Origin of the sequence: Lawsonibacter hominis (genome assembly GCF_014287895.1) — a bacterium.
Taxonomy (GTDB): Bacteria; Bacillota; Clostridia; order Oscillospirales; family Oscillospiraceae; genus Lawsonibacter_A; species Lawsonibacter_A hominis.
Window position 1 is genome coordinate 1 of sequence record NZ_JACOPP010000008.1, and the last position, 57,671, is coordinate 57,671.

Below are 57,671 nucleotides of genomic sequence, written 5' to 3' on the forward strand. Positions count from 1 at the left end.
GCATGGTACAAAACCAAGCAAGGCTTTTCTTCGTTTGCTTCCGCCAACAACCTCATTTCCATGTTCATCTTCTTCTACAACTTTGTCCGTCCCCATTCCGCCTTGAACGGCCTTACTCCGGCTCAGTGTGCCGGTCTTAAACTGTCCAAAAAGCGCAAACGGGAGCTTTTGCTCGTTGCGTAGAGATATTGGCTGATTTTTGGGTCCTAACTTTTCATGTTTACTTTACAGTGCCTAATAGGCACAAAGGAGGAATTGCGCATGATGGGACAACAAAATGGACAGATGGGGAGGATGGCCTTAGCTCTGGAAGAACTGATTTTGTTCGACCTTCTCCATGAGATTTTGACGCCCTACTATTCCCTGAATAGCTGACCATCGGTGGATACAGTCCGTATGTTTCAAATACTTGCTGGTTGGCCATCTGTATGGAGTAAGATCAGAACGCCCCCTGCTGGAAGAAGTACGGCTGAATTTAGCTTTATCGATGGTTCTGCAGATTTGGACTGTGTGATAAAAGACCTGTTGGCAAGACCCGGAACCAGACTGAAATTCTCACATTCAGCTCGGTTCTGGGTCTTGTCAACAGGTCTCTTTTTTGTAGCCCACAAGCGGCGCGGCTGCTTGTGGGGACCTGGAAGTGATGTTACGTGCGCGGGGCAAATAAAATGCCTTTGTACCGAGGTTTTGGGGCAGAGTCCAAAATGCTTGTGCAGCGTGCGGCGGGGCCCTGCTCTGCGGAGGCGGGAGGAAGATGGGGCTGCCTCTATTCCTCGTCCAGCTTGAGCACGGCCATGAACGCCTCGGTCGGGATCTGTACGGTCCCAAGAGAGCGCATCTTTTTTTTGCCCTCTTTTTGCTTTTCCAGCAGCTTTTTCTTGCGGGTGATGTCGCCGCCGTAGCACTTGGCCAGCACGTCCTTGCGCATGGCCTTGACGGTTTCCCGGGCGATGACCTTTCCGCCGATGGCGGCCTGCACCGGCACCTCGAAGAGCTGGCGGGGAATGTTCTCCCGGAGCTTTTCGCACAGCCTTCTCGCCCGGGGGTAGGCCTTGTCCCTGTGCGCGATGAAGGAAAGCGCGTCCACCTGGTCGCCGTTGAGGAGCAGGTCCACCTTCACCAGCTCGGAGGCCTGGTACCGGTCCAGTTCATAGTCCAGGGAGGCGTAGCCCTTGGTGCGGGCCTTGAGGGTGTCGAAGAAATCGTAGATGATCTCGCCCAGGGGCATGGAGTAATGCAGCTCTACCAGGTTGGTGTCCAAATACTGCATATCCTTATATTCGCCCCGCCGCTCCTGGCACATGGGCATGATGTTGCCCACGTAGTCCGGCGGGGTGACGATGGACACCTTGGCGTAGGGCTCCTCGGCCAGCTCGATGACCGCCGGGTCGGGATAGTTGTGGGGATTGTCCACCATGACCACCGAGCCGTCGGTCTTGGTGATGCGGTAGATGACCGAAGGCAGGGTGGTGATGAGGTCCAGGTCGAATTCCCGCTCCAGGCGCTCCTGAATGATCTCCATGTGGAGCATGCCCAGAAAACCGCAGCGGAAGCCGAAGCCCAGGGCGGCGGAGGACTCCGGTTCAAAGGACAGGGAAGCGTCGTTGAGCTGGAGCTTCTCCAGCGCGTCCCGCAGGTCGGGATACTTGCTCCCGTCCTCGGTATAGATGCCGCAGTACACCATGGCCCGGGCGGGGCGGTACCCGGGCAGCGCCCCGGCGGCCGGGCGCTCCGCACCGGTGACGGTGTCGCCCACCTGGGTATCCTTCACATTTTTGATCGAGGCCGTGAAATAGCCCACCTCGCCCGCGATGAGCTCGTCGCAGCGCTCCATGCCCAGAGGGAGCAGATGGCCGCACTCCAGCACCTCGTAGGTGGCGCCCGAAGCCATCATCCGCACCTTCATACCCGTCCGGATAGCGCCCTCCATGACCCGGAAGTACACGATCACGCCCCGGTAGGCGTCGTATTGACTGTCGAAGATCAGCGCCTGCAGGGGCGCGTTCACGTCCCCCTTGGGGGGCGGGACGTTTTTGACGATATCCTCCAGCACCGCATCGATATTGATGCCTACCTTGGCGGAGATCTCGGGCGCGTCCTGAGCCGGAATGCCGATGATATTCTCGATCTCGTCCTTCACCCGCTTGGGGTCGGCGGCGGGCAGGTCGATCTTGTTGAGCACCGGCAGGATCTCCAGATCGTGCTCCAGGGCCAGAAAGGTGTTGGCCAGAGTCTGGGCTTCGATGCCCTGGGCGGCGTCCACGATCAGCACTGCGCCCTCGCAGGCGGCCAGGCTGCGGCTGACCTCATAGTTGAAGTCCACGTGGCCCGGGGTATCGATCAGGTTGAGCTCATAGGTCTGGCCGTCCTCCGCCTTATAGTTCAGACGCACGGCCCGGGCCTTGATGGTGATGCCGCGCTCCCGCTCCAGGTCCATGTTGTCCAGCAGCTGGCTGGCCATCTCGCGGGCTTCCACCGCGTTGCATTTTTCGATCAGCCGGTCGGAAAGCGTGGACTTTCCGTGGTCAATATGCGCGATAATGGAAAAGTTGCGGATTTTGGATTGGTCGGTCAATCAAAACACCTCCGTAGGAAGGTCCGCGCTGGGGCCCCGCACAGCGGGGCGGCGCACAGCGCCGGAATCAAAATCAGAAACGGGATCTGAGCAAAGCCGTGAGGCTTTGCCGCGGGGAGCGGCAGCGCAGCGGGCAGCCCCCCGGCTTCCGCCGGGGACGGGGGACACAGGGCCGGCCCCGGCGCGGCCGGTGTGGGCGGTCCGGCAGGAGTAAAACCGTTGGCATCGGCCGGCCGTGCGGCCGCGCGGCTCAGCGGTCGTTCCGGCGGGCTTCCACCCGGCGGTTGATGCGGGCGCCGGTGGTGTGGATGATCTGCAGAAGGGATTGATACAGGCCGGGGTAGCTTTCGGTAAGCGCATCGTTGTTCATGGGCGGGAAGGTGCCCTTTTCTTTGGCGTGGGTGGCCAGAGCGTCCACATAATCGGCCTCGGCACAGATCATGTCGGCCCGGGGCACGCCCACGACGAAATGGCGGGCGGGGACGGAGAAAAAGTCCTCGTTCTGCGTGCCGTTGGCCCGGAACAGATGCCGGAACATGGTATAAACGGCGGTGCCCAGGTAATCGGCGGCGGCGGAGATGGCCTGCTTGCTGCCGGTTTTGCCCAGCAGGTCGAAGAGCACGCCCACCGAGTTGACCAGCAGCTTTTTGTTCAGCGTAGCCATGATGCTGCCGTGGAGCACATTGTCCTTTTCCGCGGAGTAATCGTACAGCTCGTCGGCGGAGACGATGGTGGTGCCGTCCCGGGACAGGGTACGCCCCAGAAGAAAGTCCGCCGACACATGATAGTAATTGCAGGCCTTGACCACGAAAGCCAGACCGGGTTCACGCACGCCGTTCTCATAATGGGAGAGCAGCGCCTGGCTGATCCCCAGGTCCTTGGCGGCCGCACGCTGGGAGACGCCCCGTTCCTGGCGCAGCAGGGACAGGCAGCGGGAGAAATCAGAAGCCATAATACACCTCAACCAAAAAACAGTGAGTATAGTATAAAAGCGGGAATACCAAAAGTAAAGTGGATTTTTTCACAATCTTGTACCCTTTTGGGATTGAGCTTGGCGGAAGAATGGGTGTATAATAAAAAGAAAGCCGGAAAGACCGGCAATTTGACCGATTTTAATTCAAACGGAGGTAATTCCCATGTCCATGCATATGTTCCAGCAGCTCATTGATACCTTGAAGAAAGACCCCAGGAAAATCGTTTTTACCGAGGGTACCGATCCCCGCATCCTGGAGGCCAGTGCCCGCCTGCTGGCCGGCAACTTCCTTACCCCCATCCTGGTGGGCAGCGAGCAGGAGGTCCACGCCGCCGCCGAGGAGTCCGGCTTCAACATCCGCGGCGCCCAGATCATTGACCCTGAGACCTACGAGGGCATGGACGAGATGGTACAGACCATGGTGGAGCTGCGCCGCGGCAAGATGACCGCCGACGAGTGCCGCGCCGCCCTGAAGAAGGGCAACTACTTCGGCACCATGCTGGTAAAGATGGGCGTGGCCGACTGCCTGCTGGGCGGCGCTACTTATTCCACTGCCGATACCGTGCGCCCGGCGCTGCAGCTGATCAAGACCAAGCCTGAAAACAAGATCGTTTCCTCCTGCTTCATCATGGTCCGCGAGCGGGTGGGCGACAACGAGGTGCTGGCCATGGGCGACTGCGCCATCAACATCGACCCCAGCGAGGATGAGCTGGTGGAGATCGCCCTGGAGACCGCCAAGTGCGCCAAGATTTTCGGGATCGACCCCAAGGTGGCCTTCCTGAGCTATTCCACCAAGGGCTCCGGCAAGGGCGAGGATGTGGACAAGATGCGCAATGCCTGCGCCAAGGCCAAGGCTGCCGCGCCCGATCTGGCCATTGACGGCGAGATGCAGTTTGACGCCGCCGTTTCTCCTACCGTGGGCCAGCTCAAGTTCCCCGGCTCTCCCGTGGCGGGCTACGCCAACACCTTCGTCTTCCCCAACATCAACGCCGGCAACATCGGCTATAAGATCGCCCAGCGCCTGGGCGGCTTCGACGCCTACGGCCCCATCCTGTTGGGCCTGAACGCTCCCATCAACGACCTCTCCCGCGGCTGCAACGCCCAGGAGGTCTACTCCATGGCCATCATCACCGCGGCCTTGAAGTAAGCGATTTGTCTCAATGGAAAGGGTCCCGCGCAGCAGCTGCCACGCGGGACCCTGGATTCATTTTTGCGGGAACTGCAAAAGCAGGTAAAAGACGCCGCCGGACAAGGCCCGGCGGCGCGCCGTTTGATGGAACTGTTAATAATTAAATCCGCCGAAGGGCCAGTTGTAATAGCCGTTGCCCTGCTGCTGAGACTGGATGGACTGGCTGTACTGCTGGTAGAGCTCATCCATGGCGTCCGAGCGGGCTTGATTGTCCTCATCCAGTGTGACCTGGACGGTCTGGGAAGCGCCGTCCCGATATACGGTGAAGGTGACGGTATCCCCGGCCTTATAGTTCTTCACCGCGGACTTGAGCTGCGTGGTTCCGCTCACGGCGGAGTCGTCCACGGCAGTGATGATGTCCCCCACCTGGAGACCGGCCTTCTGGGCGCAGGAACCGTCCAGGATGGCGGTAATCTCCGCGCCGGCGGGAATACCATAGCGCTGGGCGGAGGAATCCACGTCGTTCATGAGGATGCCCACATTGGGCTTGCCGGTGACATAGCCGTTCTCAATGATGCTGGTGACCATGTCCTTCACATCGTTAATGGGGATGGCAAAGCCAATGCCCTCGATGGAGGCCTCGGAGGAGGAGGCGCTGCTGGAATACTTGGCGGATACGATGCCCACCGCCTGGCCGTACCGATCAAACAAAGGGCCGCCGGAGTTGCCGGAGTTGATGGCGGTGTCCGTCTGGAGCATATTCATAATGGTGCCGTCGCTCATGGTGATGGTGCGGTCCTTGGCGGAGACCAGCCCCCCGGTGAGGGTAAAGGTCAACTCCCCCAGAGGATTGCCGATGGCATAGACGCTCTCGCCCACGGCCAGGGCGTCGGAGTCGCCCAACGTCACGGCGTGCAGGCCGGCGGCCTCGATCTTCAGCACCGCGATATCATTTTCTTCCTCGCCGCCCACCACTACGGCGTCGTAGCTGGAGCCGTCGGCGAAGGTGACCTTGATGTCGCTGACGCCGTCGATGACGTGGTAATTGGTCAGGATGTAGCCGTCGGAGCTGATGACGAACCCGGAACCGGATACGGCGTTGCGTACCGTCTGGCCCCAGACGTTGGTGGTCACGTCGCCGTTGACGCCTACCACGCAGTCCAGATTGGCCGCGTAGATCTGCTCGGCGGTGAGGACGGTCTTGCCGTCCACGTTTGCCAGGGAGACGGCGGCCGTAGGACGGCTGCCTTCGTAGACGGTGGTGGAGGAGCCGAAGAAGCCGGAACTCTTCAAAGCCATCGCGCCCGCGCCGCCGGCCAGACCGCCCGCGATGGCGCACACAAGACCCACGGCCACAAATTTGGCGGCAAAGCCCTTCTTTTTCTTGGGCGGCTCGGGATCGCTGACCTGATAGTGGATGGTCTCTATGGGCTCCCGCTCCTCAGGGGGTCTGTTATAATCGCTGTAATACATAACTGGTCTCTCCTTTGACGGGTTCGGTTTTCTTTGGAACAAGTCCTAGGATAAACGGAAAATGTGTATAAAACATGAAGATTTTTTGCACGTTTTTTAAATTCAAAATACGCCATACGCCCCGGAGGAGCACAAGCTCCTCCGGGGCGTATTTTTGAAGGGATCAGATCCGCAGCGCCCTGGTGACGGTGACGGCCCGGGCACCGGGGCCGATGTGGCAGGCTACGCTGAGGGAAAGCGGGTCCATGTGGATGGGATAGCCGGGAAAGGCCTCCTCCAGTTCGGACAGCCACTCCTGGGCGCTCTCCGCCTCGCCGGTGAAGGCCGCGGCGAGGTGCAGGTCTTCGGGACCCCGGCAGTCCGGGAAATCCCGGGCGATGGTCTGAAGGATCGCGTCGATCATGGCCTTTTTGGCGGCCTTCCAGCCGCGGGTCTTGGAAAAGGCGTCCAGCTTTTCCCCCTTGATGCGCAGCACCGGCTTGAGGTTGAGCACCGTGCCGACGGCGGCGGCGGCGGGGGTGAGGCGGCCGCCCTTCTTCAGGTACTTCAGGGTATCCACCGTGATATAGATATCGGAATCGAACCGGGTCTGCTCCAGAAGCGTCCGGATTTCCTCCGCGCTCCGGCCCGCCGCGGCCAGGGCCTTGGCGTCCAGCACAGACTGGCGCAGGGTGACGGAGATGCGCTGGTTGTTGACCACCTCTACCCGCCCGTCGTAATCCTGGGCCAGCATGATGGCAGTCTCGCAGGAGCTGCTCAGACCGCTGGACATGGGAATATGCACCACGGCCTCGTGGTCCTGCAGGAGCCTGTCCCACAGCTCGGTCACATCCCCCGGGGCGGGCTGGGTGGTCTTTACGTCGGCGTCCGCGGCCAGATGCCGGTAGAACTGCTCCTGGCTCAGGGTGATATCCTCTAAAAACAGCTCGTCGTTGATATAAAAGGGCATGGGCAGTACGAAGACCCCAAGCTCCCTGCTTTGGGCCTGGGTGATGCCGCTGTTGCTGTCGGTCACGATCGCAATGTTTCCCATAGTAAACCTCTCTCACAAAATGCGTTCTCACAGCATACAAGCATTATATCGGATTGTCGGAAAAAGTCAAGGAGGGCGCCTTGACCGGAACGGGAGCCGATGGAAGGGACAGGCTCATATCTGTTTCCTCCCATGCATACTCTGGAGTATCACGACCGATAAGGATGATGAAACATGAAGCACAAGCAGAACATTCACTGGAGCCGTCTTCTGCGCCGGGCGCTGGCGCTTTTCCTGGCCACCCTGGCGGCCTGGCTGCTGCTGGTGTGCGCCGGGGCGGGGTCGGCCGCAAATGCCTTCAAGAGCTTGGGGGAGAGTTCCGCCTTTGTCTCGGCCGCCCTGGCGGCCGAACTGGGGGAGGTGGCCCGGGCGGACAGCCCCCGGGGCGCGCTGGACGGCTGGGGGCGGCTGGTGGTGGACCAGTCCCCGCTGCTGCGGGGCGCGGAGGGCGCGGTAGAGCGGTATCTGGGCGCGGAAGCGCCGGGAAATTCCGCCACGCCGGTGGAGGAGCTTCCCGCCGGACAGCCCGCCCGGGACCACGACGACATTGCCGAGCAGCCCGAGGCCGTGGCTGCGCCGGAGGACATCGTGGCCCGCACCCTGGTGCCCACCAGCACCCAGGGCTATGAATTTGCCGATGGGGTCTACCTCTATAACCGCACCAAGCTGACGGTGGACCTGGCGGCGGCGGTGGCGGAGCCGGTGGAGATCGCCCTGACGGGAGAGGGACCCCAGATCCTCATCGTACATACCCATGGCACGGAGGCCTACACGCAGGACGGGACCGATCTCTATCAGCCCTCGGACAACAATACCCGCACGCTGGACGAGGCGTATAACGTGGTGCGGGTCGGGGATGAGATCGAGCGGGTGTTCACGGAAATGGGCCTGAGCGTGGTCCACGACCGCACCCTGTACGACTACCCGCAGTACAACGGCGCATACGACCGTTCTGCGCAGGGCGTCAGCGCCTACTTGGAGCAATATCCCTCCATTCAGATCGTGCTGGACGTGCACCGGGACGCCCTGGTGGGGGAAGACGGCACGGTGTATAAGGCCCTCACCGAGATCGACGGGGTAAAATCCGCGCAGGTCATGCTGGTGCTGGGGTCCAGCGAGGGGGGCGAGCACCCGGACTGGACGGCCAACCTGGCACTGGCCGCCAAGGTCCAGCAGAGCATGAACAACCTCTATCCCACCCTGGCCCGGCCGATGGCCCTGCGGGCCGCCCGCTATAACCAGCAGCTCTCCACAGGGTCCCTGCTGGTGGAAGTGGGCTGTCACGGCAATACCCTCCAGGAGGCCCTTGCCGGAGCACGGCTCTTTGCCCGGGCCGCGGGACAGGTGCTTTTGGGACTAAAAAAGTAAACGGCGCCCGCCCGGAAGCAGAGCTTCCGGACGGGCGCCGTTCAGCGCAGATGCTTTTTGACCTGGATTCCCAGCCTGCGGATGCGGGCATAGAGGGTATTGCGGCTCATATTCAGCGCCTGGGCGGTACGGGAAATGTTCAGACCATTTTCCAGCAGGGCCTGCTCAATCAGCTGTTTCTCAAAATGATCCATCCGGTCCTCGATCGGGGAACGCTCCACTGCGGGCTCATCTGGGATGCCCAGGGCGTGGCGTACGGCATCCTCGGTAATGCGCTTTCGCTCCAGTAGGTCCATTTTAGCCGCAAAATTGCGCAGCTGCCGCACATTTCCGGGCCAGTCATAGGCCTGCATCAGATGCATGGCCTCCGGCGTGAAAGAGATATCCAGCGCATCCTTGGCGATAAAGTAGTCGATAAGCACCGGAATATCCTCCCGCCGCTCCCTTAGGGGCGGTATGTTGATCTCGGCGATGCTCAAACGGTAGTACAAATCCTCACGGAATTCACCGTCCCGCATTTTCTGCTCCAGGTTGCTGTTGGTACAGGCGACGATGCGGGCCCGCAAGGGGATCAGGGTATTGCCGCCGACCCGCTCGAACTCCTTCTCCTCAATAGCACGCAGCAACTTGCTCTGGAGGGCGGGGTCCAGGCTGCCGATTTCGTCCAGCAGCAGCGTCCCAGTGCCCGCGATTTCAAATTTGCCCAGCTTGGTGGAGTAAGCGCCGGAAAAGGCGCCTTTTTCATAGCCGAACAGCTCAGACTCCAAAAGCGTGGAGGGAATGGCGGTACAGTTGATCTTGACAAAAGGGGCCTTGCCGTCCAGATGGCTGGCGGTGTGAATGCCGCTGGAGACGATTTCCTTGCCGCAGCCGGTCTCGCCCCGGATCAGTACGGGATAGTCATGGACCGCTACCTTTTGGGCAAACCGCAGCATCTCCTGAACGGCTGGACTGATCCCAATAAAGTCGGACAGGGTATAGTGCGCCTCTGCACGGGAGAGCTGATCGTAGAGCGCCTTGGATTTGGTGTCGAAATCAAAGCTGTTGTCCCGCATCAGCCGTTTGAGTTTTTCGATGCCGCGGAAAATGATTACGCCAAACGCGCCGATGATGTTGTCCTCCTGATCGAAAAGCGGGATCATGTGCGTAATGCAGGACATGCCGTTGATGATGTGCATCTTTCCCAGAACGGCTTCTCCAGTGGCCAAGAGCTGGGGGTAGGGGGAGGCGGAGTCCAGCTCGGTAATATGCCTGCCGATGCTCTCTTCGTTGGGACGGTTCCAAATAAGGGGAGAGCTGTCCGAGCAGTGCAGGATATAGCCATCCTTGTCCATGATGCAGGATTCGTCAAAGGCAAGATCCATGATGCCCTGGAGAAGAGGACCCGGGCTGTAGAGCTCGTCTCGGGTGATCCGTATTTTTTCCATAGCAGGCTCCCTTTGCACAAAGTGTGTAATAATTTGAGCACATGTTCAAAACAATTGTACTGCAAAAGAAAAGAAAAAGCAAGCGCCGGGAAGGAAACAGCCTTGAACGGAAAAGAAAACCTGCCCCAAAACAAGCAAAACGACCAAAAATGGATGAACCGTTTTGACATGAAAGGAAAAAATTTAAATAATTTGCTGCAGAATGACGTTTTGGCGCGGCAATTGCTAAAAAGAAAAGCAGCCGGCAATTTTTGCGAAAGAGAGAGGAGTGATCCCTTGGACGAGCTTTCTTATCTGTCAGCAGCACGTATGTCAGAAGCGATCCGAAAGAAAGAGCTCTCACCGGTGGAGGTAATGGAGCATACCATCCGTCGTATTGAGCAGCGGAACCCCAGCCTGAATGCCTTTGTGTATACCAAGTTTGATTATGCCATGGATCAGGCCAAGCGGCTCCAGGAGCAGCTTGGCGCCGGGAAGGTTTCGGGCGGGGAGTTCTGTGGAGTCCCCACGGCGCTTAAGGACTTTTTGCCTGGGAAGCCGGGCTGGCCCGGCTCTTCGGGCGGCGTCCGTGCTTTGGCAGGGGCGCCTGACGCGGCCTGGTCCAATTACGCCAGAAGCATGGAGGCGCAGGGGGCCATCCTGGTGGGCAAGACCAATTCTCCATCCTTTGCCTTCCGGGGCACCTGCGACAATTTCCTGTACGGGCCTACCAGTACGCCCTTTGACCTTAGCCGCAATTCCGGGGGCTCCTCCGGAGGTAGCGCTGCTGCGGTAGCTGATGGACTGGTGCCGGTGGCCGAGGGTACCGACGGCGGCGGCTCCATCCGCATCCCGGCGGCGTGGTGCTGCTGCTACGGCTATAAGGCCTCCGTTGGAACGATCCCATCGGTAAATCGGCCCAATGCCTACGCGGAGAGCCACCCGTACTGTTTTGCCGGGGCCATTACCCGTACGGTGGAGGACAGCGCTATGATCCTCAACCATATGGCTTACTTTGATCCCAGAGACCCCTTCAGCATCGAGTACCCGAAACGGGACTTCCGGGACGCCCTCAAGCGCAATATAAAAGGAATGCGTATCGCATATACCCTGGATTTCGGCGTATATGCGGTAGAGCCTGAGATCGCCGCCACAGCGGCTAGGGCGGCCCAGCGCTTTGCGGAAGCGGGATGTTCGGTGGAGCAGGTGGACTTCCGCCTCAAGCGCAGTCACAATGAACTGGCCGAATGTTGGGACGATATGATCTGTATCAACACGGTGGACGTGGTGGAGAGCATCAAACGTGCCGGAGTGGACCTGATGGGGGAGCACGCCGGGGACCTGCCGGAAGAGATGCGGCGGTGCATCGAAAAAGCCTATCGGGGCAATTACCTGGACTATGCCCGTAACGACGCGATTCGCACCGAGGTCTACGACGCGCTCCAGGACGTGTTCGACCAATATGATTTGATCCTCTCGCCCACCCTGGCCTGCGACCCAGTGCCCAACGCCAAGGACGGCAATACCATGGGGCCGGAGTACATCAACGGAGAAAAGGCTGAACGGCTGATTGGTTTCTGCCTGACTTATTTCTGTAACTTCACCGGACATCCGGCGGCTTCGGTCCCTGCGGGCCTGTCCCCGGCGGGACTGCCTGTGGGCCTGCAGATCATCGGCAGACGGTTTCATGATGCGGATGTGCTGGCGGCAAGCGCCGCTTTTGAGCAGATCCAACCCTGGTATCACCTTTACGAGCGCGCGGACAAGCGGCCCCTGCTGCGGCCGTAAGCGCTTCAAGTGCAAAGGAGAGAAGTGAAATATGAGAACTGATGTTATCATCATGGTCCTTATTTATGAGGTCCTGGTGGTCATCGGGATCGGCGTGCTGCTGATCATCCGGGACCGCAAAAAGAATACCGGCGACAGCTTTGCGGTAGCAGGCAGAAGCATGGGCTTCGGTTTGCTGGTGCCGACCATGACGCTGACGGCTTTGGGCAACCCCCATATCGTAGGCCTGTTTGAGATGTCCTACGGCATGGGTGCCGTGGCTCTGTGGTTTGCCTTTGCCAACACCGTGCACTTTGTAATCCTGTGCCTGTGCACTGGTCCCTGGCTGCGAAAGATGAAGGTGGCGACCGTGGGTGAGGCGCTGGATAACCTGTACGGGAAAAAGGTAGGCCTCGGGATATCCTGTGCCATGTCCGGCGTGACCTTCGGTGTGCTCACCGTGGAATGTCAAGGCGTGGGGATCATCATCAACGCCCTGACTGGCTGGGATTTATCCATCGCTATCGTTGTGGGCGGTGTATTCGGCATGCTTTACGTACTGCTGGCCGGTATGAAGCAGGTAGGCAGCGTCAATATGATCAATCTGGTCATCCTGTACATCGGCATCGTTGCCGCCACCATCTGTATCGCAATGACCTTGGGGGGAGGCTTTGATTCCGTACGGGCCTACTATGAGAGCGACGTGACCACCAGATTTATGACAAATGTGTTTGGAACGCCGTCCCTGTGGTTCAGCTTTGCCCTGGCCAATATCATTTCGGTTGCATTCTACGGCCCCATCAGTCAAGCCAATACACAGGCCCCCATGTCTGCGAAGAATACCAAGATGATTCGCCGGGCTTTGTGGATCGTGGCTCCGATCAACGGCTTGTTCGGCGTATTTTCCGTGATGCTGGGCCTGACGGCCCGCTCGATTCCCGAGTATGCCGAGCTGGGAGCCACCTCGGCCGCCATTACGATGCTGGTGGACCGGCTGCCCAACTGGGTATGCGCACTGCTGCTGGCCTCCTGCATGGCGGCCTGCCTGTCCTCCTTCGCCATGACGTCCCTGGGTTGCGGTACGATGTTCGGCTATGATATCTTTAAGGGCCTTTATAAGCCTGACGCTACCGACAAGCAAGTCACGCTGGTCATACGGATCGTGGTGGTAGTGGTCTGCGTCGCCGCGATCTCCATTGCCGTGGGCATCTCCTCTATCATCGGGGCCATGAACTGGGTCTTCGCCTGGATCGTGCCGGTCTTTTGGCTGTTCCTCTTCGGATTGTTCTGGAAGCGCAGCAGCAAAGTGGCCGGCTGGACACTGGGCATTACCTGGATTGTCAACTGCCTGTGGTCGCTGACCGGTCTGCCGGCATTGTTTGGCACCACCGCCGATGCAGTCCCCAATGGCTACGTGACGCTCGTCGTAGGCTTGGTCTGCTGCATCATCGGCAACTTGATCGTGAAGGGACAGCCTGGTCTCTGGAGCAAAAGGGCCAAGGCCCTACAGCGGCAATCAATAAGCAACGCGTGAGGAGGCGAGCGAAATGTTCTGGATGCTGTTTTTAAAGGCGCTGGGTGTGATTGCGGTTATTGTACTGATCGGAGAGGGAGTGTTCTGGGCATACCACGCCAAACACCCGATCGATGACGGCGATGACGAGGACTAAGGAGGCTGAAATTATGTCAACGACAATGAGTTGGATGATCGGCGTTTTGGCGGTCATGGCGGGTTATGGAATCTTTTCCGTAATCGGGCTGTATGTAGCCGGAAAGCGGAAAAAGGAGCAAAAAGAAAAAAAGTAATCTTCAAAACCAACAATGGAAAGGAATGGATAAAGTATGGAAAGCGAGATCAAGAAATACGGTTGTTTTGTCAAGGGCGTGGAGCAGAAGTATCCCAACGTTGCGCCCGGCACCCCCATCTACGCCAACGCCGTGGTGGTGGACAACATCGTGTATGTGTCGGGGATGACCGCCCAGAAGTTTGAGGACGGCAGCTGCACCACCAACACCATGCAGGATCAGATGTGGGTGGCCCTGAGCAAGATGAAGCAGGTCTTGGAGGAGGCGGGCAGCTGCCTGGAGAACGTGTTCAAAACGTTTATCATGCTCAAGGACATCAAGGATTACCCGGTCATGCGCGCCACGGAGCTGAAGTTCTATCAGGAATACGCCCCCGAGCTGGCGGAGCATCCCGCCGCCAGCACCATCCTGCAGGCGGGCTGCCTGGCCCGTCCGGAATTCCTGGTAGAGATCGAGTGTATGGCCGTGCTGAACAGGAAAAAGGACTGACCGAAAAAGAGAGCGCTGCTTTACTGCGCGACAGGCGTTCGCCGTCCCGGAGACGGCAAAACAGATTTGCCCCGCCGCCGGAACGGGCCCTTGCCGTTTCGGCAGCCTCCAGCCGCTCAGGACCATGGTCCTGAGCGGCTGTTTTTGCAGGAAGGGCGCAGTGCGCTCTTGTGGTGGGGACGGTTTTCTGCTATACTCATTTTAATTCGAGCCTTTGCAGTCAGGAGGGACGCCCATGGGGCCTACGCCGCTGTATGACGCCCTGCGGGCGTTTGCCGGGCAAGACGCCCTGCGTATGCACATGCCGGGGCATAAGGGCAAGCCCCTGCCCGCGCCGGAGCTGGCGGGGCTGGCGGCGCTGGATGTTACGGAACTGGGGCCCACCGGCGATCTGTTTGCAGGCGGCGGGCCCATCGGCGCGGCGGAAGCGCTGTGGGCGGCCCGGTTCCGGCTGCCCAACTGCCTGTTCCTCACCGGCGGCTCCACCCAGGGGGTGCTCTGCGCCCTGACCCTGGCCTGCGCGCCGGGGGAGGGCGTGCTGCTGGACCGGGACAGCCACCGTTCGGCCTATAACGCGCTGGCGCTGCTGGACCTGCGCCCCGTCTGGCTGGAGCGGCCCTGGCTGGAGGGGCCCGGCGCGGCGGGCCCGGTGACGCCGGCTGCGGTGGACGCGGCCCTTGCCGCCCACCCGGAGGTGCGCGCGGTGTTTCTTACCAGTCCCACCTACTACGGCGTGCGCTCCGACCTGCCCGCCCTGGCGGCGGCGGCCCACGCCCGGGGCTGCGTGCTGGTGGTGGATGCGGCCCACGGGGCCCATCTCCCTTTTTTAGGAGACTGGGATCTTTCCGCCGCGGACCTGGCGGTGGTCTCCGCCCACAAGACGCTGCCCGCGCCGGGACAGACCGCCCTGCTGTTTTCTTCGGACCGCTTCCCGCAGCAGGCGCTGCGCCGGGCGGCGGCGCTTTACGGCAGTTCCAGCCCGTCTTACGTGTTCCTGGCCGCGCTGGACGTGTGCCGGGCCTGGATGGAGGAGACGGGGGAGCGGGCCTATCGGAAGACGGCGGCTGCGGTGGAGCGCCTGCGCGCCCGCTATCCCGCCCTGCGCCCGTCCGACGCACCGCTGGATCCGTGCCGCTTCGTGCTGTGTACCCCGGACGGCCTTGCCGCCCGGGCCCGGCTGGAGGAAGCGGGGATCTATGTGGAGCTGGCCGACCGGGGCCATATCCTGTGTATCCTCACGTGCATGGATACGCCGGAGGACCTCGCACGCCTGACCGCGGCGCTGGACACGCTGCCGGCCGGCCGCCGGCGTCTGCCCCCGCCGCCCCCTCCGCCGGAGGCGGTCCTGACGCCCCGGCAGGCCCTGTTCGCCCGCCGGGAAACGCTGCCCCTGCACGCCGCCGCCGGGCGGGTTTGCGCCCAGCACCTGGCCCCCTATCCGCCCGGGATACCCATCGTGGCCCCGGGAGAGCGGATCGAGAAAAAAACTGTCGCATATTTCGAGCGAATCGGTTATAATATGGTAGAAGATATCCAGGTCGTCCACTGATGCGTGTGTGTACATTGTTCGGAGGGCCGTCTTCCGCCAAGGAGGGATAACAATGAAACTGATCCTTGCCATCATCAACCATGACGACGCCAACACCGTCACCCAGGCCCTCACCAAGAAGGGGTTCTCCTCCACTAAGCTGGCGACCACCGGCGGCTTCCTCATGGCCGGGAACGTCACGATCCTGGTGGGCGTGGACGAGGAAAAGGTCCAGTCCGTCATCGATATCATCCGGGAGCACTCCCACAGCCGCAAGCAGATGATCCCGACCACCACCGAGATGAGCTACGGGTACTATCCCAGCATGCCCGTGGAGGTCGTGGTGGGCGGGGCCACCATCTTCGTGGTGGATATCGAGCGCTTCGAGCGGGTCTGATGGACCTGTCACGGCTGGCGGGCAACGCCCCTCTGAAGCGGCAGCTGGAGCTGGAAACCGCCCGGCGGGGCCTGTCCCACGCGTACATTCTCAGCGGGCAGCGGGGCTCGGGGCGGCATACCCTGGCCCGGCTGCTCTGCGCTGCGCTGGTCTGCACCGGCGCGGGGGAGCGCCCGTGCCGGAACTGCACCCCCTGCCGCAAGGTGCGGCAGGGGATCCACCCGGACGTGCGCTGGGTGGGGGATGACGGGAAGGATATTACGGTAGGACAGGTGCGCGCGCTGCGCAGCGATGCGTATATCCGGCCCAACGAGGCGCAGCGTAAGGTCTATGTCATCGAAAATGCCCAGACGATGAACGCCAGCGCCCAGAACGCCATGCTCAAGCTGCTGGAAGAGGGGCCGGCCTATGCCGCCTTTCTGCTGCTTACCGACAATGCCGCCGCGCTGCTGCCTACGGTGCGCTCGCGCTGCGAGGTCCTGGCCCTCTCGCCCGTCACGCAGGAGCAGGCGCTTTCCTGGCTGCGGGAGGCGTACCCGGACCGGCCCGCAGCCCAGCTGCAGGCGCTGGCCGGGCGGTGCGAGGGCCTGCTGGGCCGGGCCGTGGCGGAGCTGGAGGGCGTGCAGGCGGAGGACGAGGCCGTGACGGATACGGCGCTGGCCCTGCTGGAGCGGTTCGCCCAGCGGGATGAACGGGGCCTGCTGGAGCTGTGCGTCGGGCTGGAAAAGTGGGACCGGGACAAGCTGTGCGCCCTGCTGGAAGAGAGCGTGCAGCTGCTGCGCTGCGCTCTGTGCTGCGCCGTGGGCCGCACCGACGAGACCGACGCACGCAGGCAGGCCGCCGCGCGGCAGGCCGCCGGCGCGCGCAGCGCCCGGGAGCTGACGGCGGCGGTGGACAAGCTGGAGCGGCTGCGTACCGCCTGCGGCTTCCATGTGGGCGCGGGGCACCTGGCCGGATGGATGGCTGCCGCGCTGTTTTCCTGATTTACTACGGGCGCGCCGCGCCCGGTTCGGAGGAACGCTATGACCGAGATCATCGGCGTCCGCTTTAAGAGCGGAGGCAAGCAATATTACTTCGACCCCAAGGGCGTTGCAGTGCAGAGCGGCCAGGGAGTCATCATCGAGACCTCCCGGGGCCTGGAGTACGGAGAGTGCTCGCAGAGCAACACCATGGTGGAGGACGAGGCGGTGGTGCAGCCCCTGCGGGAGCTGGTGCGCATCGCGACCGACAAAGACCTGGAGACGGTGCGCCGCAACCGGGAGAAGGAAGAAAAAGCCTTCCTCATCTGCCAGGAGAAGATCGCCCAGCACGGTCTGGATATGAAGCTGGTAGAGGTGGAGTACAACTTCGAGGGGAACAAGATCCTCTTTTTCTTCACCAGCGAGGGCCGGGTGGATTTCCGCGCCCTGGTGAAGGACCTGGCCGGGGTCTTTCACTCCCGCATCGAGCTGCGGCAGATCGGCGTGCGGGACGAGGCCAAAATGCTGGGCGGGCTGGGCATCTGCGGAAAGCCCTTCTGCTGTGCGACCTTCCTGGATGAGTTCCAGCCCGTATCCATCAAAATGGCCAAGACCCAGAACCTCTCCCTGAACCCCACGAAGATCTCCGGCACCTGCGGGCGGCTGATGTGCTGCCTGAAATACGAGCAGGAGGCCTACGAGGACGCGGTCAAGCGCATGCCTAAGAATGAATCCTTCGTGGAGACCCCGGAGGGGGTGGGGACGGTGTCCCAGGTGAACCTGCTGCGGGAACAGGTGAAGGTCCGCCTGGAGGATGCGCCGGATTCCCCCAAGTGCTTCCATAACTGTGAGATCTGCGTGGTGCGCAACGGCAAAGGAAAACGGCCGGAGGGCTATGTGGCCCCGCCCCCGGAGGAGCTGGCCAAGCTGCGCAAGGTGACCCCGGCGGAGGAGCCCAAACGCCTTTCCGATACGCTGGATGCAGCCCTGTCCGGCCTGGGCGTGAACGCCCCCGCCGCGCCGGAGCAGCAGGAGCACAGCGGAGAGGCACGCCCCCGCCGCCGCGGGCGGGGAAAGGGGGGCGGCAGGAACAACGCGGCCGAGGCCGCGGCCAGGCACCCGGAACAGGCCGCGCCCCAGACGGCCAAGCCTCCAAAGCCGGCCCGGGAGAAGAAGCACCAGGGTCCCAAGGAACGCCCCGCCCCTCAGCAGGCTCATCCCGCTGAACCGGGGGAGAACGCGGGCGGCGAGGAGAAAAAGCAGCGCCGGCCCCGCCGCCGCTACCGGGGCAAGCCCAAGGGGGAACGGCCCCAGCCGCCCGCCCAGGGCGAATGAGATCACAGCGCCGCCCGACTAACGCCGGGCGGCGCTGTTTTTGACGGGGACACGGGGACAATTGATTCCCCCGACGGGACATGATATAGTAAGAAAGAGCCTTTGAAGACGGAGCGATCGGCTATGAAGAAATTGGCGGTGGGTATTCTGGCCCACGTGGACGCGGGAAAGACCACCCTCACCGAGGGGCTGCTCTACCGCGGCGGACAACTGAAAAAGCTGGGCCGGGTGGACCACCGGGACGCCTTTTTGGACACCGGGGCGCTGGAGCGGGAGCGGGGCATCACGATCTTTTCCAAGCAGGCCAGGCTCCCCTTGCCCGGGGCGGAGGTCACCCTTGTGGACACGCCGGGGCACGTGGATTTTTCCAGTGAGATGGAGCGCACGCTCCAGGTGCTGGATTACGCGGTCCTGGTCGTCAGCGGGACGGACGGCGTGCAGGGGCACACCCGCACCCTTTGGCGGCTGCTGGAACAGTACCGCATTCCCGCCTTCCTGTTTATCAACAAGATGGATCTGCCCGGCGCCGACCGCGGCGCTGTGCTGGAGCAGCTGCGGACGCAGCTGGGCGAGGGATGCGTGGACTTCGGCCAGCCGGAGGCCGCGCTTTGGGAGCAGGTCGCGCTGTGCGGGGAGGAGGCGCTGGAGCGCTATCTGGAGCAGGGGAAGCTCAGCCACCGGGACGCGGCGGAGCTGATCCGCCGGCGCAGGCTGTTTCCCTGCCTGTTTGGCTCGGCCCTGCGTCTGGAGGGGGTGGACGCGCTGCTGGAGGCGCTGGAACGGGATACCCTTGCGCCCGTGTACGGCCCGGATTTCGGCGCGCGGGTCTATAAGATCGCCCGGGACAGCCAGGGGGGGCGGCTGACCTGGCTGAAGGTGACGGGCGGGACGCTGCGGGTGAAGGACCTGGTGACCAACCGGCGGGCCGGACTGCCGGAGGATCGGGTGTGGTCGGAGAAGGTGGATCAGATCCGGTTCTACTCCGGAGAGAAATACCGTCTGGCGGAGCAGGCCCCGGCGGGGAGCGTGTGCGCCGTTACCGGATTGAGCCGCACGCTGCCCGGCGAGGGGCTGGGGGCGGAGCGGACGGCGCCCGCGCCCCAGCTGGAGCCGGTGCTCACCTATCAGGTGCTCTTGGAGGAAGGGGCCGATCTTCACGCCGCCTTGGACAAGCTGCGCCAGCTCCAGGAGGAGGACCCCCAGCTGCACATCGTCTGGAACCGTTCGCTGCGGCAGATCCACGTCCAGCTTATGGGCGAGGTCCAGCTGGAGGTGCTGCAGCGCCTGATCGCCGACCGGTTTGGCCTGGCGGTCTCCTTCGGTCCCGGAAGCATCGTCTACCGGGAGACCATCGCCGCTCCGGTGGAAGGGGTGGGCCATTACGAGCCCCTGCGCCATTATGCGGAGGTCCATCTGCTGCTGGAGCCGCTGGAGCGGGGGAGCGGACTGCAATTTGCCGCCGACTGCCCTGAAGACCGGCTGGAGCGGGGCTGGCAGCGGCTGATCCTGACCCATCTGGAGGAAAAGGAGCACCTGGGCGTGCTCACCGGCTCGCCTATCACGGACCTGCGCATTACCTTGGTAGACGGGCGGGCCCACGAAAAACATACCGAGGGGGGCGACTTCCGCCAGGCCACTTATCGGGCGGTGCGCCAGGGCCTGATGGAGGCGGAGAGCGTTCTGCTGGAGCCCTGGTACGACTTTCGCCTGGAGGTGCCCCAGGCGTGCGTGGGCCGGGCTATGCACGATCTGCAGCGTATGGGCGGCAGGACGCAGCCGCCCGAGACCGGGGGGGAGTCGGTGCTGCTGACCGGGGCGGCGCCGGTAGCCGCCCTGCGGGACTATGCCCGGGAGGTGGCCGCCTATACCCGGGGGAGCGGACGGCTGCTGTGTGCTCTGCGGGGGTACGAGCCCTGCCGGGAGCAGGCGGCCGCCGTGAGGGCGCGGGAGTATGACCCCCTCCGGGATCTGGACAACCCTGCGGATTCCATTTTCTGCGCCCATGGAGCGGGTTTCAGCGTGCCCTGGGACCAGGTGAAGGCCCGGATGCATGTGGACAGCGGCCTGCGCCTGGGCACGGAGGAGCCGGACGGGCGGGAAGCGGAGCAGCCCGCCCGCCGGGGCGGGAGCTACGCCGCCGGAGCGGCGCTGGACCAGGAGCTTCAGGCCATTTTCGAGCGGACCTACGGCCCCGTGAAGCGGCGCCCCATCCCGCCGCCGGCCCGGCCCCGGACGGAGAGCCGGCAGGAAAAGCGCAGTGTGCCGTCCCGGCCGGAGGAGCCGGAATACCTGCTGGTGGACGGATACAATATCATCTTTGCCTGGGATGAGCTCAAGGATGCGGCACATGCCAGCCTGGACGCGGCCCGGCAGCTGCTGATGGATCTTTTGAGCAATTATCAGGGGTTCCGCAGCTGCGTGGTGATCCTGGTGTTCGACGCGTATAAGGTCCCCCGCGCCACCCAGGACGTGAGCCGGTATCATAACATCTACGTGGTATATACCAAACAGGCGGAGACGGCGGACGCCTACATTGAGAAGGCTACCTACGAGCTGGGCAGGCACCATCGGGTGCGGGTGGCCACCTCGGACGGAACCGAACAGCTCATCATCCTGGGCCATGGGGCCCTGAGGCTGTCCGCCCGGGCGTTCCGGGCGGAGGTGGAGCAGGCGGGCAGCCAGATGGCGGCCATTCTGGCGCGGAACAACCGGCGGGAGCGATCCGGGACCGTCCAGGCCGCCCTGGAACGGGCTGCGGAGGAAAAAGGAGACAAAATGAAAGAAAACGGGTAGAAAGTTGCGAAATTGGCAAAAGCGATCCTTATACTCCACAATCGTTGCCGCGGCGAAGGCGCAGAAAATCGCGGTTTTACCTGCTTGACAAAAATTTTACCACATGGTATTTTTAAATTACCAAATACGGGAACGATCCGGCGCAGAATTGCTGAAGATTCAACGGCGGGACGGGTACGGCAAGGGCGCTGAGAGGTTGGTTCTCAGCGCCCTTTTTTATCGCCCGACTTCTCGTGCAGGAGGTGGAAGCAGAAGGAAAGCAGGTTGCATCAGGATGGTATCATCATTCATAAGGAGGAAGGAAGAATGACTCAAAAGACCAAGTGCTCCAAGCGCGTGCGGGGAGTGTCCCTGCTGCTGGTGCTGGCGATGCTGGCGTCCCTGCTGATGCTGCCCGCCTCCGCTGCCGAGACCGCTTCGCTGGAGGTATCCGGGAGCAGCATCTACCTGTCTGAGGAAGGACAGTCCTTTACCGCCAAGCTGACCGTTCCTGCCAGCCAGGTGAGCGGCGATGTTCAGGCCTGGGCCGAGGGCCTTACCTGGACCCTGAGCCGGGACAAGAGCGAGCAGGACCCTGCGCTCTACCCCTACTGCTACACCGGCGACGAGCTGAAGGACTGGCAGTCGTGGGGCACCAACGGTACCGACGGCGCCGGCTACTTTGAAGTGGGCGAGCCGGTTGCCGTCTCCGCCGATGGCAAGGTCACCGTCACCCTGACCTTCACCAACAACGCCTTTGTGGTGAACAAAGAGGGCGCCAACGCCCTGGGCGGGAACGGCGTATCGAACCGCAACGTGTATATGAGCTTCACCGGCGACTATGATCTGGCGGCCAGTGTTGACGGAAAAGTGCTGGCCAGCACCGTGATGGACGTCAGAATGTACGCCAGTTATCTGCATTATTACGAATCCTATGAGACACTGAAGGAGATCCAGAAACTGGCGGAAGAGAACGGCCGCTATCTGGGCATTGAGATTTACGGTGAGTCGGAAGGCGGCTATCCCCTGATTTATGCCTACCTGTCCGACAGCGAGAAATCTGTATCGGACTTTATGTCTACAAACGCGATTGCCGAGACCGATCCCGCCGCCCTGCAGGCGAAAATCAAGGAGGGCAAGCTGGGCGGCAAGGATTACCGCATCCCCTTCCTGATCAACAACGTGCACCCGGACGAAAACCCCGGCGCAGACGCTCATGTCAACCTGCTGCGCACGCTGGCCACAGAGGACACCATCAGCTACTGGACCCTCACCGGCCTGCTGGAGGGCGAGGTGGACACCTCCCTGTTTGACCCCAAGGTGGCTGCCATCGACGGCTTCACCGGCCTGGGCTCCCACCGGATCAGCGGCAGTGAGGAAACCGGCCACAATACCGGCAAAGAGGACGCCAGCGAATACTATACCATCAGCGATGAGATCGTGGTGGATGTGGACGAGATCCTGGATAACATCATCTTTGTCTGTGTCCCCAACGAGAATGCCGACGGCCGCACTTACAACTCCCGCCGCAACGGCAACGGCTTCGATCTGAACCGCGACGCATCCAACCAGACCCAGAACGAGACCTATTACCTCTACCAGGTGGTCAACAAGTGGAATCCCGTGGTCTTTGCCGAACTGCACGGCTACATGGAAGAGTACCTGATCGAGCCCTGCACGCCTCCCCATGAGCCCAATATGGAGTATGACATCCTGGTGGAGAACTTCCTGAGGGGCGCCGAGGCCTGGGGCAGGGCTTCCCTGGGCAGCATGTCCGCCGACGGCTCCTATGACTATAAGTTCCAGTCCTACTACACCCCCCTGCGCGACGACTTTACGCCCGGCGTGGGCTGGAGCGCCTGGGACGATCTGTGCACCAACTACGGCCCCAGCTATGCCATGCTCAACTGCGGCGCCATGGGCTACACGGTTGAGATCCCCTGCTCCAACGAGGCCAGCACCCGCGTTCTGGAGTACGGCCTGTACGGCATGATCGACTATGTGATGGAGCATAAGGACGACATCTACCGCAACCAGCTGGAGTTCTTCCGCCGCGGCGTGGAGAACGAGGACCACCGTGCCGACATGGAAAAGTGGTACGTGGACATGAGCAACAATACCCTGGAGAGCGACACCTGGCGCGTGCCCTACGCCGAGAACGGCAAATACTTCCCCGAGTATTACGTCATCCCCGTGGATGCCGAGAGCCAGCGCGACACTGCCGACGCCTGGGCCATGGGCGGCTTTTTGACCCGCAACGGCGTTGAGGTGCGCAGGCTGACCGCCGACGCCACCGTGGGCGGCACCACCTACAAGGCCGGGTCTCTTGTGGTGGATATGTATCAGGCCAAGCGCAACTATGCCAACACGGTGCTGTGGCAGGGCGCCGACGCCTCCAGCTCCGGCTTCCCCGACCTGTATTCCGAGTCTGTCTCCAACTTCCCCGAGATGCGCGGCTTTGACTGCGTCCCCGTCGCCACCGTGGGCGCGTTCAGCGGCAAGCTTTCCGACGTGCTCACCGACTTTGCCGGCGAGAGCCTGCTCTCCGGCTCCGGCGCGGCTGTGGTCCTGTCCAACAACGGCGCCGAGGCCGTCCGCGCCGTTAACGCCCTGCTGGACGAGGGCAAGACCGTCGGTATGATCACCGAGGGCGCGTATCAGGGCGACTTCCTGGTCAGCAACGCGGTCTTTGCCTCCGTGAAGGACGAGTTCGTCCTCACCGGCACCGCCGTCAGTGAGCTGCCCGTGGCCTATGCCATTTCGAAGCCCACCGTTTTCCTGGCCGGACGCTATGATGCGTTCTCCGGCTATCAGATCACCGAGGGCTATTATGCGCAGTGGTTCTCGGACGGCTACGGATTCATCAATTACCGCAACGTCCACCAGAACGGCACCTCCAACTACGATGTGATGGCCTATGACAAGCAGCTGGGCTTTACCATTACCGACGAGCCGGCCCAGGCGGACGTGATCGTGGGCAACGTGGCCCTGAATCAGGGAGAGAGCGGTGCGGCCGCCGTGGCCGCCGTCAAGGCGGGGGTCCCCTACATCGCCACCGGCACCAGCCCCCTGAAGTACATCCAGGAAAACCTGATCACCGATCTGGAGTATGCCAGCCTGGGCATGGAGGCCCTGCACACGGTGGAGTATCCCACCGCCAGCCTGATCACCGCCAGCCAGGTCAAGGATGCGGACAATGTCATCTATACCTACAACTGCGGCGTGATCACCTCCGTACCCGAGGGCGCGCAGGTGCTCATCAAGGCTGCCGATCAGGACGCCTTCCTTGCCGGCTGCTGCCTCAATGAGGACGGTACCCCCCTGGATGGCTATGTGGAGGCCTTCGCCATCGAGCGCTCGGGCATGGACATCACCGTCTTTGCCAACTCCACCAATAACCGCGCGCACCAGCAGGACGACTATCAGTTCGTCACCAACGCCATCTATGCCAAGAGCCTGACCGGGGCCGCCCTGACCGCGGCCGCCCTGGACCAGCCCGCGCCCAAGGGCTTCTCCGACGTGAGCGCCGGCTATTGGGCCGCAGAGGGCATCCGCTACGCGGTGGCCAACGGCCTGATGACGGGCACCTCCGCCACCACCTTCGCGCCGGCCGCTACCACCACCCGCGGCATGCTGATGACCGTGCTGGCCCGTCAGGCCGGCGAAGATACCACCGGCGGCAGCGTGTGGTACGAGAAGGGGATGGAATGGGCCAAGACCGCGGGCGTGTCCGACGGCACCAACCCCGGCGGCGCCATCACCCGCGAGCAGCTGGCCACCATGCTCTACCGCTATGCGCAGAGCAGGGGGGACGACGTGAGCATCGGCGCGGATACCAACATCCTCAGTTACAATGACGCCCAGGAGATCAGCGAGTGGGCCATTCCCGCCATGCAGTGGGCCGCGGGCGAGGGGATCATCACCGGTAAGACCGGCGGTCTGCTGGACCCCGCCGGCACCGCCTCCCGCGCCGAAATGGCCGTCATCCTCATGCGCTTCCTGGAAGCGTAAGCAGACCGGTCTCCGGAATCAAAACAGAAACAGCCGCCCGCCTTCCGATGGAAGGCGGGCGGCTGCGTTATGCGCTATTCCGCAGCGGCGGGGGGGAGGGGGATCTCGGGCATCAGTTCCGCCGAGACGATGGTGAGCATCTCCTCCAGATTGGCGGCTTCCTCGGGAGAAAAACGCTCCTGGATCCGGCCCATCACCGTGTTCAGATATCGGTAACTGATGTTGTAGTAGTCGATATACTTTTGGGTGACTTCCAGATGGTACTCGCGCTTGTCGTCGGGGGACTGGACCTTGCGGACATACCCCTTCTGGATCAGACTGTTGACCTTATAGGCGGCGTTTGGGGGCGAGATCGCCACAAAGCGGGAGAATTCGTTGATGGTGGGCTTGCCCAGGGCCATGATGATCTCCATGCAGAAGGTCTCCACCGTGGTGAGGCTGGCCTCCCGCTTCTGAAAGCGGGCGAAGACCGCCCGGTAAAAATGCAGCTTGAACTTGGTGTATACCTGGTTGAAGGCTGCCTCCAGCATATGCCACACTCCTCTGATCTGCTTCGTTCCAGCACAGTATAGCAGATTGCGGCCCATCCGGCAAGTCAGCCGACGGCAAAGGTCAGCTCCGCCTGACAGGCAAGCTTGCCCGCCACCCTGGCCTCCGCCTTGCCGAAGCCCACGCCGCCCCGCTGCTCCACCAGCGTGCAGGAGAGCTCCAGCACGTCGCCGGGGACCACCTGCCGCCGGAAGCGGCAGCGCTTTACTCCGCCGAAGAACGCCAGCTTTCCCCGGTTTTCCGGCAGAGACAGGGCGGCCACCGCGCCGGTCTGGGCCAGAGCCTCCAGAATGAGCACCCCCGGCAGGATCGGGCGGCCGGGGAAGTGCCCGGCAAAAAAGGGCTCGTCCAGGGCGACGCATTTGTACCCCCTTGCCCACACGCCGGGTTCGTAATCGGTGATGCGGTCCACCAGCAGAAAGGGCGGCCGGTGGGGCAGGATGTCCATGATCTGGACCGTGTTCAGTTCCATGCGCATCCCTCCCAGCGCCGCAGCAGCAGGCTGACGTTGTGGCCGCCGAACCCCAGCGAGTTGGACATGGCGTATTCCACCCCGGCCGCCCGTCCGGCGTTTGGCACTACGTCCAGATCGCAGGCCGGGTCGGGCTTCTGATAGTGGATGGTGGGGGGGAGGAAGCCGTCCCGCAGGGCCAGGGCGGTAAAGAGCGCCTCCACGGCGCCGGAGGCCCCCAGCAGATGGCCGGTCATGGATTTGGTGGAGCTGATGGCCAGGCGCCGGGCGTGAGGGCCGAAGGCGGCTTTGATAGCGGCGGTCTCGCAGGCGTCGTTGAGCGGGGTGGAGGTGCCGTGTGCGTTGAGATAGCCCACCTGCTCCGGAGCGATCCCGGCATCCGCCAGGGCGGCGCGCATGCAGGCGGCGGCTCCCGCTCCGCCCGGGGCGGGGGCTGTGATGTGGTGTGCGTCACAGGTGGCGCCGTATCCGACCACCTCGGCCAGGATATCGGCCCCGCGCCGCTGTGCATGGGAGAGCTCCTCCAACAGCAGGATGCCCGCCCCCTCTCCCATCACGAAGCCGGAGCGCTCCGCGTCGAAGGGGATCGAGGCACGCTCCGGGTCGGGGCAGAGGGTCAGCGCATGCATGGAGGTGAAGCCGCCGATGCCGGAGGGAGTGATAGCCGCCTCCGCTCCGCCGCAGAGCATCACCTCGGCATAGCCGTCCCGAATGTGGCGGAAGGCGTCGCCCACGGCGTTGGAGCCGCCCGCGCAGGCGGCCGCCGGACAGGCGCACATGCCCTGAAAGCCGTACCGGATGGCGATGTGCCCCGCCGCCAGATTGGTGATGGTCATGGGGATGTAGAAGGGGGAAATGCGCTCGAAGCCCTTTTCCGCGCCCTTTTGGATTTCCCGCTCCAGGGTGGACAGACCGCCGATGCCGCTGGAGACCAGCACACCGCAGCGGGCCGGGTCCTCCCGCTCCGCGTTCAGGCCGCTGGCGGTCATGGCCTCGGCGGCGGCGGCCAGGGCAAACTGGGCAAAGCGGTCCAGCTTGCGGACGTCCCGTTTGTCGATGCAGTCTTCGGGGACAAAATGCTTGACCTCGGCGGCCAGGCGGACCTTCTGTCCGCCGGCGTCATACAGGGTGATGGGGGCCACGCCGCATACGCCGGCACGGGCGGCGGCCCAGCTCTCCGGGGCATTGCGGCCGATGGGGGTCAGCGCCCCCGCGCCGGTGATCACGACCCGTCGTTTTTCCATAGTCAATCTCCTTTTCAGACGGCTCCCCGGCGGCCTGCCGAAGAGCCTGTCGGCTGCGCGCCCAAGGCGCGCGGCGTGTGCCTTAAACGGCCATGCCACCGTCCACGCAGAGGACCTGCCCGGTGATGTAGGCCGCCTCGTCGCTGGCCAGAAAGGCCACGGCCCTGGCTACGTCCTCTGCCGCGCCCATACGGCCCATGGGAATGGAGGCGAGCAGGGCGGCCCGGGCCACTTCGGGCAGCGCGGCGGTCATATCTGTGTCGATCAGGCCGGGGGCCACCAGATTGACCGTGACGTTCCGGCTGGCCAGCTCCTTTGCAAGCGATTTGCCCAGGCCGATGAGGCCCGCCTTGCTGGCGGCGTAGTTGGTCTGGCCGGGGTTGCCCCGCAGCCCCACCACGCTGCTGACCGCCACGATGCGGCCGCAGCGCTGCTTTACCATGGGGCGGCAGGCGGCCTTCATGCAGAGGAAGGCGCCCTTCAGGTTGGTGTTTATCACCGTGTCGAAGTCCTCCTCCCGCAGGCGCAGCATCAGCTCGTCCCGGGCCACTCCGGCGTTGCAGACCAGAATGTCCAACCGGCCGAAGCGCTCCAGCACCGCCTGCAGCATAGCCTGACAGGCGGCGGAGCTGGCCACGTCGGCCTGAAGGGCGAAGGCCTGCGCGCCCACGGCGCGGCATGCCTGGACCGTTTGTTCGGCGGCGCCGGCGCTGCCGGAATAGTTGACGGCCACGCTGGCCCCCTGCCGGGCCAGCTCCAGACAGATGGCCCGCCCGATGCCGCGGCTGCCGCCGGTGACCAGCGCGGTTTTCCCGGTTAAACGCATGTGGATGCTCCTTTCAGGGCGGCCACCGCCGCCTCCAGTTCGTCCGCCGTCTCCACCGCCAGCGTGCGGATGGAGGGGGCGGCCTTTTTCACAAAGCCGGAGAGGACCCGGCCGGGGCCGATCTCCAGGACGGTGTCCACCCCCAGCGCCTCCAGACGGCGGATGGTGTCCTCCAGGTAGACGCTGCTCTGCACCTGCCGCTCCAGCAGGTCGGGAATGCTTTGGCCGGGGCGGAGACAGTCGCCGGTACAATTGAAGAGCACCGGAAACGCCATGGGGCCGAAGCGGAGGGAGCGAAACCGTTCCCGCAGCGCGTCCCCCGCGGGGGCCATCAGGGAGGTGTGAAATGCGCCCGAGACCCGCAGCGGCTGGCAGCGCCTGGCTCCGGCCTGCAGGGCCAGCACGCAGGCCCGTTCCACCGCCGCCGCGTCCCCGCCGATGACCAACTGGCCGGGACAGTTGTAGTTGGCGATGGATACCGTGCCGCAGGCCTGGGCCGCCGCGCAGACCTGCTGCAGAGCGGAACGGTCCAGCTTGAGCACGGCCGCCATGGTCCCCGGGCGGCCCCGGGCCGCCTGCTCCATGGCCCGGCCCCGGAAGCGGACCAGACCGATGGCGGTCTGGGCGTCAAACACCCCGGCGGCGTGGAGGGCGGAATATTCGCCCAGACTCAGGCCCGCGGCGTAATCCGGACGGATGCCCCTCTCCCGGAGCAGAGCGGTCATCCCCGCGGCAAAGGCCACCATGCAGGGCTGGGTGTGCTGGGTCTGCCCCAGCCGTTCCTCCGGCCCGAAAAAGCACAGCTCCTTTAACGCAAGGTCTGCCGGAGCGGCGTCGAATACCGCCCGGAACGCGGGGTAGGCCGCATACAGGTCGGCCCCCATGCCCGCGTGCTGGCTGCCCTGGCCGGCGTAGAGAAAAGCCAGCTTCATCTCAGCGCACCTCCTGCTCCAGCGCGGACAGCCGCTCCCGGCAGCCGTGCCACAGGTCTTCGAAAATGGCGCGCAGGGGGCGGATCTCCCGGAGCATGCCCGCCACCTGCCCCGCCATGAGGCTGCCGGTGCGGGTGTCCCCGTCGAAGACCGCCCGGCGCAGGCTGCCCAGCGTGAACCGCTCCAGCTCTTCCGTGCCGGCGCCGGCCTTTTCCCGGGCCAGATAGTCCCGTGCCATCTGGTTTTTCAAAAGACGCACGGGCGTGCCCCCAATGCGCCCGGTCACGGTGGTGGAGCTGTCCCGGGCCTTGAGCAGGGCCTGCTTGTAGTTGGCGTGGATAGGGCACTCCGCGCTGACCAGCAGGCAGGTGCCCAGCTGAGCGCCGCAGGCGCCCAGGGCGAAGGCGGCCAGCAGCTGGCGGGCGTCCGCAATGCCGCCGGCGGCCACCACGGGGATGGACACCGCGTCGCACACCTGGGGCACCAGGGCCATGGTGGCGGCCTCGCCTACGTGGCCGCCGGACTCGGTGCCCTCGGCAATGACGCCGTCCGCCCCGGCCCGCTCCACCAGCTTGGCCAGCGCCACCGCCGCCACCACGGGGAAGACCTTGGCCCCGGCCTGCTTCCACAGGGGAAGGTAGGGGGCGGGGTTGCCCGCCCCGGTGGTGATGAAGCCTACGTGCTCCTCCGCGGCGATCTGGGCCATGGCCCCGGCCTGGGGGTGCATGAGCATGATGTTCACGCCGAAGGGCTGGTCGGTCAGGCGGCGGCAGAGGCGGATCTGCGCCCGAAAGGCGTCGGCGTCCATGCCGCCCCCGCCGATCAGGCCCATACCGCCGGCGTTGGAGACGGCGGCGGCGAAGGGGGCGGTGGCGATGTTGGCCATGCCGCCCTGGATCAGGGGAAATTCCGTCCCCAAAAGTTCGTTTAAGTTCATTGTCAGCCTCACAAGAATACGCGCGCAGACACGCGCGGAATAGCGCCGGGGCGGCCCGCGGCATAAGACGAACGGCCCCCGAAAAGCCGCCGCTTTAGAGCGTCAGCAGGACCCCGCCCCAGGTGAGCCCCGCGCCGAAGCCCGCGCAGATCACCTTCTGCCCGGTGCGCAGCAGGCCCGTCCGGTCCATCTCGTCCAGGGCGATGGGGATGCTGGCCGCGGAGGTGTTGCCGTAGCGGTCCATGTTCTGATAAAACCGCTCCAGCGGAAGGCCCAGCCGCCGGGCGGCGGCGGAGACGATGCGGGCGTTGGCCTGGTGGGGCACAAACCAGTCAATCTCCTCCCCACGCAGGGCGGACTGCTCCAGCAGGGTGCGCACGCAGCGGGGCAGGGCCTCCACGGCGAAGCGGAACACAGCCTGGCCGTCCATGTGGATGACGGGGTGCGCCGGTCCGGGGCCTTCGATCCACAGCGGGGCCGCGTCGCCCCGGCTGCCCAGGGTGCAGGCGTAGGGGACCTGATCCAGGGTGACCACCGCCGCCCCGGCTCCGTCGCCGAAAAGGACGCAGGTGTTCCGGTCGGTGAAGTCCGTAATGCGGCTGAGCTGCTCGGCCCCGATGACCAGCGCGTAGGGGCGCGCGTCCTGCAGCAGCAGCCCCCGGGCCGCCTGCAGCGCGTAAATAAAGCCGGTGCAGCCCGCGCTCAGGTCAAAGCAGGCCAGTTCCTCCGGCAGGCCCAGCCGCTGCTGGACCAGGCAGGAGACCGAGGGGGAGGCGTAGTCGGGCGTGACGGTGGCGGTGATACAGGCGCACAGCTGTCCGGGGTCCGCTCCGGCCCGCTCCAGCGCCAGCCGGGCAGCGTCCGCGGCCAGGGAGGCCGCCGTCTCCTCCCCGCAGCAGAAGCGCCGCTCCCGGATGCCGGTGCGGGAGGCGATCCAGGCGTCGCTGGTATCCACCCGGCGGGAGAGCGCGTCATTGGTGACGATCTGCCGGGGCAGCGCCCGGCCGGTCGCGCAGATGCGAAGGCCCTTCATGATCCGATCCTCCGGAATGTTTCATAGCGCCGGGCGGCGAAATGCCCTTCCCGCTCCACCTGACGCAGGTGCCGGGAGAGGGCGCGGTCCACCGTGGCAAACGCGGCGGCCGGGTCCAGATGGGCGCCCCCCTCGGGTTCGGGGAGGATCTCGTGGATCACGCCCAGCGACAAAAGGTCGGCAGCCGTGAGCTTCATTACCTCGGCGGCCTCTCCGCTGCGCCCGGCGTCCTTCCACAGGATGGAGGCAAAGCCCTCCGGCGAGAGGACGGAGTAGACCGCGTTTTCCAGCATCAGTACCCGGTTGGCCACGGCGAGGGCCAGCGCGCCGCCGCTGCCCCCCTCCCCGGTAATGACGCAGAGGACCGGCACCTCCAGCGTGGAGAGCAGGGACAGGCAGGAGGCGATGGCCTCCCCCTGGCCCCGGGCCTCGGCCTCCAGGCCGGGGTAAGCTCCGGGAGTATCCACAAAGGTGATGACCGGCCGTCCGAATTTTTCCGCCTGGCGGAAGAGCCGCTGGGCCTTCCGGTAGCCCTCCGGGCCGGGCATGCCGAAGTTGCATTTCAGGTTTTCGCTCAGGTCGCGGCCCTTGCGGTGGCCCACTACCGTGACGGGACGGCCGTGGTACAGGGCCACGCCGCCCAAAATGCTGGCGTCCTCCCGGCACTGCCGGTCGCCCCGGCATTCAAAAAAGTCGGTGAACAGCGCGGCGATGTAGTCCGCCGTGCCGGGCCGCCCCGCATGGCGGGCCAGCGCGACCCGCTGCGCGGGCGTTTTATCCGCCATGGGCGCGCGCCTCCTTTCCATGCAGGCGCAGCAGCCGGGCAAGGGCCGCCCGCAGCTGGGCGCGGGGGACGATCTGGTCCAAAAAGCCGTGCTCCTGCAGGTATTCCGAGCGCTGGAAGCCCTCGGGCAGGGTCTGACCGATGGTCTGCTGGATTACCCGGGGACCGGCAAAACCGATCAGCGCCCCCGGCTCGGCCAGGGTGTAGTCCCCCAGGGAGGCAAAGGAGGCGGTCACGCCGCCGGTGGTGGGGTGGGTGAGGATGGAAATGTACAGCCCGCCCGCCTGAGAAAACCGGGCCAGGGCCGCGGAGGTCTTGGCCATCTGCATCAGGGACACGATGCCCTCCTGCATCCGGGCCCCGCCGCTGGCGGAGCAGATGATGAGGGGGCGGCGGGTGCGCCCGGCGTACTCGACGGCGCGGGTAAGCTTTTCCCCCACCGCCGCGCCCATGCTGCCCATCAGAAACTGACTGTCCAGCACGGCGGCCACCACGCTGCGGCCGTCGATCATTCCGCGGGCGGTGACCAGCGCCTCCGCAAGGCCGGTGGAGCGGCGGGCGGCGCGGAGCTTCTCCTCATAACCGGGAAAGTCCAGAGGATTGGCGGCGGTCAGCTTTTCGTCCAGCTCCCGGAAGCTGTGGGAATCCAGCAGCAGGCTCAAACGCAGATAGGCCCCGATGGGGTGGTGGTACCCGCAGGCGGGGCAGACGTACAGCGAGCGGACCAGCGCGCTCTTGGGCGTGACCCCGCCGCAGGCGGGACATTTGCCGAACACCGCCTTGGAGGGCTTGCGGCGGGGCACGTCCCGCTCCCTGCCCTCCCGCCGCTGCTTGAGCTGGATCAGACGGGCGCGGCGCTGGCTGAAATTGGGTTGTTCCATGGGTTACCTCCAAACGGACTGCAAAACAGCGGCAGTTCAACGGTGCCGCCTGGGCGGGGCTTATCCGCACGCCCAGGCCAGCAGTTCGTCCATGTGCTGTTCCAGAAAGCCGGTATCGTAAGTTCCCTTCACAAACTCCGGGTGGTAGAGGATCAGGTGGGCCAGGTCGGCAGTGGTGGGGTAGCCCTCAATGATCAGCTCCTCCAGCGCCCGGCGCATCCGGCGGATGCACTCCAGCCGGGTGGGGGCGTGGACGATGAGCTTGGCCGCCAGGGAGTCGTAATAGGGGGGCAGGTCATAACCGGGGAAGAGGGCGGTGTCCACCCGCACGCCGGGACCGCCGGGCAGGTGGAGGAACGCGGTGCGCCCCGGCGCGGGCGCAAAGTTCCGGCGGGGGTCCTCGGCGTTGATGCGGCACTCCATGGCGTGGCCGGAGGGCCTGAGCTGCTCCTGGGTCACGCTCAGCGGCAGCCCCGCGGCGATGCGCAGCTGCTCCCGCACCAGGTCCACGCCCGTGACGGCCTCGGTCACCGGGTGCTCCACCTGGATGCGGGTATTCATCTCGATAAAATAAAAATGACCCGTCCGGTCCAGGACGAACTCCACCGTCCCGGCGCTGCGGTAGCCGGCGGCCCGGGCGGCGGCCACGGCGGCCGCGCCCATGCTTCCGCGCAGGGCCTCGTCCAGCGCACGGGAGGGGGACTCCTCGATGAGTTTTTGATTTTTTCGCTGGATGGAACAGTCCCGCTCCCCCAGATGCACCACATTTCCGTGGGCGTCGGCCAGGATCTGGAACTCGATGTGCCGGGGCGCCTGGATCAGCTTTTCCACATACAGCGCGCCGTCGCCGAAGCAGGCCTCGGCCTCGCCCCGGGCGGCGGCAAAGAGCGCGTCCATCTGCTCCGGGGAATCCACCCGCCGCATCCCGCGGCCGCCCCCTCCGGCAGAGGCCTTTACCAGCACGGGATAACCCACTGCGGCGGCGGCCGCGGCGGCCTGCGCGGCGTCAGCCACCGGCCCGTCCGAACCGGGGACGACCGGCACGCCGCTCTGCCGCATCAGCGTCCGCGCGGCGGCCTTGCTGCCCATCTGACGGATCACATCCCCGGGCGGGCCGATAAAGCACAGGTCGCACTTGGCGCAGAGGTCGGCAAACTCCGGGTTCTCCGACAGAAAGCCGTAGCCCGGGTGGATCGCGTCGCAGCCGGTCTCCAGGGCTGCGGTGAGGAGGGCGGACAGGTTCAGATAGCTCTCCGCAGCGCGGGGCGGGCCCACGCACACCGACTGAGTGGCCAGCTGTACGTGCAGCGCCCCGGCGTCGGCGGTGGAATGGACGGCCACCGTCTCGATGTCCAGTTCCCGGCAGGCCCGGATGATCCGTACCGCGATTTCGCCCCGGTTGGCGATGAGTACCCGCCGGAACATCTCAAAGCTCCCGGACGCGGAACAGGGGGGCGCCGAACTCCGCCAGCTCCCCGTCCTTCCGCAGGACTTCCTCAATGACGCAATCAAAGGGCGCGGGCACCTGGCTCATCATCTTCATGGCCTCCAGCACGCATACGGTCCCGCCCTTGCGCACGGAGGCGCCCACCGGGGCGAAGGGAGCCTCCCCCGGCGCCGGGGCGGCATAAAAGGTGCCCACCAGCGGGGCGGTGATCAGGCAGCCGGGGAGCTCCGGCGCCGGAGCGGGCGCATGAAGCTGGGCCTGCAGCGGAGCAGAGGACGCGGGCGCGGCGGAAGCGGGGCCTGCGCCGGCGCTCTTTTCCAGCTTGACGCGCCCTCCTTCCAGCGCTACCTCCAGCCCGGTCAGGGGGGAGGCGGCAAAACGCTCCATCAGGGTGAACACTTGCTGCATGTCCATGGCTTACTCCTGGTGGGCCTCCAGATAACGGACAATATCGCCCACGGTCTTCACATTTTTCAGCTCCTCGTCGGGGATGGACACGCCCAGGGCCTCCTCGATGGCCATGTTCAGCTCCACGGCGTCCAGGGAGTCCGCCTCCAGGTCTTCCGCCAGGTCCGCCTCGGGGGTGACGGCCTCCAGATCGCAGCTCAGCGTCTCCGCGATGATATTACGTATCTGCTCAAACATAGGGAAAAGCTCCTTTCTTGTTTTGAAAACCAGTTCTAGAAATATAAATTATTTTAATTAAAATTATTTAACTAAAATAATTTAAGCGATATTGTAGCAGGTTTCCGGGAAATGTCAAGTAAAATTTTGGCGCGAAAAAACGCGGCCATGCAATCTGCATGGCCGCGTAAGCGTGCCTCCAAGGGGAAAAAGCCGCATTGGGGCGCCCGCTGCGGGGCGTTCCCGCGGGGAAACGATGGATCGGGCGGGACCGTCTGGTCACAGCAGTTCAAACGACAGCAGCTCCTGGGTACACTCGCGCTCCGGGTCGTCCAGGCCGCGTCCGTCTACCATCAATTCCCCCCGCTGATTGTCATAGGGGTCCTGCCGCCAGCCGGGCATGGGCGGGGTGAGGGGGGCGTAAAACTCGCTGTTGGCCACCATCCGCCAGGGGTCCAGATTGCCGAAATAGTGCCGGCGGCGCTGCACCTGGCCCTGACGGCGGGCGGAGGAGCCGTAGGAGCAGTCGGCCCACAGCCAGCCGTGGGGGGCGATAAAGAACATGGCCCAGTCGTGGGGGCCGACGGAGTCGGGGCGGACCGCAAGGCCGCTCTGCCACCGGGCGGGGATGCCCACGATGCGGCACAGGGTGATGAACAGCAGAGCGAACACGCCGCAGTCCCCCCGCAGTTCCCGGGCGCAGGTGTCGGCAATGTCGTCCAGCTGCAGGTAGGCGGGCTGATAGCGGTAGTCGACATAGCCCGTTACATAGTCGTAGAGGGACCTGGCCTTTTCAACAGGAGAGGACAGGCCGTCCGTCAGGCGCTCGGCCAGCGCGCGCAGGTAGGGGGTAAAGACCACATGGGGCCACTGCTCCTCCAGGTCGAAGGAAGGCTGGACCCGGCTGGGACGGATGGTCAGGGGGTCGATGTAAACCGCCCGGTGGAGATACCGGTAGGTGACCGTAAAGGCGTCCCGTCCGCGGCTCTTCCACCAGATCGTACGCTGCGGCGCGTCCTCCGGGGCGCACACCCCGCCGGGTGTGGCGTCCAGGATCTGGATCTCGCTCTGCTGGGGACAGGCGGCGGGAATGGGCAGCCACGCCTGGACCTCCCGTCCCGCCGGATCGGTCCGGGCACGGATACCGGCGCGCAGCGTGATGCGCGCGGTAAGGGCGCCCGCATCGCGCAGCCGCTCCAGCGTCAGCTCCCGCTCCGTCTGGTCCGTGTGCTCCTGGTGCAGGCCGGGGGCCTGGGCGGGGTAGAGGCGCAAAGACTCCAAAAACCGCTCGTGATAGTGGGGAACGGAGCCGATCATACGCCAGTCAATGCGCCCGGCATCCACCAACCCGTCAAATTGTTCCTCGGAGCAGCCGGGCCATTCGGCACGGATCATGGTCAGGGCCTGGGCACGGTCGTAGGGGTAGTCGCGGGGCAGACGTTCCAACCGCAGCCGTTCTACCATCAGGCGTTCCGCCAGCTCGGGCTGCCCGGCGGCGGACAGACGCAGGTCGATCAGACGTTTGGCCCCCTCCAGGTCACCCATGGCCTTCCGGCGGGCAATATCGGGGGGCAGGGCATCGGTCAGATGAACAAAGGCCTCGTTTTTCATCATGGGGCAGACCTCCCTTCCTTAGCCCTAGCATAGCACAAACGGGAGAATCTGCCAAGAGAAACCGCGGAAAAAGGGGAGGAAACGGTCGGAGGCTTATGGGGCCTCTTGCTCCGAAGAAGGTCCGCGGGGAGGAACGGCAGGAGCGGGAACAGGGCAGGGCGCAGCCGGTCCGGCGCGCCCCCCCTCAGCCGTAAAGCGCAGGCCATAGCCGGTCGGCGTCAGTACAGCAGCACGCTCTTTTTCAAAAAGGAAGAACAGAGGGCATTCCTGGAGAGATGCCAGGACGGGCGGGCCATGGCTCTGACGGCTACCGCTCTGTCCCGCCGAATTCAGGATAGAGCCGCGGCAGTAAATAGGCCAGGGTAGCCATCTCATGGGCACAATGATTGGCAAGGCCGTACGCACGTTCTTCTGAAATACGCTCCCCTGCTTTTAGGAGAACGACAGGTTTACCGTTGAGAAAATGGAGCCCTACCCAAAAGCGGGAGCGGTACTCAATTCCCTCCGGCGTCTTCCGGACATAATGCATAACGACAACAGGAAGCGGCCGGTCAGCGGGGGAACCGTCGGCCGGTTTGATCAGGCCGTTGGAGCCTCGGATAAGAACGATGTCGTCTTGCTGTGCCACGCGCCGGAGATCAAACCCAAAGAGCGCCGGATTCATCCGCCCCACAAAATAGAAATCCTCCAGACCCATGCCTACATTTTCCTGGGCCCAGGAAGGGCCCACACGGATGTGGCTTCCGGGGCACCAAAGCTTATAGCGCAGATCTTCCTGCTCGTGCCAAGGCCCCCACCAGTTATTTGCCTGAGGGGTCACGCCGGGCATTTTGGTCAGTGCTGCGGCATACCCCACCCCGTTGGGCAGTACGCAGTAACCGCTCTCGCGGGGCAGGTAACCCGGCTCCAAAAGTGCGTCCACCTGGTCGGGCAGCAAGGCGTCGGCGGGATCCATCGGCGCGCCCCAGACGATCTGGGCCATGGTTTCCGGTGCGGGAGACTTGGCCCCTTCATAGTAGTATTTGGAATACGGCTTGCGTGTCTCGGCGTCGCTCAAGGGGGGAAGCTGAAGGGGGGGCGGCAGAACGAACATAATAACACATCCTTTTTCAGTCCGTATGGATAGGGCCGGGCGGCAGCCGTTCCGGCCGCCGCCCGGCCCTTATAAGCGCGAGCTAGGACATTAGACTGGGCAGAAGCAGAGAAAGCTGGGGGATATACATGACCAAAACCGTGGCCGCAAAGGTAGCGATGACATAGGGCCAGATACCCTTCATCAATGTGATCAGCGGTACTTCCTTTACTCTGGCCCCGATGACGAACAGACAGATGCCGACGGGCGGAGTAATGGAGCCCAGCGCCACGCACATGGTAGACAGAATGCCGAACCAGACCAGGTCGAACCCGAGCGCGGAGACCGCAGGCGCAAACAGTGGAATGGTAAGCATCATGATGACAGGGGTGTCGATAAAGCAGCCCAGAACCAGATAGATGATTACGATGACCCATATGATGGCCATGGGGGGGAGCGCCAGGCCGGTGACCCAGGAGGAGAGCATGGCGGGGAGCTTGGACAGCCCCATGAAAGCATTAAACAGCTGAATGCCGATAAACATGAAGAACAGGCCGGAGGCCTGTACGGCGCTCTCCTTTAACGTCTGCAGGATCTTTTTTCCTCCGGCGCGGTGCTTGCAGATCACGATAATAAGGCAGACGATAACACTGATGCCGGCCGCCTCATTCACCGTGGTAATGCCGCCCCAGATGCACACCATGATAAAGACGACCAAAAGAAGGATCGGCCAAGCGGCTTTTAAGGAACGAAGCTTTTCCGTCAGAGTCGTCTTCTCTGCGCGCGGGGCCCAAGCGGGTCTGAGTTTGACCAAAACGGCCGTGGTGATACACAGCAGGAGGGTCAAAAGGATTCCAGGCAGCCATCCGGCCATAAAGAGCTTGCCAACGGAGGTCTGGGCCAGGATGCCGTAAATGATGATCGGCGTACTGGGCGGAATCAGAATCGCGAGAGGGCCGGCGGCGGCAATGGAACACAGACCCAGCTTGGGCTCATAGCCATACCGCTTCATTTCAGGCCATGCGACTTGACTCATGACCATTGCCGTCGCTTGCCCGGAACCACAGATAGCTCCAAAAATCGCACTGGCCACAGTGCTTGTGATGGCCAAGCCGCCGGGCAGGCGCCCAAACCACTTGCGGGCAGCACCGTATGCGTCCGTAGTCAGTGCTCCCATTACCGCAAAATCACCCATCAGCATAAACATGGGCAAGACTGCGAGGGAGTAAGACATGGCGGTTGTAACCGGAATCGTCTGCAGATAAGTCAGACCGCCGCCAAATCCCAAGATCATGACCACGCCGATAAAGCCGGAAATAAAGAAGGAGAAGGCGAGGTTTACGCCGGCAAACATCAAAATGAGCATCAATAAGATACCCACGATACCGGCGATCGTCGTCATTTGCACGTCTCAGTTCCCTCCTCTCCGGTAACGCCGGCATTACGCGTGCTATTCCAGCAGATGAAATCGTGCAGGTCGGTTATGACTAGGATCAGCAGCTCTAAGGCAATAAGAACATATCCGACCAGAGCGATCGCATAAAAGGGGCCGTAAGGGATCTTGAGCACAGGCGTTCCCACACTGGAACGGGCCAGCTGCTTTGCGGAGGAGAGCGCCAGCTGCCAGATCAACAGACCGCTCATTCCGCAGCAAAGTGCATTTCCAACAGCGGTCACCAGAAGCTGGATACGGGGCGAAAGCCGCTCCACGATGACCGGAACCGCGATACAGCGGCGCAGCTTGATGGCCAGGGCCAGGCCGGTATACACAAAAATCGACATGGAAACCTCAATAATCTCTTGGGCGCCCGTTAAAGGATGGTGGAAAAAATAGCGGCCGATTACATCCACAAAGCTGACCGATGCCATAAAGAAGAGGACCGCTGCGGAGATCCAGGCAAACAGATTGCTAACCATATGTACGGCCTTTGCCGCCATAATCAACATTTTTTTCATAGCATGTCTCCTAAATGGGGCCCCGGCCGTTCGGATATGAATGGCCGAGGCCCATATCGGCATGTCGGGACTTATTTAAGGTTGTATTCGCAGCGCTCGATGACCCGTTCGGTCAGATCCATGATTGCAGTACCGTCGTGACCGGCGGAGTTCAGGCCTGTCACAAATTGTTCACGCAGGGGCGCCACAGCGTCCTGCAGCTCCTGCTGGAACTCCGGCGTAATGGAGTACAGCTCCATACCGCCTGCCACGCAGGCCTCGATGCCGTCGGAATAGGTCTGCTGTACTTTGTTGATGACACGGTAACGCTGCTCTTCGCAGGCTTCCATGAGCGAGAGCTTCAGACTGTCCGGAAGGCTGTTGTACGCATCCTCGTTCATAGCCAAAAACAGCAGGCCGCCATGGACGGGGTATTCCATGATGTAGTCCAAGACGTCATACAGCGCATTGACCTGCATCAGATGGGGGCTGGTCATGGCCCCGTCAACAATGCCGCGGTCCAGGGACAGGTACACGTCGGACATCGGCATTGCCACAGCAGAAGAGCCGAAAGACTCAAGCATATCCACCGCGATACCGGAGACCGCCCGCAGCTTTAACCCATTGAAAGAGCCCATGCTCTCGATTTTGCTGTTCTTGACCGCCAGCATCTGCATATCGGTCGGCGCGAACATCAGCGGAACCGTCTCGTTGTTAAACTCGTCCAGATAGCCTTCATAGTAGAGAGAATAAATAATTTCACTGACCGTGCTGGGGTTGGAGGCAAGGAAGGGGACCTGTACGATATCCGCCACAGGGAACTCGCCGGCCGTCTGGGCCGCGGCATTAAAGTACATCTCAACCGTCCCGTTTCGCGTCATCGCCAGGGCGTCTGCGGCAGTACCAAGGCTGCTCATATCATAGAGGGTAATCTGAATGCGGCCGCCGGTTTTTTCTTCCACAAGGGCAGGGAAATCCTCCATAAAGGGCTGGTCGGCATTCATAATGCTCAGCTTGAATTCGTAAATCTGACCGTCATCTGCAGCGGTACTGCCGCCCGATTCGCCGCCGCCGCTGCATGCGGCTAAGGAAAAGATCATTCCCAGCGCAAGGACTAAACTCAGAATCTTTTTCATATTGTTCTCCTTTCCAATCATCCGTCGCGTTTTCTATTGTACGTCAAGTCGAAGGGACCGTCTATACCCGTATTTCCCACACAGGCATATTTGGCGCTCACAGGTCCGCCGAGGGGTTGTTTTCAATGACGCCGGGCTTTTTGCCATGGGCAAATTCAAACTTGCTGGTGGCGGTGTCGCCGGGGAAATACTCGTCCTTAAATTCCCCCATGGCCCAGTCCATCATGGTACCCGTATAGGTCTCGTAGGGCTTGGGATTGACCGGGAAAGGCTCCCGCGCGGTGAGCGTGTCGTAGGGGTGGAAGAACGTGATGGGCTCCGTCTGGAACTGATGCCGTTTCGGGGGGCCGGTCATGATGTCCTGCCAGCAGTCGGTCCAGCTCTTGTAGTAATCGCAGCGGAAGGTGCGCCACCACTTCATATGCCAGATCTTCCAGGCACCGTTTTCCTTGATGAAATCCACGCTATAGCTGCCCCAGCACCAGAAACCGTGCGGGACGCGCTGCGCGTCGACCTGAGTCTCGAAGCCCGGGGAGTGCCAGGTGCCCTTTGCGGTCTGACCGTCTCCCGCCACCTCGATGACCGGGGTGGCCAGGGTGTGGATGAACATGGTGCCCACCGGCTCCTCCTTCATGACGGTGCCGAACAGATACTGGACCGCCTCGGCGCCCACCCAGACGCCCCAGTCGGATACCTCCATGGATACGTCCGGCATGGTCAGCGCAAAGCAGTCGATTGGGGTGCGCCACATCGTCAGGGGATTGTGTACCACCTCGTAGCGGCCCATGATCTTCTGGATCTCGTTGACCGCCTGAAGACGCTCCAGCTCCCTTTGGCAGGATTGGAGCAGCGCTTCCATTTCCTTGTGTTCCAATGCGTTCCCTCCTTGTTAGTAATCCAGATAGCGCGGGACGATGTCCCGATAACGCGCCACTAAACTGTCCCAGTTTTTTGGCAGCTCCACTTTGGTGCAGGATGGGCCGCCGTGATCGCCGCCGCCGGTGACCGCCACGCCCCACTGGGCGCCCGCCACCACGATGAACATGTGCGCATCGTTCCAAAACCGCCGGGCGGAGTAGCTGCCGTCCAGGGGCGTCTCCACCGGAATGCCTCCGTCCTTGCGGGGCTCATGGTTGCTCTCCACCAGCCAGCGCAGGTTCCACTCGTCGGCGGGGACGCGGTTGTATTCCACCACATAATCCAGAATGCGCTGCTTGGTCCAGCCCGCCTGGGCAAACATGGCGGCAATCTCGGGGGAGAGAATAAACACCCCGCCGGTCCACCAGCCGAAGGCCTTGACCTGGCACATGCTCTTGAGGAAGCTCTCCGGCGTGAACGCTCCGCCCAGACCGCCTCCGCCCAGCGTCTGCACATCGGCCGGCCAGAACATGGTAACGGTGGAGTCCTCCGCCGTAAAGCCGTACCGGGTCTGGAGCGGTTCCCAGGGGCTCTGCGCTTCGTTTTCCGCGATGCATACGCCGCCGCGCCCCACCGTGCCCATGGCGGACATGTCCTCCATCCCCTGGCGCACACCGCCGATATTCATGGTGATGTAGGCCAGCGCCCGCGGGATGGCGGTGTTGGGCTTGTAATAGGGGCTGAGGACGGCCCGGCCGCTGTGAAGGTGGATGTCCTTTGCGACCCTGCCGTTGACAAAGGTGAACGGCATCCAGTTGGCGTTGGAGCAGGTCCAGCCGCACAGCTGGATGTTGGGCGCCAGCATGCCCCGGACGGCCGCAAGAATGACCGGCAGATAAGTGGGCAGACACCCGGCCATGACCGCATTGACGGCCACCTTTTCCACCGTGGCGATGCCGTTCATGGGGGGAATCGTTCCCAGAACCGTGTCGGGGGACAGATCGGTGCCGGTCAGCATCTCATCCACGGCCTCACGGGTGGGAGGGACGATCGGCAGGCCGGTGGTCCAGCCCAGCTTGTAGAATTGGTCGTTGACCTCCTGAAGGGTACCGGTAAAGGTATAGCTGGAATAATCCCGGGCCCGGGTCGGGCGGGCCTCCTCCTCGGTGAGCGGGGCCGTCAGCGCGGCGGCAATTTGGTCGGTCACCCGGCGTACCTCAGGGCGGACGACCCGCTCGAGCAGCGCGTCGTCGATGACCTTCTCGCCCGACAGATCGCCAAAGGACATCTCTACCAGCCGCAGGCCGGGCACCCCCTGGGAGGCGGCGCCCCGTTTGGAGGAATTTTGAAAGGACCGGCAGAGAAGGTCTACCGTGGGTTTGCCCTGTTTTTCAAAGAAAGCGGCGTTTTTTGCCAAAAACAGGGAACAAGACCCGGCGTCGCCGTAGGCAGTGATGACGGCGTCAACCCCGGAGGCCCATGCTGCGGCCTGCGCCGCATATGCGTCGTCCTGGATCAGCTCGGTAATCTCCTTGAGGTATTGAAAATGAGTAAAGGTCACGCCGGAAAAACGTGCCGAAAGCTCCCGGGCGACCTCATCCAGGATCTTGATGGCGTGTCCCTTGAAGTGGGCGTACAGGCCGATGGTTTTTCCCGCCAGAGTGTCCAACCGGGGCGAGAGCCCGCGGGGCTGCCGGGATTCGGCTGCGGCCCAGGGGCTGAGAACTGTGTATTCCAAGCGCAGGCACTTCCTTCCATACCAAATGGGATAGACAAAATCACTATCCTTGTGATTGGATTATAGGGCTGAGTTATCAAAAACGACAACCACCCGTTTGGGTAGTAACTTTCCAGTAACTTTCGCAAAGTAAAACGGGAAAGCACCTTGCCATACCAAAGCGGTTGTGCTAAAGTAGAAAAAAAGGAGGGCGGGCCCATGTCGCTACAGGAGCTTTTGCGGGATATTTGCGCGGAATATGGGAGCCGCATCGCCATCGCGTCCGACGGACCGCCCATACCGTACGCTGTGCTGCGGCGGCGCATCGATTCCATCAGCCGGAGCCTGCTGGAACTGGGCTGCGGGCCCGGCGCGCATATCGTCTATTTGCGGTGTGCGGGGCATGCCTATGTGGAGCTCTTGTTCGCCGCAGCACAGATCGGCGCCGTTTTTTGCCCGGTCAGTCCGCGGACGGAGCCGGAGCGCCTGCTGGCGCGGCTGAAGCGGTTTGCGCCAGATCTGGTGGTGGCGGACCGGGACGTTGTGGCGGGACTCCGGGAGGAGCTGTCCCCCCTGCTGCCCCTGCGGCGGGTGGTGGTCTACCCGGCCTCCCGCCGGTTTTTGTCCTACCAGAGCTTAACCCGCAAACAGCTGGTGCTGGGCCGGTATCCGGTGGAGGACGCAGCGCCCGTGACGGCGCTGCTGGATGAGGGGAGCGAGCGGATCCGCACGGTATCCTATGGCGAACTGGGCGCCTATCTGGCGCACTGCCGCGGGGCGCTGCGGCATCCGCCGGGCACCGCGCTGCTGTGCGTGCCGTATCCCTGCCTGACCTATGTACAGGAGATCTGCCTGGGACTGGCCTGCGGGGATACCCTGCTGCCGATGGAGTCCTTTGAACCCAAGGATTTTATCAAGACCGTCAGCGGCCGTCCGGTGGACAGCGTTTACCTGACGCCCAGCATCATCAATGCGGTCAGCATGGATTCCAGATTCCTGATCGGCAACTTTTCCCGGCTGCGCCGGGTACGGATCGGACAGGCATACTTTGACCGGGATACCGCGGCGCGGATGCAGGGGCTGCTTGAGCCGGACTGTGTGGTGGAGAAGGATACCGGGTTTCCGGAGAGCGTGACCCGGCTCACGCTGCATGCCGCCGAACTGTGCCCCGAGGAGTGGGATGCCGCCGCCGTACCCATCAACTCCATCGGACGGCCGGTCGAGGGGGTGGAGGTCTGTCCTGCGCTTCCGGGGGCCTGTACGGCGGGAGAGCCTGGGCTGCTGCAATTCCGCCGGTCTGAGGATGCGCCCTGGCAGACGCTTGGACGGGGATGGGTGGATCGGGAAGGGCTGGTCCGCCTGAGCTGGGAGATGGAGTGCCCGCCGCTTCCGGAAAACGCCCCGTTTGCAGGGCTGCGTACCGGCGTTTCCAATCGTTCTGAATTTGAGCAGGCCGCCCGGGCGCTGGCGCTGACCACCTATTTGGAGGTCTTCGACGCCTTTGCCCACATCTCCGCCAGCAGTGCGGCCGAGGCCTTCGAACGGGCCTGCTGTCAGGCCGTTCTGAATCATTTCGGCTGTGCGGCCGCCGCGCTGTCGATCCCGCGCCGGAGCGTCCAGGCGAGCATTGTGCGCGCTTCCGTCATCTGGGAGGCGGAGCATACCTGTGTCTCCCACGGCCATCCGGACGCCTTTTGGGTGCGGGATGGGACAAAAATCCGCCTGGCGTCCCCGGGGGAGGCCTGTTTCCCGGCGGGGTGCTACCTGGTCTGCCATCCGATTTATTCCCGGGGCTGCCAGCTGATGGGGGAGCTGTACCTGGCCTTTCCGGAGGACCGCCTCCCCACGCCGGAGGGAGGGGCCAAGCTGTGCGTGGCGCTGCGCCATCTTGCGGTTTTGCTGGAATCCCATCGGGATCTGGCGGAGACGGCCGTCCGGCTGGAGCTTTACCGGCGGGCCATGGAGCTGGCCGGAGACGGCATCGGCATCAGCGGCCTGGAGGTCAAGCCAACGCTGCTTTTCGTCAATCCCAAGTCGGCGCGGTTTATCAATCTGGGCAAGAGCGACGCCGCCTTCGGCGTCCTGCTGGAAAAGATCCAGACGGCCAATCTGCAGGATCTGCGCCAAGGGGGGAAGAACAGCAGCTCCCGTTCCTTTTTTTACACCGATCCGGAGCATGGAAAGACCTGGGTGAACTACCGCACGGAAAAGGTCGTTGTGGATGGGGAGCCCTATGCCATCGCATTCTGCAACATGCGGGAGAGCGGCGGAGAAGCCCGGCACCTGGAGGGACTGCTCAGCGAGCGGGAGCTGGAGATCGTACGGCTCATCACGGAGGGGCTGACCAACAAGGAGATCGCCGGGCGGGTCGGCATCTCGGTCAACACGGTCAAATACCATGTTGCCCGCATCTATGAGAAGATGCAGGTCACCAACCGGACGGAACTGCTGTCGAGTACCTATCTGCGCAAACAATAAAGGATGAGCCGCGCCTTCCCGGTCGGGAAGGCGCGGCTCATTCGGTCAAACAAGGGGGCGGGGCGGGGGAGAGCGTGCAAGTGTACGGGACAGACCGCCCTGCGGGCGCAGGGGGGCGTCTGGCGCCGAATGCGGCCGGACGGTTTGGGCGAACGGCTGGCACAGCGGCGCTGCAGGTCCGGTGCCGGAAGGCCGGGGCCGGATCAGGGCGCTCGGATCCTCAGGTTCAGCAGCGAAAGAAGGGAGCAGGCCGGCAGCAGGGCCGCCGGGGCGGCGCAGGAGCCGGAAGCGGTCACCATGGCCCGGCGAGGGTGGCTGTAAAAGAGGTCGGGATGAGCATGGTATTGGCGATGCTGAAGTTCATCGCGAAATGCTTTGTCCCATAAAAGACGCTGACAAAAGCGGAGGAGATGGGAGGCGAGCAGCCGTAGGACAGGCCCGCCAGACAGATCCCGGCCGCGCACAGAAAAAGCGCATGGTCGGGATAAAGTTCAGCGCCAGCTGAGAGACGCTCCGGATGAACGCCTCGGCCAGCGGAGCCTTCAGGATGGACCAGGCGTAAAGGATGCCCGCGAAGGGCATGCATCCCACGCCGCACAGCAGATAGGGCCGGCGCACCGGCGCGCGGCTACGGGCCTGCTCCAATTCTGTACGCCTGCTCGTTCGGTTTTCCCGGCGCCTATCCCTTGCTGGAGGCTGTCGCTTCGATCATGAGCGGAAGGACCTGGAACAGGTCGGCGGGGATGCCGTAGTCGGCCACCTCAAAAATGGGGGCGGCGGGATTTTGATTCACCGCCACGATGCACGCGGCGTCCTGCATGCCCGCCTTATGCTGGATGGCCCCGGAAATGCCCAGGGCAATGTACAGCCGGGGCCGGACGGTCTTGCCGGTCTGGCCCACCTGGTGGTCCGCGCCGATCCAGCCCGCGTCCACGCAGGCGCGGGAGGCGCCCACCACGCCGCCCAGGGCGTCGGCCAACTGCTGGGCCAGCGCCAGGCCGGTTTTTACGTCCCTGCTGATGCCGTAGCCCACGCTGACCACGACCTCCGCACCGATCAGGTCCACGGCGGCCTTGGCCTGCTTGACCACCTCCAGCACACGGGTCTTCTGATCGCGCTCATCCAGTGTGACAGGGCAAAGCTCCACCCGGCAGGCGTCGGCCTTGGCCTGGTCGAAGGGGGCGCACTGCATCACGCCGGGCCGGACGGTGGACATCTGGGGCCGGAACCGGGGGCAGATGATGGTGGCCATCAGGTGGCCGCCGAAAGCAGGACGGGTCATCTTCAGACCCCTGTCGGTCAGGTCCCACTTCATACCGTCCACATCCAGGGTGGAGGTACGCTTTAAAAATTCCTGATACTTGGCCACATCCACATCCAGGTGGGTACAGTCGGCGGTAAGGCCGGTGTGCAGGCGGGCCGCGCAGCGGGGGCCCAGGTCCCGGCCGATGTTGGTGGCGCCGATGAGCACGATTTCCGGCTTGCGCTCCATGACCATGCCGCAGACCACCTTGGTATAGGCGTCGGTGGTGTAATCCTTCAGCAGGGGGTGCTGGCATACATATACCCGGTCGGCCCCATAGCCGCCCAGCGTGGGGGCCAGCGCCGCCACGCCGTCGCCCAGCAGCAGGCCGCAGAGCTCCACGCCCAGATCGTCGGCCAGCTTGCGGCCTTCGGAGAGCAGCTCGAAGCAGGTGGGGTTGAGCTCGCCGCCGCGCTGCTCGCAGAATACCCACACGCCCCGGAAGGCGGCGGGGTCGGTATTATGAAATTCAGTCATTTCCGCATCCTCCCTCAAATCATGTGCTGTTTTTCCAGCGCGGCGAAGAGCTGCGCCACCGCCTCTTTCGGGGAACCCTCCAGCAGGACGCCCGCGCCCTTCACCGGGGGCGAGAAGGACTTGTACACGTTGGTGGGGGAACCCTTCAGGCCGATGGTGTCCGGCTCGATGAGGGGCTCGTCCTTCAAAGCCGCATAGTCAAGGACCCGATAAGGCTTCTGATCGCACTCCAGAATGCCCTTGACGGTCATATACCGGGGGGTATTCAGCTCCTTGATACAGGTGATCAGGCAGGGCGTGGACACCTGGATGTTCATATAGCCGTCCTCCAGCATGCGGCGGACGGTGAGCGTGCGGCCCTCCTTCCGGATGTCGGCGGCATAGGTCACCTGCGGCAGGCCCAGCTTTTCCGCGATCTGGGGACCCACCTGGGCGGTGTCGCCGTCGATGGCCTGACGGCCGCAGAAGATCACGTCCTCCTCATCCAGACCCAGGTGCGCGATGGCGGCGGCAATGATCTGGGAGGTGGCGAAGGTATCCGAACCGCCGAACTCCCGGCCGGAGATGAGCACCGCCTCGTCGCAGCCCATGGCCAGCAGCTCCCGCAGCATCCCGGCGGCGGGGGGCGGGCCCATGGAGATCACCACCACCCTGGCTTCCGGATGCTGGTCCTTGAGGGTCAGGGCGGCCTCCACCGCGTTCCGGTCGTCCGGATTGGTGATGGCGGCCATGCTGGAGCGGTCCATGGTGCCGTCGGCCTTGACCGCCACCTTGCCGGAGGTGTCCGGCACCTGCTTGACGCAGACAATGAATTTCATACCCTTCTCCTCCTTACTTGAGCAAGCTGCCCGAGATGACCATCTGCTGTACCTGCGAGGTGCCCTCGTAGATGCTGGTGATGCGGGCGTCCCGGTAGAAGCGCTCCACCTTGTATTCCTTGATGTAGCCGTAGCCCCCGTGGATCTGCACGGCCTTGTAGGCCGCGCGGTTGCACATCTCGGCCGCGTACAGCTTGCTCATGGCGCACAGCTTGGCGCTCTCCGGGTCCCCCGCATCCTTGCGCACGGCGGTGGAGTAGACCAGCTGGCGCGCGGCCTCGATCTCGGTGGCCATGTCGGCCAGCATGAAGCTGATGGCCTGGAATTTGGCGATGGGCTTGCCGAACTGCTTGCGCTCTTTGGCGTACTTGACGGACGCGTCCAGGCAGCCCTGGGCGATGCCCACCGCTTGGGCGGCCATGCCCAGGCGCCCGCCGTCCAGGGTCTTCATCGCGGTGGAGAAGCCCTTGTGCAGCGGGCCCAGCAGGTCGCTTTTGTGGACATGCACATCCTCCAGGATGATGTCGCTGGTGGGGTAGCCCACGATGCCCATCTTGTGCTCGGGCTTGCCGCAGGATACGCCGGGCAGCTTCATGTCCACAAGGAACATGGAGATGCCCTTGGAGCCTTTCTGGCTGGGATCGGTCTTGGCGTAGACCACCGCGTAATCCGCGAAGGGCGCGCCGGAAATGAAGGTCTTGCGGCCGTTGAGAATAAATTCGTCCCCAGCCTGCACGGCGGAGGTCAGGGTCCCGCCCGCGTCGGAGCCGGCGCCCGGTTCGGTCAGGGCGAAGACCAGGATCTTTTCTCCCTTGGCCACGGGGATCACGTAGTTCCGCTTCTGCTCCTCGGTGCCGCAGTAGAGCAGCGGACCCGCCCCCAGGGAGTTGGAGGTGTTGGCATAGATGGACAGCACCGGGGACACCCGGGCGAACTCCTCCACCATCATGGCATAGGCCAGACTGTCGCCGCCCTGGCCGCCGTATTCCACCGGGATCTTGACGCCCAGAAAGCCGCAGCGCGCCATCTTATCATGAATGGCGCGGTCAAATTCCCCGGTCTCCTCCAGCCGGTCCAGCAGCTCGTCCGTGAACTCCGTTTCCGCAAACTGCCGGAAAAGTTTGCGCAACATCTGTTGCTTTTCGGTCAATACCATTTTGTCAGCCTCCTTATGCTCGGATCGATTGGCCCAGGCCGCCCCAGTGTTCCTGGAAAATAGCCGGGTCCATGGTTTTCAAATTCTGGGCGAGCACCGGAACAAAGTCCATGTGGGCCAGGATATCCCGCTCCAGGTCGATGCCCGGGGCGATCTCGATCAGCGTCATTTTGCCGCCGATGAGCTGAAACACGCAGCGCTCGGTCACATACAGGATGGTCTGATCCGGCCGGGCATAGGGACCGGAAAAGGTGATCTGCTCCACCTGACGGATAAACTTTTTGGCCTTGCCCTCCTCGGCGATGACCAGCTTGCCGTCCTGTACCAGCACCTTGCTCTTGGCCATAAAGCTGCCGCAGAAGACCACCTTTTTGGCGCTTTGGGTGATATTGATGAAGCCGCCGGGTCCGGTAAGGCGGGCGCCGAACTTGGAAACGTTCAAATTGCCCGCCTCGTCGGCCTGGGCCAGGCCCAGCACAGTGATGTCCAGTCCGCCGCCGTCGATCATGTCGAACATGTCGTTGTGGAGCATGGTGCACTCCGGGTTATAGGCGCTGCCGAAGTTGGGCAGCGCGGCGGGCACCCCGCCCACCGCGCCGGTCTCCGCGGTGAGGGTGATCTGGTCGGTATATCCCTCCTCAGCCACCACCAGGGCCACGTCCGCGGGAATGCCGACCCCCAGATTGACCACGCTGCCAGCGCGCAGCTCCATGGCGCAGCGGCGGCAGAGCACCTTGCGGTCCGACATGGGCAGCTTGGGCAGAGCCTGCACCGGCTTTTTGATCTGACCGGAGAAGGCGGGCTCAAAGTAGACCCCCTCGGCCTGCCAGCAGGCCATGGGGTCGGTGGCCTGGACCACATAGTCCACCAGAATGCCGGGGATCTTGACCTGCTTGGGGTCCATCGTGCCCTTTCGGGCCACGTATTCCACCTGCACAATGACGATGCCGCCGCTGTTTTTGGCGGCCATGGCCACCGCAAGGCCCTCGTTGAGCACGCTCTCGTGTTCAAAGGTGATGTTGCCGTTTTCGTCGGCGGTGGTGCCCCGCAGCAGCGCTACGTTCAGGGGAAAGCTCTTGTAAAACAGGTACTCCTCGCCGCCCAGCTCTACCAGTTCCACCAGGTCTTCCGTGGTTGCCTGGTTCATCTTGCCGCCCTCGACGCGGGGGTCTACAAAAGTGCCGAGGCCGACCTTGGTCAGTAGACCGGGCCGTCCGGCGGCGATTTCCCGCCACAGGTTTACGATGACGCCCTGGGGAAGACAGTGACACTGAATTTTGTTTTGCCGCACCAGCTCGTTCAGGGAGAAGGCCGAGCCAATGTGGGCGCCGCACCACTTGGCGATCAGTCCCTCTCCGGCCTCGCCGAACCGGGTCACGCCGCGGTTGCCCTGATCCTGGGCGGGGCCGTCGGGCCGCTTCGTGCGGTCCCAACCCAAAAACTGGTTGCCGTAGCCCCAGTCTCCCATGGCACTGCCCTGCTTCAGATTCAGGTTTCGGGGGTGCCCCGTCTCCCGGAAGCGGTCCCGGATGGCACAGGCCACCTCCTCCGGCCAGCCGGACAGTCCCATGCCCGCCAGGCCAACGGTGGCCCCGTCCGGGATCCGTTCGGCGGCCTCTTGGGCGGTAAGAAATGTAGCCATACTGCTGCCTCCTTTTGTGAAATTGTTTTATGAATATGTTCAGTGAACTTGTTCGTTAATTATGTCACGAGGCAAAACGAAATGCAATAGGGCGGCCCCAAAAAAGCGGGTCAAATCAGAAAATTGTAAAAAAAGCCAAATAAGCTTGCTCAAATTGGGTGAACCGTCCAAAAAAAGGCCCTCCCGCACTTGGCAGGAGGGCCTGATTTTGATATAATCGTTGCAGAGAAATGGGGGGCGCAGGGATTGGAAGAGCATAAAAAGACCCGCAGGCAGCAGGCGGAGGAGACGAAGCGCCATATCTTTGAAGTGGCCTTGGCGCTGCTGGACCGCCGTGCGTTTGAGCAGATCAAGGTCCGGGATATCGTGGAGGCCGCCCAGGTCTCGGTGGGGACCTTCTATAACTATTATGCAACCAAGCTGGATGTGTACTATGAGACCTACCAGCTGGCCGACGAGTACTTTGAGGACGTGGTGGCGCCCGCTCTTATCCAGCCCACCGCACGGGAGCGGATCCTGCATTTTTTTGACGAATATGCCCGCTATTCCAGCGAGATCACCGATATCTCCCTGACCAAGCTGCTCTACAACTCCAACAACAAATGCTTTGACCGCCCCTCCGAACAGGGGATCCGAAGGGTGCTGGGAGAACAGGTGCAGCGGGGACTGCAGGCCGGAGAGTTCCACAGTGAAGAAGGGGCGGCCGCCATGGTGGACTTTCTGATGATCGCTGCCCGGGGGCTGGTGTACAACTGGTGCACCCACGACGGCGGCTATCCGATTCGGCCGGCGATGAAACGCTATGTGGAACGCCTGCTGCGGGCCTGGGACTGAACAGGGCCCAAGGGGGACAAGCTGAGGGACGCGCTGCGGAAAATCCGCAGCGCGTCCCTTCCTTCTGCTGATACCGCCCGCTCAGAACAGCTCGGCGGCGCGGAGGATGAGGGTGGCCAGCTCGGCGCGGGAGGCGGTGCCCTGGGGATTCAGAGCGCCCGCGCCGTTTCCGGTGAGTACGCCCGACCCGCAGGCCCACTGCATGGCGGGGAGCGCAAAGGCGCTGATCTGGCCGGCGTCGGCGTAACGGAGGAGATCGGCGTCCGCTTCCACGCTCACGTCTGCGCCTGCGGCCTGGGCATACCGGTAGAGCATGGTCACGGCCTGCTCACGGGTCAGGGCGGCGTTGGGGGAGAAGGCGGCGGCGGAGGTGCCGGAGGTCACGCCGTGCTCGGCGGCCCAGGCCACCGCATCGGCGCAGTAGGAGTCCGCGGCTACGTCGGTAAAAGAGGCGGCTTCCGCCTCCGGCAGGCCGGACAGACGGTGGAGCACGGTGACCAGCATGCCGCGGGTGGTGGTACCGGCAGGGGCAAAAGTGGTGCCGGAGGTGCCGGTAAACAGGCCCTGGGCGGTGGCCTGCCCCACGGCCTCGGCGTACCAGTCGCCGCCGCCCACGTCGGTGTATTTGGCGTCGGCCAGCGCTTTGGCGTCGCCGGCGGTCTTCACGCTGCCGGCGTACACGCCGCCCAGCAGGGAGGAAAAGGCCATATTGCTGATGAAGTTGAACTCATCCCGCTGGTGGAGCTTGTTGGTCAGGGTATTGGCGAAGAGCGCCAGGTTCAGGCCGTCCTTCTGGTAGGAGATGGCCTGGATGGAGTTGTCCAGGAAGTCGTCGTAATGTTCGCCGCCGCCCACCAGGAAACCCTCCAGCGGCTCCCGGGCGCCGTCCAGCCGGATCAGGACCTGGGCGCCTTCCGGAATGGCGGAGAAGTAGCCCGCGCCGTAGCCATAGAGCAGCTCGTCGCCCTCGCTCACATAGCTGGCGGTGATCAGGCTTTGGGTGGGATAGGTCACATAGGCCAGGGCGTCCATGGATTCGCTGCTGACGGTCTCACGGACCAGCGAGCCTGTGCTCAGCAGACAGCCGGGGATCTGGTTGCCCCTGCGGTCGGTATAGCCGGTGATGGCGCTGATGGCGTTGGAGCCGTAACCGATATAGGCCGCGCCGTTCTCCACGGCGGCCAGGCCGGCCTCGTCCAGGGCGGCGGCGCCGATGACGAGAGTGGCCAGGGAGGCGTCGTCCGTCACCTGGAAGCCCAGCAGCTCCATCGCCTGGCGGTCATAGTTATACTGGTAGGAGCCGCTGACCAGGCTGGTCTTGACAAAGCCGGTGCGGCTGTCGGAGGGCTTGCCGCTGATGTAGACCACGGGAGCCTTGGTGATGGTCAGGGACAGGGGCGCGTCGGCCTCGGCCACGCCGGCGCCGGAGAGGCGGTATTGGGTGCAGACGCTCCGCCAGTCGGAATAATCGCACAGGAAGCTGCCGGCCTGTTCGCCGGAGAGGATCATCCCCACCCCTTTGCCCGCCTGGAGCAGGGCGTTGACGGCGGCGGTGGAGTCCTCGGAGGCATTGGAGAGGATCACCTTGGCGCCCTCCACACCGGTGAAGCTGGAGGTGACGTTGGCCAGATAGCGCACGCAGTCCGCGTGGTCCATCCAGTCGCCGCAGGCGGCCCGGATGGTCCGGTAGGCCGCAGGCTCGGCGCAGGTGACCATGTCGAAGCCGCGGGTCTTGGCAAAGGCAGTGATGCCCTCGGAATAGAGGACGGGCCAGCCGGTGATGACGGTGCCGTCATACAGCGCGCCGTTGGCCACGCTCCGCTTGGCCTGGTACAGGGAGACCACCATGGTCCCGGCGGGATAGCGCACACCACTGTAGGAGAAGGCCGTTTCGGAGACCAGGATCTTTACGTCGTTGCGGGAGAGCCATTCCATCATGTCGGCGGCGGCCTGCAGGTTGGACTGATTGGCGCCGTCCAGGGGGATGATGTAGCACTCCGGATAGAAATTGCCGTTCTGACCCGCGCCGTCATACTCAGGACGGAACAGCTCGGCCTCGGCGCCCTCCACGTCATACTGGTCGCAGAACCACTGGCCTACCAGCTCGTAGGCGTCGGAGTTGGCGTTGGTCACGCCCCGCTCAAAAATTTTGGTCTGGGCCAGCAGATACTCCTGCTTGTTCTCTGCAATGTAGGCGGATTGGCCCAGTTGGCCGTACGCCACCGCGGCGGCCACGTCGTCGTTATACGCGGGCACTTCTACGGTATAGGCCACGGTGCCGTGGAGCATGGCGTACTGGGGGGTGTAGGAGGTGGACATATCGTCCCAGGGATCGTACCAGCAGGTCTGGTCGGCCCCGTCGGCGGCCTTGGCGCCGGTGTAGCTCAGGTAATCGCGCTGGGGGATGACATAGCTGTTGTAGCCGTCGTTGTTGGCCACCGCGGCGATGCCGAGCGCCTCGCCGCCGGCCATCAGATGCTCGGCCAGCAGATCGTACTCAAAGTTGGGCTCGTGGGGGGGATCGCAGGGCTCGCACTGGAACTGCTTCACGCGGCCGTGGAACTCGGTGAAGCTGACGGGGTTCCAGGCGGCGATAAGCTGCGTCATGTTCTGGGTCTCCGCCTGGGTCTGGAAGGAGTTGTCGCGGTTCAGGTCAAAGCCGCCGGAGGAGGTGCGGGTCAGATAGGTGCGCCCCTCCACGTTTTCCTCTGGGACGATGAGGAAGAACACGTCGGAGAGCAGCTCGTCCACGTCCACGGTTTCGGTCTCTATGGTATAGTACTTGGCCAGATCCACCACGCCGGAGACGTTCAGACCCTCGCCCTTGAGATAGCCCAGGTAAGTGGCGGTGTCGGCCACCAGGTCGGGCACGGCCACGGAGCCCTCCGCTCCCACGGGACCCATCTGGGCGGCCAGCTCGGCTTCACCTTCAGCGGTAAAGCCGGTGAGCCGGTCGTAATCCAGCTTGCCGTCGCCGGCGGCGGCCTCCAGCAGCATCCAGGCAAATTTCAGGATGCCGTCGGAAGCGGCCGCCTCGTTGGCGTGAACGTTGGAATACAGCACGGGCACCTGATAGTCGCCCAGGGTACCGGCCTCAAGCTTGGCGATGAGGGCGGAGGGATCGTGCTCCGCCTCTTCCTGGATGGACTGCCACTTGGCCACGGCGTCCGGATTCTTCGCCACGATCAGATAAGGCATGTCCAGAGGCTCCAGGCCATTGTCGCCCTGGCTTTTGCCCATGGAACGCTTCTCCACATACAGGTCGGTGTTTTCCGCGGCGTAGGAGACCATCGCGTCGATCTGGGCGTAGATCTCAGGCATCGTGTGGAAGTTGTCGTAGGGGGTGATTTTCACGGGGGCCGAGCCAAGCGCCTTGCCGTCCACCAGGGCGGTCAGGCGGAAGTAGCCGCATACGTCCAAGTAAGCGCCGCCATTGGAGTGGGGAACGCTCGCATCGCTGCCAAAGTAGCAGACGCTGTCGAAACTTACGCTCAGATACACCTGGCCGTCCACCGTCTCGGCGAAGGAGACCACATTGGTGAAAAAGGGCGTCTCTCCGTCGGAGCAGACCCAGTCGGACAGGCCGCCGCCCGCCGTCTGGTTGGGATACAGCACAGGGTCCAGATAGGCCTTGCCGCTGTCGCGCAGCAGGGACCACTCGGCCTTCCCGGCGGCCTGGGCGGCCGCCTCTTCGGTCATGCTCACGGGGATCCTGGCTTGGAAGGAGCGGGCGGCGGAGAGGTTAATGCAGTCTTCGCCGCCGTCTTCCGAGACGTTGGTCACGCTCCCGGCGGGAGCGGCGGTCTCCTCCGCGGCGTACGCCGGAACGGCGCACAGAGAGACCAGCAGCGCGGCGGCCGTCCATACAGACAGCAGCCGGCTTTGCAGGGACAGGAGTTTCTTCATAGGGGTCACCTTTCTCTTCCTTCTGTGGAATTTTGCAAGAGGCCTTGCAATGCAGGGAATAAAATGAATAATATCCGTCTGGAAACGAATAATTATTGATGAAAAGATAACACCATATGCGGGGGATGTCAAGACTAAAACGCACTATTTCGGAAAATGTGGGAAAGAGGGCGGGGATATCGCGCCGCCCTCAAAATAAATAGCCAGATAAATATTCATATATTTCGGTTGCCGCTATGTCTGCGGAAGCAGGCGACGTTCCGATTCTTGGCCCGGCCGCTCCTACCTGGAACGGGCGGGCCTTGCTGTGCCGGGCCCTGCCGGGGCGGCGCAGGGAAGGGCTCTGCCCATGGGCGGACAGGGCAGAAAAAAGAGGATTGACAGACCGAAGATCGAAACGTATGATATATTACAGATATATCACAAACGCTGGAATCGTGGGAAAGGGGTTTTGAACGATGAGACAGCTGACCTATGCCGTCCTGAAGGAAGGGGACGGCGGCATCCTCCGGCAGGCGCCCGAGCGGGTGCTTCAATTTGGCGAGGGGAATTTCCTCCGGGGCTTTGCCGACGATTTCATCGACCGGATGAATGAACGGGCGGGGTTTTACGGAAGAGTGGTGGTAGTCCCGCCGGCCTCCGCGGGAAAGGCCGGGCGCATCAACGCCCAGCAGGGGCTCTATCAGCTCTGCCTGCGGGGAAAGCAGAACGGCGCGGTAGTGGAGGAGCGGCGGATGATCCGCTGTATCAGCCGGGCGCTGGATGTGTTTGCGGATTGGGACGAGCTGCTGCGCACCGCCTGCCAACCGGAACTGCGCTTTGTGATCTCCAACACGACTGAGGCAGGCATCGTCTACGACCCGGCCTGTCGATGGGACGACCGGCCCCCCGCCTCTTTTCCCGCCAAGCTGACCCGGCTGCTGTGGGAGCGCTGGCGCTCCGGGGCGTCGGGCTGGGTACTGCTGCCCTGCGAGCTCATTGCGGATAACGGAGCCGTACTGCGGGAGTATGTGCTCCGCCACGCCGCCGACTGGGGGCTGGAGGAGGCTTTCCGGCGCTGGCTGGAGACGGAAAACCGCTTTTGCAGCACGCTGGTGGACCGCATCGTTACCGGCTATCCCAAGCAATGGGCGGCGCAGCTGGACGAGGAGAACGGCTACGCCGACGCCCTGCTGGACACGGCGGAACCCTTCGGACTGTGGGTCATTGAGGCCCCGGAGGCCCTGGCGGAGGAGTTCCCCGCCCCCCAGGCGGGCCTGCCGGTGAAGTTTGTCTCCGACCATCACCCCTACAAAGAGCAGAAGGTGCGCATCCTCAACGGCGGTCACACCGCCATGGTGCCCGCCGCGTTCCTGGCGGGGCATGATATCGTTCGCACCTGTATGGAGGGCCCCGCTGTCCGCGCCTTTTTGGAAGGGGCCCTCTATGAAGAGATCATCCCCACGCTCTCCCTGCCGCGGGAGGACTGCGAGGCCTTTGCCCGGGCGGTGGAGGAGCGCTTCGCCAACCCCTACATCGACCACCGCCTGCTGGACATCGCCCTGAACAGCGTGTCCAAGTGGCGGGCCCGGGTGCTGCCCAGCGTAAGGGCCTATCCGGCGGGGGGCGGACGCCTGCCCGTGCGGCTCACCTTCTCCTTCGCCGCCCTGGCCGCGTTCTACACCCAGGGCATGCGGGACGGCGTACCCTATCCCGTCCGGGATGACGCCGCCGTAATGGAATTCTTCCGCCAGACGAAGGGCCTGGCGCCGGAAGCGCTGATCCGGGCGCTGGCGGCGCGCACCGATTTCTGGGGAGAGGACCTGAACGCCCTGCCCGGCTTTGTCCCGGCGGCGGGACGGGCTCTGGAGCGCATCCGCGCCTGCGGCATGGCCGCCGCCCTGGCCCGGTGCCAGGAGGAGGCGGGCCTATGAGCGTGCTGCGTATCCATCCCAGGGACAACGTGGCCGTCGCCCTTTCTCCTGTTGCGGCGGGG

General features: G+C 63.4%; 48 protein-coding genes (1 of these 48 running past the window's edge). 19 read left to right on the forward strand and 29 right to left on the reverse strand.

The window, feature by feature from the left end; genetic code table 11:
* Positions 1–183 (forward strand): integrase core domain-containing protein (locus H8S57_RS07455; protein ID WP_186907209.1); only part of this gene is annotated, 183 nt, incomplete at its 5' end.
* A gap of 583 nt (positions 184–766) precedes the next feature.
* On the opposite strand, the gene lepA is transcribed toward H8S57_RS07455, so the two are convergent.
* A complete protein-coding gene (gene lepA, locus H8S57_RS07460; RefSeq protein ID WP_186907461.1) occupies positions 767–2,575 on the reverse strand; it encodes a translation elongation factor 4 in 1,809 nt (602 codons plus the stop codon).
* Between the two features lie 250 nt (positions 2,576–2,825).
* Positions 2,826–3,527: a helix-turn-helix domain-containing protein gene (locus tag H8S57_RS07465; RefSeq protein WP_186907462.1), complete on the reverse strand. Its 702-nt coding sequence runs from the start codon at positions 3,525–3,527 to the stop codon at positions 2,826–2,828.
* Between the two features lie 184 nt (positions 3,528–3,711).
* Between H8S57_RS07465 and pta the strand changes: the two genes are divergently transcribed.
* Complete coding sequence (gene pta, locus H8S57_RS07470) at positions 3,712–4,695, forward strand: phosphate acetyltransferase (protein ID WP_352408858.1); 984 nt, start codon at positions 3,712–3,714, stop codon at positions 4,693–4,695.
* A gap of 135 nt (positions 4,696–4,830) precedes the next feature.
* Here the strand turns inward: pta and H8S57_RS07475 are convergent, their stop codons facing one another.
* A complete protein-coding gene (locus H8S57_RS07475) occupies positions 4,831–6,150 on the reverse strand; it encodes a S1C family serine protease (RefSeq protein ID WP_186907463.1) in 1,320 nt (439 codons plus the stop codon).
* A 163-nt stretch (positions 6,151–6,313) separates the two neighbouring features.
* The gene (locus H8S57_RS07480) at positions 6,314–7,183 is read right to left on the reverse strand and encodes a DegV family protein (RefSeq protein WP_186907464.1); all 870 of its coding nucleotides are present in this window, start codon (positions 7,181–7,183) and stop codon (positions 6,314–6,316) included.
* A gap of 174 nt (positions 7,184–7,357) precedes the next feature.
* Between H8S57_RS07480 and spoIIP the strand changes: the two genes are divergently transcribed.
* Entirely contained in the window at positions 7,358–8,551 is a 1,194-nt protein-coding gene (spoIIP, locus tag H8S57_RS07485) for a stage II sporulation protein P (RefSeq protein ID WP_186907465.1), read from the forward strand.
* Between the two features lie 41 nt (positions 8,552–8,592).
* On the opposite strand, the gene H8S57_RS07490 is transcribed toward spoIIP, so the two are convergent.
* Complete coding sequence (locus H8S57_RS07490) at positions 8,593–9,978, reverse strand: sigma-54 interaction domain-containing protein (RefSeq protein ID WP_186907466.1); 1,386 nt, start codon at positions 9,976–9,978, stop codon at positions 8,593–8,595.
* Between the two features lie 309 nt (positions 9,979–10,287).
* Here H8S57_RS07490 and H8S57_RS07495 point away from each other — a divergent pair, with 309 nt between their 5' ends.
* The 12 genes from H8S57_RS07495 to H8S57_RS07540 all read left to right on the forward strand — a co-directional run bounded on the left by H8S57_RS07495 (position 10,288) and on the right by H8S57_RS07540 (position 25,021).
* A complete protein-coding gene (locus H8S57_RS07495) occupies positions 10,288–11,745 on the forward strand; it encodes an amidase (RefSeq protein ID WP_207723734.1) in 1,458 nt (485 codons plus the stop codon).
* Between the two features lie 31 nt (positions 11,746–11,776).
* Complete coding sequence (locus H8S57_RS07500) at positions 11,777–13,258, forward strand: sodium:solute symporter family protein (protein ID WP_186907467.1); 1,482 nt, start codon at positions 11,777–11,779, stop codon at positions 13,256–13,258.
* A gap of 13 nt (positions 13,259–13,271) precedes the next feature.
* Positions 13,272–13,394: a hypothetical protein gene (locus H8S57_RS17680; RefSeq protein ID WP_256176168.1), complete on the forward strand. Its 123-nt coding sequence runs from the start codon at positions 13,272–13,274 to the stop codon at positions 13,392–13,394.
* Positions 13,395–13,407: 13 nt separating this feature from the next.
* Positions 13,408–13,530 carry a hypothetical protein gene (locus H8S57_RS17685; protein WP_256176169.1) on the forward strand — a complete coding sequence of 41 codons (123 nt, stop codon included), beginning with the start codon at positions 13,408–13,410 and terminating at the stop codon, positions 13,528–13,530.
* A gap of 36 nt (positions 13,531–13,566) precedes the next feature.
* Complete coding sequence (locus tag H8S57_RS07505) at positions 13,567–14,019, forward strand: RidA family protein (RefSeq protein WP_186907468.1); 453 nt, start codon at positions 13,567–13,569, stop codon at positions 14,017–14,019.
* 235 nt (positions 14,020–14,254) lie between these two features.
* On the forward strand, positions 14,255–15,568 hold the full coding sequence (locus H8S57_RS07510; RefSeq protein ID WP_186907469.1) for an aminotransferase class I/II-fold pyridoxal phosphate-dependent enzyme: 1,314 nt from the start codon (positions 14,255–14,257) through the stop codon (positions 15,566–15,568).
* Between the two features lie 52 nt (positions 15,569–15,620).
* Positions 15,621–15,944, forward strand: coding sequence for a cyclic-di-AMP receptor (locus H8S57_RS07515; protein WP_186907470.1), 324 nt, complete (start codon positions 15,621–15,623; stop codon positions 15,942–15,944).
* On the forward strand, positions 15,944–16,927 hold the full coding sequence (locus H8S57_RS17865) for a DNA polymerase III delta subunit-related protein (protein ID WP_186907471.1): 984 nt from the start codon (positions 15,944–15,946) through the stop codon (positions 16,925–16,927). Before H8S57_RS07515 ends, H8S57_RS17865 begins: the two co-directional genes overlap by 1 nt.
* Before the next feature lie 39 nt (positions 16,928–16,966).
* Positions 16,967–18,238 (forward strand): PSP1 domain-containing protein, encoded by a 1,272-nt coding sequence (locus H8S57_RS18030; protein ID WP_186907472.1) that lies wholly within the window; start codon positions 16,967–16,969, stop codon positions 18,236–18,238.
* A 123-nt stretch (positions 18,239–18,361) separates the two neighbouring features.
* Positions 18,362–21,031 (forward strand): translation factor GTPase family protein, encoded by a 2,670-nt coding sequence (locus tag H8S57_RS07530; RefSeq protein WP_186907473.1) that lies wholly within the window; start codon positions 18,362–18,364, stop codon positions 21,029–21,031.
* A gap of 12 nt (positions 21,032–21,043) precedes the next feature.
* Positions 21,044–21,223, forward strand: a complete 180-nt coding sequence (locus tag H8S57_RS07535) for a hypothetical protein (protein WP_186907474.1) — start codon at positions 21,044–21,046, stop codon at positions 21,221–21,223.
* 114 nt (positions 21,224–21,337) lie between these two features.
* Positions 21,338–25,021, forward strand: coding sequence for an S-layer homology domain-containing protein (locus tag H8S57_RS07540; RefSeq protein ID WP_186907475.1), 3,684 nt, complete (start codon positions 21,338–21,340; stop codon positions 25,019–25,021).
* A 74-nt stretch (positions 25,022–25,095) separates the two neighbouring features.
* On the opposite strand, the gene H8S57_RS07545 is transcribed toward H8S57_RS07540, so the two are convergent.
* From H8S57_RS07545 to H8S57_RS07635, 19 genes are all read right to left on the reverse strand, one after another.
* Positions 25,096–25,551, reverse strand: a complete 456-nt coding sequence (locus tag H8S57_RS07545) for a MarR family winged helix-turn-helix transcriptional regulator (RefSeq protein ID WP_186907476.1) — start codon at positions 25,549–25,551, stop codon at positions 25,096–25,098.
* A gap of 65 nt (positions 25,552–25,616) precedes the next feature.
* Positions 25,617–26,042, reverse strand: coding sequence for a 3-hydroxyacyl-ACP dehydratase FabZ (fabZ, locus tag H8S57_RS07550; RefSeq protein WP_186907477.1), 426 nt, complete (start codon positions 26,040–26,042; stop codon positions 25,617–25,619).
* Complete coding sequence (gene fabF, locus H8S57_RS07555; protein WP_186907478.1) at positions 26,033–27,286, reverse strand: beta-ketoacyl-ACP synthase II; 1,254 nt, start codon at positions 27,284–27,286, stop codon at positions 26,033–26,035. The genes fabZ and fabF overlap by 10 nt, the downstream gene beginning before the upstream one ends.
* Before the next feature lie 82 nt (positions 27,287–27,368).
* On the reverse strand, positions 27,369–28,112 hold the full coding sequence (gene fabG / locus H8S57_RS07560) for a 3-oxoacyl-[acyl-carrier-protein] reductase (RefSeq protein ID WP_186907479.1): 744 nt from the start codon (positions 28,110–28,112) through the stop codon (positions 27,369–27,371).
* Positions 28,103–29,044, reverse strand: coding sequence for an ACP S-malonyltransferase (fabD, locus tag H8S57_RS07565; protein WP_186907480.1), 942 nt, complete (start codon positions 29,042–29,044; stop codon positions 28,103–28,105). Before fabD ends, fabG begins: the two co-directional genes overlap by 10 nt.
* A gap of 1 nt (position 29,045) precedes the next feature.
* Positions 29,046–29,981 (reverse strand): nitronate monooxygenase, encoded by a 936-nt coding sequence (locus H8S57_RS07570; RefSeq protein WP_186907481.1) that lies wholly within the window; start codon positions 29,979–29,981, stop codon positions 29,046–29,048.
* Positions 29,982–30,075: 94 nt separating this feature from the next.
* The gene (locus H8S57_RS07575) at positions 30,076–31,014 is read right to left on the reverse strand and encodes a beta-ketoacyl-ACP synthase III (protein ID WP_186907482.1); all 939 of its coding nucleotides are present in this window, start codon (positions 31,012–31,014) and stop codon (positions 30,076–30,078) included.
* Positions 31,011–31,799, reverse strand: a complete 789-nt coding sequence (locus H8S57_RS07580) for an acetyl-CoA carboxylase carboxyltransferase subunit alpha (RefSeq protein ID WP_186907483.1) — start codon at positions 31,797–31,799, stop codon at positions 31,011–31,013. Before H8S57_RS07580 ends, H8S57_RS07575 begins: the two co-directional genes overlap by 4 nt.
* Positions 31,789–32,679: an acetyl-CoA carboxylase, carboxyltransferase subunit beta gene (accD, locus tag H8S57_RS07585; protein WP_186907484.1), complete on the reverse strand. Its 891-nt coding sequence runs from the start codon at positions 32,677–32,679 to the stop codon at positions 31,789–31,791. The genes H8S57_RS07580 and accD overlap by 11 nt, the downstream gene beginning before the upstream one ends.
* A 60-nt stretch (positions 32,680–32,739) precedes the next feature.
* Positions 32,740–34,104 (reverse strand): acetyl-CoA carboxylase biotin carboxylase subunit, encoded by a 1,365-nt coding sequence (gene accC / locus H8S57_RS07590; protein ID WP_186907485.1) that lies wholly within the window; start codon positions 34,102–34,104, stop codon positions 32,740–32,742.
* A gap of 1 nt (position 34,105) precedes the next feature.
* A complete protein-coding gene (locus tag H8S57_RS07595) occupies positions 34,106–34,540 on the reverse strand; it encodes an acetyl-CoA carboxylase biotin carboxyl carrier protein (protein WP_186907486.1) in 435 nt (144 codons plus the stop codon).
* Positions 34,541–34,543: 3 nt separating this feature from the next.
* On the reverse strand, positions 34,544–34,771 hold the full coding sequence (acpP, locus tag H8S57_RS07600; RefSeq protein WP_186907487.1) for an acyl carrier protein: 228 nt from the start codon (positions 34,769–34,771) through the stop codon (positions 34,544–34,546).
* A gap of 258 nt (positions 34,772–35,029) precedes the next feature.
* Positions 35,030–36,364 (reverse strand): transglutaminase-like domain-containing protein, encoded by a 1,335-nt coding sequence (locus H8S57_RS07605; protein WP_243204741.1) that lies wholly within the window; start codon positions 36,362–36,364, stop codon positions 35,030–35,032.
* A 307-nt stretch (positions 36,365–36,671) separates the two neighbouring features.
* Positions 36,672–37,457, reverse strand: a complete 786-nt coding sequence (locus H8S57_RS07610) for a DAPG hydrolase family protein (protein WP_186907488.1) — start codon at positions 37,455–37,457, stop codon at positions 36,672–36,674.
* An 82-nt stretch (positions 37,458–37,539) separates the two neighbouring features.
* Positions 37,540–38,838 (reverse strand): TRAP transporter large permease, encoded by a 1,299-nt coding sequence (locus tag H8S57_RS07615; protein WP_243204743.1) that lies wholly within the window; start codon positions 38,836–38,838, stop codon positions 37,540–37,542.
* Entirely contained in the window at positions 38,835–39,392 is a 558-nt protein-coding gene (locus H8S57_RS07620) for a TRAP transporter small permease (protein WP_186907490.1), read from the reverse strand. Before H8S57_RS07620 ends, H8S57_RS07615 begins: the two co-directional genes overlap by 4 nt.
* 71 nt (positions 39,393–39,463) lie before the next feature.
* Positions 39,464–40,507: a TRAP transporter substrate-binding protein DctP gene (gene dctP / locus H8S57_RS07625; RefSeq protein ID WP_186907491.1), complete on the reverse strand. Its 1,044-nt coding sequence runs from the start codon at positions 40,505–40,507 to the stop codon at positions 39,464–39,466.
* Positions 40,508–40,604: 97 nt separating this feature from the next.
* Entirely contained in the window at positions 40,605–41,381 is a 777-nt protein-coding gene (locus H8S57_RS07630; RefSeq protein WP_186907492.1) for a nuclear transport factor 2 family protein, read from the reverse strand.
* 15 nt (positions 41,382–41,396) lie between these two features.
* The gene (locus H8S57_RS07635; RefSeq protein WP_186907493.1) at positions 41,397–43,103 is read right to left on the reverse strand and encodes a UGSC family (seleno)protein; all 1,707 of its coding nucleotides are present in this window, start codon (positions 43,101–43,103) and stop codon (positions 41,397–41,399) included.
* A gap of 198 nt (positions 43,104–43,301) precedes the next feature.
* Between H8S57_RS07635 and H8S57_RS07640 the strand changes: the two genes are divergently transcribed.
* The gene (locus tag H8S57_RS07640; protein ID WP_186907494.1) at positions 43,302–45,560 is read left to right on the forward strand and encodes a LuxR C-terminal-related transcriptional regulator; all 2,259 of its coding nucleotides are present in this window, start codon (positions 43,302–43,304) and stop codon (positions 45,558–45,560) included.
* Between the two features lie 679 nt (positions 45,561–46,239).
* Here the strand turns inward: H8S57_RS07640 and acrA are convergent.
* The 4 genes from acrA to H8S57_RS07660 are packed head-to-tail and all read right to left on the reverse strand — an operon-like array spanning position 46,240 to position 50,956.
* Complete coding sequence (gene acrA / locus H8S57_RS07645; protein WP_186907495.1) at positions 46,240–47,340, reverse strand: acryloyl-CoA reductase electron transfer subunit beta; 1,101 nt, start codon at positions 47,338–47,340, stop codon at positions 46,240–46,242.
* A gap of 14 nt (positions 47,341–47,354) precedes the next feature.
* Positions 47,355–48,158: an acryloyl-CoA reductase electron transfer subunit gamma gene (gene acrB, locus H8S57_RS07650; RefSeq protein ID WP_186907496.1), complete on the reverse strand. Its 804-nt coding sequence runs from the start codon at positions 48,156–48,158 to the stop codon at positions 47,355–47,357.
* Positions 48,159–48,171: 13 nt separating this feature from the next.
* Positions 48,172–49,314, reverse strand: coding sequence for an acyl-CoA dehydrogenase family protein (locus H8S57_RS07655; RefSeq protein WP_186907497.1), 1,143 nt, complete (start codon positions 49,312–49,314; stop codon positions 48,172–48,174).
* A gap of 13 nt (positions 49,315–49,327) precedes the next feature.
* Complete coding sequence (locus H8S57_RS07660; protein ID WP_186907498.1) at positions 49,328–50,956, reverse strand: acyl CoA:acetate/3-ketoacid CoA transferase; 1,629 nt, start codon at positions 50,954–50,956, stop codon at positions 49,328–49,330.
* Between the two features lie 246 nt (positions 50,957–51,202).
* On the opposite strand from H8S57_RS07660, the gene H8S57_RS07665 reads away from it, so the two are divergent.
* Positions 51,203–51,790 carry a TetR/AcrR family transcriptional regulator gene (locus tag H8S57_RS07665; RefSeq protein ID WP_186907499.1) on the forward strand — a complete coding sequence of 196 codons (588 nt, stop codon included), beginning with the start codon at positions 51,203–51,205 and terminating at the stop codon, positions 51,788–51,790.
* An 81-nt stretch (positions 51,791–51,871) separates the two neighbouring features.
* Here the strand turns inward: H8S57_RS07665 and H8S57_RS07670 are convergent, their stop codons facing one another.
* Positions 51,872–55,696, reverse strand: a complete 3,825-nt coding sequence (locus H8S57_RS07670; protein ID WP_186907500.1) for an S-layer homology domain-containing protein — start codon at positions 55,694–55,696, stop codon at positions 51,872–51,874.
* Between the two features lie 458 nt (positions 55,697–56,154).
* Between H8S57_RS07670 and H8S57_RS07675 the strand changes: the two genes are divergently transcribed.
* Positions 56,155–57,609 (forward strand): tagaturonate reductase, encoded by a 1,455-nt coding sequence (locus tag H8S57_RS07675; RefSeq protein ID WP_186907501.1) that lies wholly within the window; start codon positions 56,155–56,157, stop codon positions 57,607–57,609.
* Positions 57,606–57,671, forward strand: the 5' portion of a protein-coding gene (locus H8S57_RS07680) for a UxaA family hydrolase (RefSeq protein ID WP_186907502.1). 1,416 nt of this gene lie beyond the right edge of the window; only the first 66 of its 1,482 coding nucleotides appear in the window; the start codon lies at positions 57,606–57,608; the stop codon falls past the right edge of the window. The genes H8S57_RS07675 and H8S57_RS07680 overlap by 4 nt, the downstream gene beginning before the upstream one ends.

Excerpts from the sequence above, each read along its gene's own strand:
- acrA (WP_186907495.1), bottom strand. The coding sequence starts at position 47,340 with ATGACTGAATTTCATAATACCGACCCCGCCGCCTTCCGGGGCGTGTGG.
- H8S57_RS07570 (WP_186907481.1), bottom strand. The coding sequence starts at position 29,981 with ATGAACTTAAACGAACTTTTGGGGACGGAATTTCCCCTGATCCAGGGC.
- H8S57_RS07615 (WP_243204743.1), bottom strand. The coding sequence starts at position 38,838 with ATGACGACGATCGCCGGTATCGTGGGTATCTTATTGATGCTCATTTTG.
- H8S57_RS07545 (WP_186907476.1), bottom strand. The coding sequence starts at position 25,551 with ATGCTGGAGGCAGCCTTCAACCAGGTATACACCAAGTTCAAGCTGCAT.
- H8S57_RS07595 (WP_186907486.1), bottom strand. The coding sequence starts at position 34,540 with ATGGACATGCAGCAAGTGTTCACCCTGATGGAGCGTTTTGCCGCCTCC.
- H8S57_RS07580 (WP_186907483.1), bottom strand. The coding sequence starts at position 31,799 with ATGGCGGATAAAACGCCCGCGCAGCGGGTCGCGCTGGCCCGCCATGCG.
- H8S57_RS07465 (WP_186907462.1), bottom strand. The coding sequence starts at position 3,527 with ATGGCTTCTGATTTCTCCCGCTGCCTGTCCCTGCTGCGCCAGGAACGG.
- acpP (WP_186907487.1), bottom strand. The coding sequence starts at position 34,771 with ATGTTTGAGCAGATACGTAATATCATCGCGGAGACGCTGAGCTGCGAT.
- H8S57_RS07505 (WP_186907468.1), top strand. The coding sequence starts at position 13,567 with ATGGAAAGCGAGATCAAGAAATACGGTTGTTTTGTCAAGGGCGTGGAG.
- H8S57_RS07475 (WP_186907463.1), bottom strand. The coding sequence starts at position 6,150 with ATGTATTACAGCGATTATAACAGACCCCCTGAGGAGCGGGAGCCCATA.
- H8S57_RS07495 (WP_207723734.1), top strand. The coding sequence starts at position 10,288 with ATGTCAGAAGCGATCCGAAAGAAAGAGCTCTCACCGGTGGAGGTAATG.
- H8S57_RS07605 (WP_243204741.1), bottom strand. The coding sequence starts at position 36,364 with ATGATGAAAAACGAGGCCTTTGTTCATCTGACCGATGCCCTGCCCCCC.
- H8S57_RS07530 (WP_186907473.1), top strand. The coding sequence starts at position 18,362 with ATGAAGAAATTGGCGGTGGGTATTCTGGCCCACGTGGACGCGGGAAAG.
- dctP (WP_186907491.1), bottom strand. The coding sequence starts at position 40,507 with ATGAAAAAGATTCTGAGTTTAGTCCTTGCGCTGGGAATGATCTTTTCC.
- H8S57_RS07490 (WP_186907466.1), bottom strand. The coding sequence starts at position 9,978 with ATGGAAAAAATACGGATCACCCGAGACGAGCTCTACAGCCCGGGTCCT.
- H8S57_RS07575 (WP_186907482.1), bottom strand. The coding sequence starts at position 31,014 with ATGAAGGGCCTTCGCATCTGCGCGACCGGCCGGGCGCTGCCCCGGCAG.
- H8S57_RS07500 (WP_186907467.1), top strand. The coding sequence starts at position 11,777 with ATGAGAACTGATGTTATCATCATGGTCCTTATTTATGAGGTCCTGGTG.
- fabF (WP_186907478.1), bottom strand. The coding sequence starts at position 27,286 with ATGGAAAAACGACGGGTCGTGATCACCGGCGCGGGGGCGCTGACCCCC.
- H8S57_RS17680 (WP_256176168.1), top strand. The coding sequence starts at position 13,272 with ATGTTCTGGATGCTGTTTTTAAAGGCGCTGGGTGTGATTGCGGTTATT.
- pta (WP_352408858.1), top strand. The coding sequence starts at position 3,712 with ATGTCCATGCATATGTTCCAGCAGCTCATTGATACCTTGAAGAAAGAC.
- H8S57_RS07480 (WP_186907464.1), bottom strand. The coding sequence starts at position 7,183 with ATGGGAAACATTGCGATCGTGACCGACAGCAACAGCGGCATCACCCAG.
- H8S57_RS07660 (WP_186907498.1), bottom strand. The coding sequence starts at position 50,956 with ATGGCTACATTTCTTACCGCCCAAGAGGCCGCCGAACGGATCCCGGAC.
- H8S57_RS07620 (WP_186907490.1), bottom strand. The coding sequence starts at position 39,392 with ATGAAAAAAATGTTGATTATGGCGGCAAAGGCCGTACATATGGTTAGC.
- H8S57_RS07640 (WP_186907494.1), top strand. The coding sequence starts at position 43,302 with ATGTCGCTACAGGAGCTTTTGCGGGATATTTGCGCGGAATATGGGAGC.
- accC (WP_186907485.1), bottom strand. The coding sequence starts at position 34,104 with ATGTTCCGGCGGGTACTCATCGCCAACCGGGGCGAAATCGCGGTACGG.
- H8S57_RS07610 (WP_186907488.1), bottom strand. The coding sequence starts at position 37,457 with ATGTTCGTTCTGCCGCCCCCCCTTCAGCTTCCCCCCTTGAGCGACGCC.
- H8S57_RS07540 (WP_186907475.1), top strand. The coding sequence starts at position 21,338 with ATGACTCAAAAGACCAAGTGCTCCAAGCGCGTGCGGGGAGTGTCCCTG.
- acrB (WP_186907496.1), bottom strand. The coding sequence starts at position 48,158 with ATGAAATTCATTGTCTGCGTCAAGCAGGTGCCGGACACCTCCGGCAAG.
- fabZ (WP_186907477.1), bottom strand. The coding sequence starts at position 26,042 with ATGGAACTGAACACGGTCCAGATCATGGACATCCTGCCCCACCGGCCG.
- accD (WP_186907484.1), bottom strand. The coding sequence starts at position 32,679 with ATGGAACAACCCAATTTCAGCCAGCGCCGCGCCCGTCTGATCCAGCTC.
- H8S57_RS07655 (WP_186907497.1), bottom strand. The coding sequence starts at position 49,314 with ATGGTATTGACCGAAAAGCAACAGATGTTGCGCAAACTTTTCCGGCAG.
- H8S57_RS07515 (WP_186907470.1), top strand. The coding sequence starts at position 15,621 with ATGAAACTGATCCTTGCCATCATCAACCATGACGACGCCAACACCGTC.
- H8S57_RS07510 (WP_186907469.1), top strand. The coding sequence starts at position 14,255 with ATGGGGCCTACGCCGCTGTATGACGCCCTGCGGGCGTTTGCCGGGCAA.
- H8S57_RS18030 (WP_186907472.1), top strand. The coding sequence starts at position 16,967 with ATGACCGAGATCATCGGCGTCCGCTTTAAGAGCGGAGGCAAGCAATAT.
- spoIIP (WP_186907465.1), top strand. The coding sequence starts at position 7,358 with ATGAAGCACAAGCAGAACATTCACTGGAGCCGTCTTCTGCGCCGGGCG.
- fabG (WP_186907479.1), bottom strand. The coding sequence starts at position 28,112 with ATGCGTTTAACCGGGAAAACCGCGCTGGTCACCGGCGGCAGCCGCGGC.
- H8S57_RS07675 (WP_186907501.1), top strand. The coding sequence starts at position 56,155 with ATGAGACAGCTGACCTATGCCGTCCTGAAGGAAGGGGACGGCGGCATC.
- H8S57_RS07670 (WP_186907500.1), bottom strand. The coding sequence starts at position 55,696 with ATGAAGAAACTCCTGTCCCTGCAAAGCCGGCTGCTGTCTGTATGGACG.
- fabD (WP_186907480.1), bottom strand. The coding sequence starts at position 29,044 with ATGAAGCTGGCTTTTCTCTACGCCGGCCAGGGCAGCCAGCACGCGGGC.
- H8S57_RS17865 (WP_186907471.1), top strand. The coding sequence starts at position 15,944 with ATGGACCTGTCACGGCTGGCGGGCAACGCCCCTCTGAAGCGGCAGCTG.
- H8S57_RS17685 (WP_256176169.1), top strand. The coding sequence starts at position 13,408 with ATGTCAACGACAATGAGTTGGATGATCGGCGTTTTGGCGGTCATGGCG.